Below are 57671 nucleotides of genomic sequence, written 5' to 3' on the forward strand. Positions count from 1 at the left end.
TCCACTACACAAACGCCGAGCTCGCGCTCATCTTCGGTCAGTACCGCATAGCTGGCGGCCAGACCGGCGAAAATAAGTTGGTCAACTTTCAGACCACAACGTTCTACTGCCTTAACGATGTTCTTAGCCATATCGTTATGGCAGGTGATCAGGTGCACCTTGGCTTGCATACGCACGCCGGACAACCCAACCGGGTTTTTGATGCCTTCCTGATAATCGATGGCGTATTCCTGAGGGATGACGTGCAGGATGCGGTGTTCATCACGGACGCGTACCGATTTAGCGGTATGCACCACGTTCTCCACATCTTCCTGTGTCACTTCCTCTTCGGAAATAGGAACCATCCCTATTTCGTTCTGGCAGCTGATGTGTTTACCCGATAATGCGAGGTAAACCGAAGAAATCTGACAATCCGCCATCAGTTCGGCCTGATCGATAGCGCGCTGTACGCACTTCACTACCGACTCCAGGTCGTTAACGCCACCCTTATCCATACCGCGAGACGGGCAACTGCCCACCCCGATAATGTTGACCATGCCATCGGGCAGAACTTCCCCTACCAATGCGGAGACTTTTGCAGTACCGATCTCCAGTCCAACTACCAGTTTTCTGTCCGTCGACTTGATCATTGTTGTTTTGCCTGTGCCTGATTCTGTTGCTGATTACTGTTCTGCCGATCGCCTGCAGCCTGCGGGTCGATAAACACGGGGGCCCAACCTACCGATGCACCGGCCTCATAGCGTAAGTCGACATAACTGACTCGCTTGCTTTCTGCCTGTCCCTGCTGCTGCAATACCGGGTAAAGCTCGATAAAGCGCTGCAGGCGTCCGGTGCGATCGTCGCGTCCCAGCTCCAGCCGAACATCATTATCCAAAGCCAGCTGCCAGGAATGGCGGGCGCTCATGGCCGCCATTTTCAGCGTATATTTGCTGGCCGCTAACATGCTGCTCATGGTCCGGTAACCTTCAAGAACATCCTGTTCGCTCCCTTCCGGACCATACAGCAACGGCAACTTCTGTTTGCCAATTCGTTCTGCAGGCACGCTGAAGGATTTGCCTTCGGCATCTACCATGTGCAAATCATTCCAGCGCGCCACCGGGACATATTCCACCAGGTGGATCTTCAGCTCATCCGGCCACTGCTTGCGCACGCTGGCCTGCTTGATCCACGGCAGACGTTCAATCTGCTGCTGGATGATATCCACATCCTGCGTCATGAACGTCCCCGGCGATCCCAGCGCCAGGATAGCCTGACGAATATCGTCGTTGGTGGTGTAGTGACGTTCACCGGTCACCACCAGTCGTGACAGCGGCAGGCGGCTGGCGTCTTTCATCCAGCCAATCACCGCCCACCCACTCCACAGGACCGTTCCCAACACCATCAGCAGGAAAATCATTCCCGCCAACTGGGTTCCATTGCTGCGTCGCGGGTTGTTGTCCACCTCGCGTTCACGCGCATTCAGGGCAGCTTGCGACATATCAGTCGGCCAATTCCAAAATTCTCGCTACCAGCTGCGAGAAGCTTAAACCAGACTGGCGCGCTGCCATCGGCACCAGGCTATGACTGGTCATGCCCGGCGAGGTATTCACCTCAAGCAGATAGAAGCTGCCATCGCTATCCTGCATCACATCAACGCGGCCCCAGCCGCTGCAGTCCAGCCCACGATAGGCGCGTAACGCCAGAGACGCCATTTCGGCTTCCTGTTCCGCACCCAGGCCGCTCGGACAGAAATACTGGGTATCGTCCGAGATGTACTTGGCCTGGTAATCGTAAAACACGCCGGCCGGTTGAATGCGGATGGAAGGCAATACCCGATCACCCAGCATCGCTACCGTGTATTCCGGACCGCTCAGCCACTTCTCGACCAGCACGTCGTCGTCATGACGGAAACCTTCTTCCAGAGCCGCCTCAAGAGCGCCACGCTCGGTAACTTTGCTCATACCAACGCTGGAGCCTTCACGGCTCGGCTTGACGATCAGCGGCAGGCCCAAGGCCTCTATGCGCGCGATCAGCGCCTCTTTTTCTGCACCGGCATATTGCTGACGATTCAGCGCAACATAAGGCGCCACCGGCAGGCCCATCGACTGCCACACCATTTTGGTGCGCCACTTGTCCATGGTCAGTGCCGAAGCCATCACGCCACTGCCTGTATAAGGCAGTTCGAGGAACTCCAGCATGCCTTGCAGGGTGCCGTCTTCACCGCCTCGGCCATGCAGCGCGATAAATACTTTGGTAAACCCATGTTCTTTCAACTGGGTGACCGGGAAATCACGGATATCGATGCCGTGAGCGTCGATACCGGCTTCACGCAGCCCGGCCAGCACGGCGGCACCGGATTGCAATGACACTTCACGTTCAGCGGAGGTGCCACCCAGCAGTACGGCAACTTTATCGGCCATGATGTTCCTCCTCTTTTTTCTGAGGCTGCAGCTTCAGCTCAGCCAGTTTGCGTGCGACTTTCCCCACGTTGCCGGCGCCCTGCACCAGCACTAAATCGTCCGCTTGCAGCAACCCTGCAAGGGTTTCCGGCACGGTATCCGCATCAGACACCAGAATCGGATCCAGCTTGCCGCGGCTGCGGATGGTACGGCACAGCGAGCGGCTGTCCGCCCCTGGAATTGCCGTTTCACCGGCAGAGTAAACGTCCAGCATCAGCAGCACGTCCACCTGCGACAGCACATTGGCAAAGTCGTCATACAGATCGCGAGTACGCGTGTAACGGTGCGGCTGGAAAATCATCACCAGACGCTTGTCCGGCCAGCCTGCACGTGCGGCTTTCAGCGTCGCGTCGACCTCGGTCGGGTGGTGGCCATAATCGTCCACCAGCATCGCACTGCCGCTTTTGCCATTTACCGGCTCCAGCGGGAATTCGCCGAGGAAATCAAAGCGGCGACCGGTCCCCTGGAAGCTGGCCAACGCACGCAGGATATCTGCGTCGTCAATGCCCTCTTCCGTTGCCACCGCCACTGCCGCCGCCGCGTTCAACGCGTTGTGACGACCCGGCGCATTCAGCGTCACCGTCATCAGCGGCTTGTCCTGGCGGCTCAGGGTGAAGTGGCCCTGGGCTCCAACCTGACGGTAGCTCTCGATGCGAACGTCGGCATCGTCGCTGAAACCGTAAGTGGTGATATGGCGACCCACGCGTGGCAGCAATTCACGCACCACCGGATCGTCAATACACATCACCGCACGGCCGTAGAACGGCAGGTTGTGCAAAAAGTTAATAAACGTCTGCTTCAGGTTTTCGAAGTCGCCCTGGTAGGTCTCCATATGGTCGGCTTCGATATTGGTGACAATCGCCACCATCGGTTGCAGATGCAAGAAAGAGGCATCGCTCTCATCCGCTTCCGCAATCAGGTAACGGCTGGAGCCCAAACGCGCATGAGTTCCTGCCGCTTTCACCAGCCCGCCGTTAACAAAGGTCGGGTCCAGACCGGCTTCGGCATAAATGCTCGACACCATTGCCGTGGTCGTGGTCTTGCCATGCGTACCGGCAACGGCGATGCCGTGACGAAAACGCATCAGTTCGGCCAACATCTCTGCGCGGCGGATTACCGGAATACGCGCTTCACGAGCGGCGACAATTTCCGGGTTGTCGGCAGAAATCGCGGTAGAAACCACGACTACGCTGGCATCCAGTACGTTCTCCGGACGGTGATGGAAGTAAATCGTCGCCCCGAGCGCGCTCAGCTGCTGGGTTACCGGATTCGGTGCCAGGTCAGAACCGCTGATTTGATAACCTTCATTGGCCAACACTTCGGCGATACCACCCATGCCGGCGCCACCGATGCCGACAAAGTGAATGTGCCGGACGCGTCGCATCTCGGGCACGATAGTACGTAGTTTCGCCAGTTGTTGTGTATTCATCACTCTCTCTAATCCAGGTCCGGCATGCCGGGCCCCTACATGACATTCTTTAATTCAGGCCCGGCGAACCGGACCCCTGCATATTATTTGGCGACGCGCACCAGCTCCGCAGCTACGCGTTCGGTAGCATCAGGAATGGCTACGGCACGGGCCTTTTCGGCCATGGCCAGCAGCGTAGGACGATCCCAACCAGCCAGCAGCTCCGCCACCACATCGGCGTTAAACTGCGGTTGCTCGATAATCTTCGCCGCACCGGCTTCTTCCAGCGGGCGGGCATTCCAATACTGTTGGCGGTCTTTGTGCATGAAAGGCACGAAGATCGCAGGAAGGCCCGCAGCGGCGATCTCGCTGACCGTTAGCGCGCCGGAGCGGCACACCACGACATCAGCCCAAGCGTACGCCGCCGCCATGTCATCAATAAACTCGGTCACTTTGTGTTGCGTCTGCCCTACCCTCTCGTAGTCGCGCAACACATTTTCCAGCGCACCTTTGCCTACCTGATGCCAGAGCGTAATTCTATCGCCCAATCTCGCCGCGACTTCAGGAACTGTCTGATTCAGCACCCGGGCACCCTGACTGCCGCCAATCACCAGTACGCGAATGGGCCCTTCACGCCCCGTCAATCGCTCTGCCGGCAGCGGCAGCGCCAATACGTCAGTGCGTACCGGGTTGCCCACCACGTCCGCATTGGGGAACGCGCCAGGGAAGGCCTGCAGGACCTTCTTGGCAATGCGCGCCAACCAACGGTTGGTCAGCCCGGCAATGCCGTTTTGTTCATGCAGCACCACCGGGATGCCGCACAGCCATGCGGCCAAACCGCCAGGACCAGAAACGTACCCCCCCATTCCCAGCACCACGTCCGGTTGGTAGCTACGCATAATCGCCTTCGCCTGACGTACGGCTTGCCAGATACGCAGCGGCGCGCTCAGTTGGGCCTTCAGCCCTTTGCCACGCAGGCCGGAAATACGGATGAAATCAATCTCGATCCCGTGCTTTGGCACCAGATCGGCTTCCATTCGGTCTGCGGTTCCAAGCCAGCGCACCTGCCAGCCCTGCGCCATCAGATGATGTGCGACCGCCAGTCCCGGGAACACGTGTCCGCCGGTACCGCCCGCCATCACCATTAAACGCTTAGGTTTCCCGCTCATCCCTTACCTCTTCACAAACGCCTGGGCTTTAGCCAGACGCGTTTCATAATCAATACGCAGCAACAGCACGATCGCCGTCGACATAATCAACAGGCTCGAACCGCCATAGCTTATCAGCGGTAACGTTAAGCCTTTAGTGGGAAGCATTCCGGCAGCGGCACCGACGTTGACCAGCGCCTGGAAGCTAAACCACACGCCAATTGAGCAGGCCAAGAAGCCAGAAAAGCGCTGATCAATCTCCAGCGCACGGCGGCCAATCGACATAGCACGAAAAGCGACGCAGAATACCATTAACAATGCAAAAACCACACCGATATAGCCCAGTTCTTCGCCTAAAATCGAGAAGATAAAGTCGGTGTGCGCTTCCGGCAAATACTCGAGTTTCTGCACCGAATTGCCCAGCCCTTGTCCCCAGAACTCACCACGGCCAAAGGCCATCAGCGACTGGGTCAGCTGGTAGCCGCTGCCGAACGGATCGGCCCACGGATTCCAGAACGAAGTCACACGGCGCATACGGTAAGGTTCAGCGATGATCAACAGCACTACCGCGAAGGCTCCGGATCCGATAATCGCCAGGAATTGCCACATTTTCGCGCCGGCAAGGAACAGCATTGCCAGCGTGGTGATAAACAGCACCACCACGGTACCGAGGTCCGGCTGAGCCAGCAGCAGCACAGCCAACACCACCATGACGCCCATCGGCTTGCAGAAGCCCCAGAAGTTGCTGCGCACCTCTTCTACTTTGCGCACCAGATAACTCGCCAGGTAACAGAACAGCGACAGCTTGGACAGCTCTGCCGGCTGAATACGCAGCGGCCCCAGCGAGATCCAGCGCGATGCCCCGTTTACCGAGCTGCCGACCACCAATACGATCAACAGCATCACAATCGACAACAGCAGCATGATGTTGCTATAGCGCTGCCAGACTTCCATCGGAATGCGCAAGGTCACCATCGACAGACCGAACGCCAGCCCGAGGTACAACGCATCACGCTTGGCGAACAAGAACGGATCGTCCGCCAGGCGCTGACCGATCGGCATCGAAGCAGAAGTCACCATCACAAAACCGATAATGGCCAACCCAAAGGTCAGCCACAGCAGGGTACGGTCGTACAGCACCATATTGACCGAATCGTTATCTCGCGATCCCGCCACCCAGTTTTTAAAGAGCTCTGTCAGCCCGAAGTTCGGCAAGCGTAGTCTCATCCGCCAAGCTCCTGTGCCAAACGAGTAAACTCGTCGCCGCGTACTTCAAAATTGCGGAACTGATCCAGGCTGGCACAGGCGGGTGACAGCAGCACCATATCGCCAGGTTGCACCCGGCCGGCTATCGTCTGCATCGCCTGTTCCATAGTCTCGGTCAGCGTAGCGACCTCCGGCCGCAGCTGAGCCAACTGTTCGCCATCACGGCCGAAGCAGTAAAGGCGAACGTTATCGCCTTGCAGGTAGCGCGCCAGCGGGGAGAAATCGGCCGATTTGCCGTCGCCGCCCAACAGCAGATGCAAGGTGCCGTCCACCTGCAGACCATTCAACGCCGCTTCGGTACTGCCAACGTTGGTGGCTTTAGAATCGTTAATCCAGCGAACGCCGTTATGTTCCCAGGCCAATTGGAAGCGGTGCGCCAAACCGGTATAGGTGGTCAACGCTTTCAGGCTGGAAGCGCGCGGGATGTTCACCGCATCGGCCAGTGCCAGCGCCGCCAACGCATTGGTGTAGTTATGGCGGCCAGTCAGCTTCATTTCGCGGGTGTTCAGGATTTTCTCGCCGCGCACGCGCAACCAGGTCTCGCCCAGTTGGCGGTTCAGGTGATAGTCGCCCACATCGGCGCCAAAGCTGATGCAACGCTGATCCGCCCCGCGAATCGGCATCGTCAATGCGTCGTCGGCATTGACCACGCACAGGCTGGCATTTTCATAGACCTTCAGCTTGGCGGCACGGTATTGCTGCAGCCCAAACGGATAGCGATCCATATGATCTTCGGTGACGTTCAAAATGGTCGCCGCAGCCGCGTGCAGGCTGTAAGTGGTTTCCAGTTGGAAGCTCGACAGCTCCAGCACGTACAGTTGGCATTCCTGACGCAGCAGGCTCAACGCAGGCAGGCCGATATTGCCACCGACGCCCACCGCCCAACCTGCGGCTTTTGCCATTTCACCCACCAGGGTGGTGACGGTGCTTTTACCGTTGGAACCGGTAATCGCCACGATCGGTGCCTGGGCTTCACGGCAGAACAATTCGATATCGCCGACAATCTCTACGCCCGCCTCTGCAGCAGCGCTCAATGCCGGGGTCGCCAATGCCATGCCCGGACTGGCGACGATCAAATCCGCCGCCAACAGCCAATCCTGATTCAAATCACCCAGGTGACGCTCAACGCTTTCAGGCAGCTTGTCCAGCCCTGGAGGTGAAATGCGGGTATCCATAACGCGTGGCGTTACGCCGCGCGCCATAAAGAAATCAACACAGGACAGGCCGGTGAGGCCCAGCCCGATGATGACCACTTTCTTACCCTGATAATCCGCCATAGTTACCGCACCTTCAGCGTCGCCAGGCCAATCAGCACCAGCATCAGCGAAATAATCCAGAAGCGCACGATCACGCGTGGTTCCGGCCAGCCTTTCAATTCATAGTGGTGGTGAATCGGCGCCATGCGGAAAATACGTTGCCCGCGCAGCTTGAACGACCCCACCTGCAAAATCACCGACAGCGTTTCAACCACGAACACGCCGCCCATAATCAACAGTAAAAACTCTTGGCGCAGCAGCACCGCAATGGTGCCCAACGCGCCGCCCAGCGCCAACGAACCCACGTCGCCCATGAAGACCTGGGCCGGATAGGTGTTGAACCACAAAAAGCCCAGGCCGGCGCCGACAATGGCGGTACAGACGATCACCAGTTCACCGGCGTGGCGCAAATATGGAATGTGCAGGTAGTTGGCGAAGTTCATGTTACCGGTCGCCCAGGCTACCAGTGCAAAACCGGCGGCCACGAACACCGTCGGCATAATCGCCAGGCCGTCCAGCCCGTCGGTCAGGTTGACCGCGTTGCTGGTCCCTACGATGACAAAGTAAGCCAGCAGCACGTACAACAGGCCAAGCTGAGGCATGATGTCCTTAAAGAACGGCACAACCAGCTCGGTGGCTGGCGTGTCTTTACCTACGGCATACATGGCGAAAGCAACCACCAGCGCAATCACCGACTGCCAGAAGTATTTCCAGCGGGCGATCAGCCCTTTGGTGTCTTTACGCACCACCTTGCGGTAGTCGTCAACGAAACCGACGATGCCGTAACCCACCAGCACAAACAGTACGCACCAAACATAAGGGTTGGACGGATAGGCCCACATCAGCACCGAAACGGTGATGGAGGTCAGGATCATGATGCCGCCCATGGTCGGCGTGCCGCGCTTGCTGAAATGCGACTCTGGACCGTCGTTACGCACCACCTGGCCGAAGGACATCTCCTGCAGGCGTTTGATCACCCGCGGCCCCATCCACAAGGAAAGGAACAGCGCGGTCAGCAGGCTGACAATGGCTCGGAACGTCAGGTAGGAAAAGACGTTGAAGCCGGAATAATATTTGACCAAATGCTCGGCCAGCCAAACTAACATGGTGCTTTCTCCTGTAACGCGCGTACTACCTGCTCCATTGCGGCACTACGTGAACCCTTGATTAACACGGTAATTACCGCATGTTCCGACAGTAATTCCGCCACGCGCGCGATCACTGCTGCCTTATCCTGAAAATGTTCGCCGTTACCGGAGGCGGCAATCAGCGTTTGGCTCAATGGCCCCACGCCCAGCACCTTATCGACTCCCGCCAGCCGAGCCGCTTCGCCCACCTGACGGTGACACTCTTCGGCTTCCGCCCCCAGCTCTGCCATATCGCCCACCACCATCACGCGGTAGCCCGGCATTTCCGCCAGTACCTGCGCAGCGGCCGTCATTGAGCCAACGTTGGCGTTGTAGCTGTCATCCAACAGCAGCTTGCCGGCAGACAGGGCAATCGGGAACAAACGTCCCGGTACCGCCTTCAGTTGTTTGAGCCCCTGACGCACGGCCTCGAGCGATGCACCGGCCGACATTGCCAGTGCCGTTGCCGCCAACGCGTTGGCGACGTTATGACGCCCAGGAAGGGGCAGCGCGATAGGCGCAGTGCCGAACGGGCTGTGCAACGTAAACTGTGTGCCTTCACCGTTAACCTGTACATCGCTGGCGAAGAAATCGACGCCTTCTGCCGCCTGCGGAGAGAATCGCCAAACGGTCTTCCCCTCCAGCATGCTCTGCCAATGCGGCCAATCGTTGTTGTCGGCGTTGATGATCGCCACGCCGTCAGCCGGCAAGCCGGTAAAAATTTCGCCCTTCGCCTGGGCAACACCGGCCAAGGAACCAAAGCCTTCCAGGTGAGCGGCCGCCAGGTTATTTACCAGGGCGGTCTGCGGACAAGTTAATGCGGTGGTATAGGCGATTTCGCCAATGTGGTTAGCGCCCAGCTCAATCACCGCAAAGTCGTGCTGCGGCTGCAAACGCAGCAGCGTCAAAGGCACGCCGATGTCATTATTGAAATTGCCGGCGGTATAAAGCACTTCGCCGCACTCACGCAGGATAGCGGCGGCCATCTCTTTCACCGAAGTCTTGCCCGATGAGCCGGTTAACGCCACGACTCGGGCCGGTACCTGCTTGCGTACCCATGCAGCAAGTTGGCCTAACGCCAGACGGGTGTCTTTCACCACCAGTTGCGGAACATCCACCAATAAGCGCTTACTTACCAGCAGCGCCCCGGCGCCTGCGGCTACTGCATCAACAGCAAAATCGTGAGCGTCGAAACGCTCACCTTTCAATGCCACAAACAGGCAACCGGCGGTTACCTGACGGGTATCTGTCGTCACCTCAACGATTTGGCAATCGGCGCCGATCAGTTCAGCGCTCAATACGTCGGCCAGTGCCTGAAGGGAGACAGGGATCATGCTACTACCCCCAGCAAACGCGCGACGGTGGTGCGATCGGAGTAATCCAGACGGCGATTCCCCACCAGTTGGTAATCCTCGTGACCCTTACCGGCCACCAGCACCACGTCTTGTTCTTTCGCCTGCATGATGGCGCTGGTTACGGCTTCCGCACGACCGTGGATCACCAGAGCGCGTCCGGCATCCAGCAAGCCAGTCAGGATATCGGCGATGATCGCCTGCGGCTCTTCGGTACGAGGGTTATCGTCGGTAACAACGACGCGATCGGCGAACTGTTCGGCGATACCGCCCATCAGTGGACGCTTGCCCTTGTCGCGATCGCCGCCGCAGCCAAACACGCACCATAACTGCCCCTGGCAGTGCAGGCGCGCGGCTTCCAACGCTTTTTCCAGCGCATCCGGGGTGTGGGCGTAATCGACCACCACCGTCGGTTTACCCGGCGCGTTGAAAACTTCCATGCGGCCACACACCGGTTGCAACTGATTACCGGTGGCCACCAGTTCATCCAGTGGATACCCCAACGACAGCAGGGTCGCCAACGCCAACAGCAAGTTACTGACGTTGAAAGCCCCCATCAGGCGGCTTTCAATCTCACCGTCGCCCCAGCTTGAGCTGAAGCGAATAGTGGCGCCGTTATCGTGATAGTTAACCGCGGTGGTTTTCAGCCAGCGACCGTGGCAGCCAGGCTGCAGGTTGTCCTGCATGGTGACAGCGACTGCATCCGGCAATTGACTCAGCCAGCGCTGGCCGACTTCGTCATCGGCATTGATAATCGCCTGGCCCACTTCGTGACTGGCGAACAGCGACCACTTGGCCGCTTCGTAATTGGCCATGTCACCGTGGTAGTCCAGATGATCGCGGCTCAGGTTGGTAAACACCGCAGCGGCAAACGGCAGCGCCGCCACGCGGTTTTGCACCAGGCCGTGGGAGGAAACTTCCATCGCCGCGAAGGTGGCGCCGCGATCGACCAGCTCGTTTAATACGTGTTGAACATCTACCGCAGAGCCGGTGGTATTCTCTGTTGGGCAAACCTGGCCCAGCAAACCATTGCCGACGGTGCCCATTACGGCGCTGGTTTCACCCAGCAGTTGGCCCCACTGCGCCAGCAACTGAGTCGTGGTGGTTTTGCCGTTGGTACCCGTAACGCCGACCAGACGCAGACGTTCCGCCGGTTCATGGTAAAAACGCCCGGCCAGTGCGGAAAGGCGCTGGTTGAGCTGGCTCAGGTAAATCACCGGCACGCCGTGCATTTGGGTGATAGCGCCGTCTTCGGCCTGGCCTTCAGCTTCGGCAATCACAGCGGCAACGCCCTGCGCGATGGCCTGCGGAATATAGCGGCGTCCATCCGTTTGATGGCCGACAACGGCGACAAACAGATCCCCGGCAGCCGCAATACGGCTGTCTAATGTCATTTCCCGCAGCGCGCGCCCGGGAGCCGTTGGCACCCACGGAGCGAGTAAATCGCGCAAATTACGATCTGCCACCTGAACCCTCTTTTCTGTTAGTTACAAAATCGCTTTTCTCAACGGTAGGCAACGCATCCGGTTCAACGTTCATGGTGCGCAATACGCCGCCCATGATGGCGCCAAACACCGGCGCGGAGATCGCACCACCGTAGTATTTCCCACCCTGCGGGTCGTTGATTACCACCACCAGAGCAAAACGAGGATTACTGGCCGGCGCCACGCCGGCGGTATAAGCGATGTATCTGTTGACGTATTTGCCGTCCGGGCCCACTTTTTTGGCGGTACCGGTTTTGATGGCAATGCGGTAGCCCTTGATGGCCGCCTTCACCCCACCGCCGCCCGGTAAGGCAACGCTTTCCATCATGTGCACAACGGTGCGCACCAGAGGTTCGGGGAAGACGCGCTCACCGGCAACCGGTGGGTCAACTTTGGTAATCGACAGTGGGCGATAAACGCCCAGACTGCCGATCGTTGCGTAGACTCGCGCTAACTGTAACGGGGTTACCATTAGCCCATAGCCGAAAGAGAAGGTGGCCCTCTCTATGTCAGACCACCGTTGTTTTTTTGGGTATATGCCACTGCTTTCTCCGACCAGCCCCAAATTGGTCGCTTTTCCCAATCCAAAACGAGAGTAAGTATCTACTAACGCTGAGGACGGCATCGATAACGCCAGCCGTGAAACGCCGACGTTACTCGACTTCTGCAAGATCCCGGTCAGGGAGAGTTCCGCGTAACGCGCAACGTCCCTGATTTCCTTGCCGTTGATACGGTAAGGGACGGTATTCAGCACGCTGTTTTCTTTCACAATGCCGTGCTGCAATGCCGTCATGACCACCATAGGTTTTACGGTGGAACCAGGCTCAAAAATATCGGTGATAGCACGGTTACGCATGGTTTCTTTCGGCGTACCGGCCATATTGTTCGGGTTGTAAGACGGGCTGTTGGCCATCGCCAACACTTCGCCGGTATTCACATCCACCAGCACCGCAGTACCGGATTCAGCCTTGTTGAAGGCCACGGCGTTGTTGAGTTCGCGGTAAACCAATGCCTGCAGACGCTCATCGACGCTCAGCACCAGGTTATGCGCCGCCTGACTGTCCACCGAAGAAATATCCTCGATGACCCGGCCAAAGCGGTCTTTACGCACGGTTCTCTCGCCCGGTTGCCCGGTCAGCCAGCGGTCAAAGCTCTTCTCGACGCCTTCAATCCCCTGACCGTCAATGTTGGTCACGCCAATGATGTGCGAAGTCACCTGGCCGGAAGGATAGTAGCGACGGGATTCCTGACGCAGGTAAATACCCGGCAGTTTCAACTTGCGAATGTAGTCGCCGATCGCCGGATTCACCTGGCGCGCCAGATAGACAAAGCGCCCTTTAGGGTTGGCGTTGATGCGGGTAGAAAGCTGATCCAGCGGAACATTCAGCGCATCGGACAGGGCCTTCCAGCGGCTATCCAGCGTGATACCACCGCGCTCATTCAGCTCTTTCGGATCCGCCCAGATTGCATTCACCGGCACACTTACCGCCAGCGGCCGACCTGAACGATCGCTGATCATGCCGCGCGCAGTCGGTACTTCCTGCACGCGCAGTGAGCGCATGTCGCCTTCTTTTACCAAGCGGTCCGGGTTAATCACCTGCAGATAAGCCACCCGCAGCATCAGCCCTACCAACGCCAGCAAAATACAGCCGCACAGCAACGCAAAACGCCAGCTTACAAAGCTGGCCTGATCTTCCTGGCGTTTCAACTTACCGGGGCGTGCTGCTTTCATGCGTTCCCTTTCTACTCCGTGTAATGATTTCAGTTAAACCATTCATTGTTTAACGATGATATTTTCCTGAGATGGATCAACATGTTGCATCTGCAGTTTTTCCGTTGCGATGCGTTCTACCCGACTGTGATCCCCAAGGGCATTCTCTTCAAGAATCAGGTTGCGCCACTCAATGTCCAGGGCGTCTCTCTCAAGAACTAACTGCTCGCGCTCGGCAGTCAGCAAGCGGGTGCGGTGCGCGGTGGTCACGACGAAAACCGCAGACACCAACGAAGCAATCAGCAAAATCAGTGGGATCTTGGCATTACGCAGCAAATCGCCGCCAATCACGCCGACCAGACCGTGGCGTTCGTTGCCAATCACACCGGCATCCTCTCGGCAATACGCAGCACTGAGCTACGTGCACGTGGGTTTTCCGCCACCTCAGCATCCCCAGGCATCATCTTGCCCAGCGCTTTCAGCGTGCGTCCGCCCATACTGCGCAGTTGCTCTTCCGTCAGCGGGATACCGGCGGGCACCTGAGCGCCGCGGCTATGGTGACGCATGAAGCGTTTAACAATGCGGTCTTCCAGCGAGTGGAAACTGATGATCGACAGACGGCCCTGCGGGGCCAGCACTTCCAGCGCGCCGTCCAGCGCACGTTCGATCTCTTCCAATTCGCTGTTGATGTAGATACGGATCGCCTGGAAGCTGCGGGTTGCCGGGTGCTTGTGCTTATCCCGGAACGGGCTGGCGTTGGCGATCAAGTCCGCCAGCTCTTTGGTACGGGTCATCGGCTCGACGAGATTTCTTTCTACGATGGCGCGAGCGATACGCTTGGCAAAACGCTCTTCGCCGAAGGTTTTCAGCACCCAGGCGATATCGTCTGCTTCCGCTTTCATCAGCCACTCGGAGGCTGACTGACCGCTTGAGGAGTCCATGCGCATATCCAGTGGACCGTCCCGCATGAAGGAGAAACCGCGTTCCGCGTCATCCAACTGCGGTGAAGAAACCCCCAGATCGAGCAAGATGCCATCAATCTTCCCTACTAATTCGCGTTCCCGCACATAGTGCGACAACTCTGAAAATGGGCCGTGTACGATGCTAAAACGAGGGTCATCAATAGACTTGGCGGCTGCAATCGCCTGTGGGTCGCGGTCAATTGCCAACAAACGTCCTTCCGGCCCAAGCTGGGACAGAATCAGACGCGAATGGCCACCGCGGCCAAAAGTACCGTCGATATAGATGCCGTTACTGCGAATGTTGAGGCCGTTAACCGCCTCATCCAACAGTACGGTAGTGTGTTTATAGTTTTCCAACATGCTTATAGCGACAAGTCCTGTAGCCGCTCAGACAACGGTTCCTGAGTCGACTGTTCTGCGTCAATATCATCCTTGACTTGTTGATACCAGGTCTGTTCATCCCACAGTTCAAACTTGTTGAACTGCCCGACCAGCATCACTTCTTTGGTAAGCCCGGCGTGCTGACGTAGCGTAGTGGCTAACAGTAAACGGCCGGCGCTGTCCATCTGACACTCACTGGCATGACCCAACAGCAGGCGCTGAACGCGACGCTCGGCGGGATTCATACTCGACAGACGGGATAACTTTTGTTCAATAACTTCCCATTCGGGCAGTGGGTAGAGCAGCAGGCAGGGCTGGTGGAGGTCAATGGTGCAAACCATTTGGCCTTGCGATTGCTCGTTCAGCAAATCCCGATATCGGGTGGGTACGGCAAGCCGCCCTTTGCTGTCGAGGTTAACCATCGTTGCTCCACGGAACATACCTGAGTTACCCCTTCACGACCGTTTTCACCACTTTACCCCACAAATTCCCACATAATGGAGTTTACGGAGGGTATGAAAACCTTGTCAAGCCAGAGCGCCAGCGCTTTGGCAATATTTCTTCGGTCATTTTGGGAGCTGACTCGCGAAAGGAACGCTATTTATTAGATGATTAAAAATTAACATCATGATAAACGGGGAGAATTTTCTAAGCGGAAAGAACCTGATTAAAAACCTGACAAATTGGCGATTAATTAAGTCAATACTTCCTTCTGCAATCGATGTCTCATTTTTCAGCTCGGCAATCACATCGCAGTAACCGAGCGCGAGCCGCGCCAGACAAGGCTCGGCGTTAACTCGCCCTACAAACGAAATACGGCGTAAGCCATTGAGTTAATAACGTACAACGGTTATTCATCCTCAAGTCGGGCGCTATTTTACTTCAATTAAAGTGCCGCTGATAAGCCAGATGGAAAAATAAATTACTCGGATATTACGAGGCGAGTTAATTTCGATTCAAATCAATTTAGTAAGATTACTCCCAAAATACCTGTTTACAATTATGGTTTCATTTCCTTACATGTTTAATGACCACAATTTTTACTGTGGAAAACAGCTTTATCGTCAGAAATTATGCAACCCATTGTTTTAATTGAATAGTTAGGAATAGTCCATTTTTAATCCCTTCGCGCCACATTCTGCCGTCTGTCCTCAGCACAAAAACCACCCAACGCCGCCAAATAAAAATATTAAGCTACTTATCCAACACCAACCGGCAATGTAAACTACAAATAAAAGAAAAAACCAGAATTAACAACCATAAAAAATAAATTTAACAGAACATTAACCAATATTCCGGAGATTGCACCATGCTCTCGCCTGCCACTCACTGGCGCAGTGCCGCCGCCGATACCTTTGCTCTGGTGGTGTATTGCTTTATCGCCGGTATGGCGATAGAAATTCTGGTCTCCGGCATGAGCTTTCAACAATCGCTCTCGTCCCGCTTGCTGTCGATTCCGGTGAATATCCTGATCGCCTGGCCCTATGGGCGCTATCGGGACCTGTTCATCCGCATCGCCAGGCGTGCTGATCGATACCCCTTTTTATTGCGTAACCTTGCCGATCTGCTGGCCTATGTCAGTTTCCAATCGCCGGTTTATGCCGCGATCCTGTGGAGCGTCGGTGCCGACGGGCAGCAGATCATAACGGCCGTGGCCAGCAATGCTGTGGTATCGATGGCGATGGGTGTGGTGTACGGGTATTTTCTCGAATACTGCAGAAGGCTGTTCAGGGTAACAGGCTACGTATAACGGGGAGTTTGAAACAGGAGCGCAGTTAAGCGCCCCTGCTATAGGATTATTTTCGGCTCAGACTGCCGCGGCGGAACAGATTGCGGCGAATACGCGTCAGACCCGGTTTAGGTTTACGCGGCTCATCCAGACTGGCCAGCACCAGCTCCAATACGCGTTCGGCCACGTCACGGTGACGCTGCGCAACCGCCAGCACCGGGCACTCAAGGAAGTCCAGCAGCTCATGGTCGCCGAAGGTGGCGATCGCCAGATCGGTCGGTAAGCGGCCACGCTGCTTCAAGGTCACGTCCATCACCCCTTGCAACAATGAGAATGAGGTGGTGAACAGCGCCTGTGGCATCGGATGGGTTTTCAGCCATTCGGCAAACAGCACGCCAGCAGCCTCGCGCTCATAGCTATTGGCATACAGATAATCGACATGACGCTCGTCATCCTGCCAGGCCTGACGGAAGCCCTGTTCACGCAGGAAGCTGACGGAAAGCTCCGGCAACGCGCCCAGATACAGCACAGACTCCGCCGGGAAGGTACGCAGTTCCTGCGCCAGCGCGAAGGAGTCCTCCTGGTCGGCACCCACCACGCTGATGAAATGCTCGCGATCCAGCGCACGGTCCAGGGCAATAATCGGCAGCGGATCGTTGGCCCAGCGCTGATAGAATGGATGCTCCGGCGGCAAAGCGGTGGAAACGATCAGTGCATCGACCTGACGTTGCAGCAGATGTTCGATGCAGCGCATTTCGTTATCCGGCTGATCTTCCGAACAGGCAATCAACAGCTGGTAGCCGCGTTGGCGCGCCTGACGCTCCAGATAGTTGGCAATCCGGGTGTAGCTGGTGTTTTCCAGATCCGGGATTACCAGACCGATAGAGCGCGTTCGCCCGGCGCGCAGCCCTGCCGCGACGGCATTTGGGTGATAGTTGTGCTCCCTGACCACGGCCATCACTTTCTCGACGGTTTTATCGCTGACACGATACTGCTTCGCCTTGCCGTTGATGACATAACTGGCCGTAGTGCGCGAAACGCCCGCGAGACGCGCGATTTCATCCAGTTTCACGTTAACCCCTTAATGACGCTGAAAATAGAAGTGAAAACCATGCCCGGATTAACCATCGCATCCTGTGCGGTTATTCAATCCAGCCTCTGCGATCTAACAGCAGAAAACTCTGCCTAGCAACCGCTTTTGCCGAAAGGTGCCAGCAAACGGGCAAAAAACGCCGAAAAACAAAGGGCGCAGCCTGGCCGCGCCCTCAGATTACGCCAATGTCACCCCTCAGCGCATGATTTTATCGCCGCGCGATACGCCGACCACGCCGGAACGCGCCACTTCAACAATTTCGGCCACTTCACGCACCGCACTCAGGAACGCATCCAGCTTATCGCTGGTGCCGGCCAGTTGAACGGTGTACAGCGTAGCGGTAACGTCAACGATCTGGCCGCGGAAAATATCGGCACAACGCTTCACTTCCTCACGCCCGTAACCGCTGGCCTGCAGCTTCACCAACATAATTTCGCGCTCGACGTGTGCGCCCTGCACCAATTCACTGACGCGCAGCACGTCCACCAGCTTATGCAATTGCTTTTCGATCTGCTCCAGCACCTTCTCATCGCCGACGGTTTGGATCGTCATACGCGACAGCGTAGGGTCGTCGGTCGGCGCGACCGTCAGGCTTTCGATGTTGTAACCACGCTGAGAGAACAAACCCACCACACGCGATAACGCACCGGATTCGTTTTCCAGCAAGACAGATAAAATTCGGCGCATGATCAGGTCCTCTCCGTTTTGCTTAACCACATTTCGTCCATGCTTCCACCGCGGATCTGCATTGGGTAAACATGTTCGGTCTCATCGACGGTCACATCGACAAATACCAGGCGCTCTTTTTCGGCCAGCGCCTGCGCCAGTTTGCTTTCCAGTTCATCCGGCGTACGAATGGCGATACCCACATGACCGTAAGCCTCCGCCAGCTTGACGAAGTCCGGTAGGGAATCCATATAAGACTGGGAGTGACGACCAGAGTAGATCATGTCCTGCCACTGCTTCACCATCCCCAGATAGCGGTTATTAAGGTTCACTACGATCACCGGCAGGTTGTACTGCAATGCGGTGGAAAGCTCCTGGATATTCATCTGGATACTGCCGTCGCCGGTCACGCACACCACGGTTTCATCAGGCAATGCCAGCTTGACGCCCAGCGCGGCAGGCAAACCAAAGCCCATGGTGCCCAGCCCGCCGGAGTTGATCCAACGGCGTGGCTTGTCGAACGGGTAGTAGAGTGCGGCGAACATCTGGTGCTGGCCAACATCGGAGGTAACGTAAGCGTCGCCCTTGGTCAGCCGATGCAGGGTTTCAATCACGGCCTGCGGCTTGATGGTGCCGCTGTTCTTGTCGTAGCCCAGGCAGTCGCGCGCACGCCACTGTTCAATAGACTGCCACCAATCGCGCAGCGCATCGTGATCCTGCGTTTTGTCTTCCTGCGCCAACAATTCCAGCATCTGGGTCAACACCTGCTTGGCATCACCGACGATCGGGATATCGGCATCAACCGTCTTGGAGATTGAGGTAGGGTCGATATCGATATGCAGTACGGTGGCATCCGGGCAATATTTCGCCAGGTTGTTGGTGGTACGATCGTCAAAGCGCACGCCGACGGCAAAGATCACGTCAGAGTGATGCATGGTTTTGTTGGCTTCGTAAGTCCCGTGCATACCGAGCATGCCGACGCTCTGACGGTGCGTGCCGGGAAACGCGCCCAATCCCATCAGGGTGCAGGTAACCGGTAAATTCAGTTTTTCCGCCAGCTCCAGCAGTTCACCGTCACAGGCCGAATTAATCGCGCCGCCGCCGACGTACATAACGGGCTTCTTGGCCGAAAGGATAGTTTGCAATGCGCGTTTAATCTGCCCGCGGTGGCCCTGCACCGTCGGGTTATAGGAGCGCATGCTCACTTCCTGCGGGTAGGCATAAGGCATTCTTACTGCCGGGCCAACGATGTCTTTCGGCAGATCAATCACCACCGGACCTGGGCGGCCGGTAGAAGCCAGGTAGAAGGCTTTCTTCAAAATGCCGGGAATATCTTCGGTGCGCTTCACCAGGAAACTGTGTTTGACCACCGGGCGAGAAATCCCGACCATGTCGCACTCCTGGAAGGCATCGTAACCAATCAGCGAGCTGGGAACCTGTCCGGAAAGCACCACCATCGGGATGGAGTCCATATAGGCTGTCGCAATGCCGGTGATCGCGTTGGTCGCTCCCGGCCCTGAGGTCACCAGAACCACCCCGACTTCACCGGTGGCGCGCGCATAGCCATCGGCCATATGCACTGCGCCCTGCTCATGGCGCACCAATATGTGATCGATGCCTCCGACCGTATGCAGGGCATCGTAAATATCGAGTACCGCCCCGCCCGGATATCCGAATACGTGCTTAACGCCCTGATCGATCAACGATCGGACGACCATCTCGGCTCCTGACAACATCTCCATGGGTTTGCCTCCAGGCTTACTTTTTCTTGTCTGGCGCCGGAACGTAGCGCCTGCTGTGGGGCATTGCCCCAAAGTTTTTGTGGATTGGTTCTAACTGATTAACATAACGTCAGAATATTGGGCAGGCAAACAGCAAAAAGGCTTGGTAATGGAATGGTTATTGCCAAGCGGCTGGAGATCAGGTGTTTACAGAAACAATGCACTAGCCGCCAGCGGCTCGGGCTAGGCATTGTTTCAATCAGGCGAGGAATTACAGAACTATATCAGGCAAGGATTATGCTGTTTTTTTCGCCGAACAATCCGTCCGGCGTCAATCGCTGATCTAATCCTGGTACATGGAGTCAATTTCACGCTGATAGCGCTGTGAAATGACCTTACGACGTAGCTTCAACGTTGGCGTCAGCTCACCCAACTCCATCGAGAAGGCGGCAGGCAACAAGGTAAATCTTTTTACCTGTTCAAAGCGCGCCAGCTCTTTTTGCATCTCACGCAGGCGGCTTTCAAACATTTCCAGAATATGGCTGTGACGCAACAGCTCGATCCGATCCTGATACTTCAGATTGATGGATTTCGCATACTCTTCCAGAGATTCAAAGCTGGGCACGATCAGGGCGGAAACGAATTTACGCGCATCGGCGATGATCGCCACCTGCTCGATAAAGCGATCCTGCGCCAGCGTGCCTTCCAACATCTGCGGAGCTATGTACTTGCCGCCAGAGGTTTTCATCAAATCCTTCAGGCGTTCGGTGATAAACAGGTTGCCGCCTTCATCCATGGCGCCGGCATCGCCGGTCTTCAACCAGCCATCCTCGGTAAAGGAAGCGGCGGTTTCCAGCGGTTTATTGAAATAGCCACGCATCACCACTGGCCCACGCACCTGAATTTCATTCTCCTCGCCGATACGCACTTCAACCCCCGGCAAGGGCTTGCCAATCGAGCCAAAGCGGAAATTGCCCTCTTCCCAACAGGAAACGGTGGCGCAGGTTTCGGTCATGCCATAGCCGTATTTGATGTTAACGCCCATCGCCTGGAAAAACAGGATGACATTGTCGTCCAGTTTGGCGCCCGCGGCCGGCAAGAAGCGTACACGCCCGCCGAGGATACCGCGCAGCTTGCTCAGCACCAGTTTATCGGCCCAGCGATGAGAAAGATCGAACAGCTTGCCCAATGGCTTGCCGGCGCGCTCCTGCAGGAACTTGCGCTCACCGCAGACAATCGCCCAATGGAACAATGCCCGACGCAGCCAAGGCGCACGCGCGACCTTTTCATGCACTGCGCTGAAGATTTTTTCGTAAAAGCGCGGCACCGCGCACATCAGCGTCGGACGTACCGCCGCCATGGCTTCGCGCACCCAATCGGTATTCGGCAAGAACACGTTTTGCGCGCCAGAGTGCATGATGAAGAAGCTCCAGGCCCGTTCAAACACGTGTGACATCGGCAGGAAGCTGAGAGACACATCCTCTTCATTCACCGTCAGCCGCTCATCATGCAGATAAAGCTGCGCAGCCAGATTGCGATAATCCAGCATCACACCCTTGGGTTCGCCGGTGGTGCCGGAGGTATAGATCAGCGTGAAGAGATCCCGCAGATCGCAATCGGCTATGCGTTGCTGCAATTGGGATGAGAACGCCGCTACGTCGACTTCACGTTCAAAGGTGCTCAGGTGTTGGGCAATCTCACAGCCATGCAGGTCGACGCTGTCATCAAATACAATAATGTGGCTCAACTGCGGACACACACCGCGCAGCGCGATGGCGGCATCCAATTGAGCCTGCTCGCCGACAAACAGAATACGGATATCGGCGTCATTGATGATAAAGGCCGCCTGGGCCGGCGTGTTGGTGGCATACAGCGGCACGCTCACACCCCGTAATTGCAGAATGGCCAAATCCGCCAGCGACCAGGCCATGCAGTTATTGGCAAAAATCGCGATACGTTCCTGCACGTCGGCACCCAATGCCAACAGCGCACTGGCGATGAGATTGATATGCGTATCGACCTGCTTCCAGGTCATTTGGGTCTCCCCCTGGGGAGACCATTGGCGAAAAGCAGTGCGATCGGCACGGTGAGTAATTTGGTGCTGTATACGGTGAGTCAAATGGTATTGCAGCAGATTATTGATCATAGCGCTCTAAGCCTGAAATGAATCAAACAGTTAGCGTAGTGTGGGATAACCTCTCCTCACAACTCAGCTTACACGTGTTTACTTTTTTTCGCGCAGTCTACCTACTCTCAGACAACGGGAAAAGAGATTTCAGCGTAGAAGTGTGAGCCAAAACTCAGGTTGATTACACCGCGTCTCACCGTTGGACAAAAAGGGGAGGAAAAGGTTTTATCCAGGCCACAAAATGCTAGACCGAAAGGCCCGACCCTGGAACAGAGATAAAAACCAAATATAAATAACATTTCAGTATATAATTTTATATCGATATTTTTTAATGAAACTGTCTAACTTATTCTAAATGAACCAATCCAGAACGCTTAAATAAAGAAACCCCTTAGAGAACACCAAGATAATTCTTAATAAATCGCCAGTACATATTACCCCCCAATGGGACATTACCACCATGGGGGTAATAATAGACTGATTTACTCCGGCATATCAGACTGGCCAAGCTGGGCTTTCATCCATTGATGCCCCTTGTCGCGCTCTGCCGATTCATGCCAAGAGAGGTAGCAGGTAACTTTGTTTTCATTCCATGGCAATGGGACAAACTGCACTTGTAATGCTTCCGACTGTTGCCGGGCCAACCATGCCGGAACAATAGCAATCATGTGAGTATTGGAAACCATGTTCAATACGCTGTATAAATCTGTGCATTGCTGAGCCACGAGGCGCTGCATTGCCTCTTCCATATAGTAAGGTTGGCTAAAAGAGTAAAAACTCTCCAGCGAAACTACAGCATGCTGCTCAGCCATAATCTGTTCAGGCGTAATATCTTTTTCAATTCTGGGATGTTTTCTTGCGGTAACCAACACTAACTCATCGTCAAAAATAGCCACACTTTTAAACTCTGTTGGATCAAAGCGGGCATAACCAATCACAAACTCGACTTCCTGATAGCGTAATTGATTGTCGATATTATTGCTTATATAGGATTTGATTTTTAAGTGAGTTTGCGGGGCAATTTTCTTCAAATGATTGATTATTCCGGCACCCAGTCGCAGATCAAGCGGGCTGGAGATGGCGATGGAGAAAACGCGTTCACTGGTGAAGGGTTCGAACTCCGCGCCCGGCAGCTCATTTTGCACCAACTGCAAAGCCTGTCTGACGGGCCCAAACAGCTGACGAGCTCGCGCCGTCGGTTGAATACCGCGTCCACAGCGCACGAACAGCTCGTCGTTAAACATCAATTTCAACCGCGCGACCGCATTGCTGACTGCCGGTTGTGACATTCCCAAAAAGGCCGCCGCCCGGGTAATGTTTTGCATCTGCATCACGGCATCGAATACGGTGAGCAAGTTCAGGTCGACACTGCGTAAATGAATATCAGCGGCATCCTTATCAATAATAATTTCTGAATTACATTCCGACATATCCCACTCCACTAAGTCCTGTGTAGATAATTCACCAGGCATAATTAAAACAACAAAATTGTGGTATTAATCACACCGAGAAGAATTAGTTATCTCTCGCCCCATTCATTTAAAATCGGGCTAAAGCATCGTCCTGTTTATAAGCATGGTTAAAAGCCAAAATCCGGTTTGCAACAGGTTTATCATTCACCTCCCGGTAGAAATCCGGCAATTGTTATTTTTAATAATCTACAGTAACAAATCATTATCCATCTTCCTCTGATAAACCGCATTAAAAACACATCCCCCAATCAAACAACCGTTACTTACCGGCCACTTTAGTCTTATGGCTAATTCACAAAAAACATAAACCGCTGCAAAGCATTGATACCAGCAATACAAAAACACCACCTTCAATTCTGGCTAGCACGGCTCCCGTTGTTTTGCATCTTTAATTTTAACGCACTGTCCCTCAGAAGCAATTGCGAGGATATATATTCATTTCGTTTATGCTAACTGGGCCGCAAACCCGCCCTCAACTTTTCTCTGACAATGTCATTTTTCTCCGAACTATCGTCTGTTTATCAGGGTGCGCTAATCGGGCTCTAAAGGAGCACCCTCATTTTCAATCAGGTGTTGACATAGTTAAGCCAATAACGTATCAAATTAGGCAACGACATTATTTTAGAGAGTTGAACCGCCATGAACCACACTTACCGTCTACTAGGCCTACTACTTAACGCATCTTGTTTGCGCGGTATGCCGGTGGACGGAGTTCAGAGCTGATTCAGCCCACCCTCATAACAAACCCGCGCTACTGCGCGGGTTTTTTTTTACCCGCTTAGCGTGAAATAAACACGATAAGGAACCACCCGATGAGCCAACAAGTCATTATTTTCGATACAACTTTGCGTGATGGCGAGCAAGCGCTGCAGGCCAGCCTGAGCGTGAAAGAGAAGATTCAGATAGCGATGGCGCTGGAGAGAATGGGTGTCGACGTCATGGAAGTAGGCTTCCCTGTCTCCTCACCGGGTGATTTCGAATCCGTGCAAACCATCGCTCGCCAGATTAAAAACAGCCGTGTCTGTGGCCTGGCTCGTTGCGTAGATAAAGACATCGACGTCGCGGCCGAAGCATTGCGCGTCGCCGAAGCGTTCCGCATTCACGTGTTCCTGGCCACCTCGACCCTGCATATTGAATCAAAACTGAAGCGCTCGTTCGACGAAGTGCTGGAGATGGCAATACGCTCAGTGAAACGCGCCCGTAACTACACTGACGACGTAGAATTCTCCTGTGAAGACGCCGGCCGTACGCCAATCGATAACCTGTGTCGCGTGGTGGAAGCCGCTATCAATGCCGGCGCGACCACCATCAATATCCCGGACACCGTGGGCTACACCACCCCGAACCAGTTTGGCGGTATTATCACCACCCTGTATGACCGCGTACCGAATATCGATAAAGCCATTATCTCCGTTCACTGCCACGACGATCTGGGTATGGCGGTCGGCAACTCCATCGCCGCAGTACAGGCTGGCGCCCGCCAGGTTGAAGGGACCTTGAACGGTATCGGTGAACGCGCAGGCAACACCTCGCTGGAAGAAGTGATCATGGCGATCAAAGTGCGCCAGGACATCATGAACGTGCACACCAACATCAATCATCAGGAAATCTTCCGTACCAGCCAGATTGTCAGCCAGCTGTGCAACATGCCGATCCCGGCCAACAAAGCGATCGTCGGTTCCAATGCTTTCGCCCACTCCTCCGGTATTCACCAAGACGGCGTGCTGAAAAATCGCGAAAACTACGAAATCATGTCCCCGCAGACCATAGGTCTGAAGGATGTACAGTTGAACCTGACTTCCCGTTCCGGTCGCGCTGCGGTGAAACACCGTATGGAAGAGATGGGCTATAAGGAACAGGACTACAACCTGGACAATCTGTACGCCGCCTTCCTGAAGCTGGCCGACAAAAAAGGCCAGGTGTTCGATTACGACCTGGAAGCGCTGGCCTTCATTAATAAGCAGCAGGAAGAGCCAGAGCACTTCAGCCTGGATTACTTCAGCGTGCAGTCGGGCAGCAGCATTATGGCCACCGCCTCGGTGAAATTGGTCTGCGGCGAAGAAGAGAAAGCCGAAGCTGCCACCGGCAATGGCCCGGTTGATGCGGTTTATCAGGCAATCAACCGTATTACCGGTTACCCGATCGAACTGGTGAAATATCAATTAACCGCCAAGGGCCAGGGGCGCGATGCGCTGGGCCAGGTTGATATCGTGGTGTCGTACAACGGCCGCCGCTTCCATGGCGTAGGTCTGGCGACCGACATCGTGGAATCCTCCGCCAAGGCGATGGTTCACGTACTGAATAATATTTGGCGCTCCCAGCAGGTAGAAAAAGAAAAGCAGCGTCTGCAGCAAAACAAACATCAAAATAATCAGGAAACGGTGTGAACATGACGAAGACCTACCACATTGCCGTCTTGCCCGGAGACGGAATCGGCCCGGAAGTAATGGCCCAAGCGCGTAAAGTGTTGAACGCAGTGCGTCAGCGCTTTGATATCCGCATCACCGAAGCCGAGTACGACGTCGGTGGTATTGCCATCGATCGTCATGGCAGTCCGCTGCCACAGGCAACCCTCGCCGGTTGCGAGCAAGCCGACGCCATCCTGTTCGGTTCAGTAGGTGGCCCGAAATGGGAACACTTGCCGCCGGCAGAACAACCTGAACGCGGTGCCTTGCTGCCCTTGCGCAAGCACTTCAAACTGTTCAGCAACCTGCGCCCTGCTCGCCTGTATCAAGGGTTGGAAGAGTTCTGCCCGCTGCGGGCCGACATCGCCGCCCGCGGTTTCGATATTCTGTGCGTGCGTGAACTGACCGGTGGTATCTACTTCGGCCAGCCGAAAGGCCGTGAAGGCCAGGGTATGCAGGAGCGCGCTTTCGACACCGAGGTCTATCATCGCTTCGAGATCGAACGCATTGCGCGCATCGCCTTCGAATCTGCCCGCAAGCGCCGCAATAAAGTGACCTCGATTGATAAAGCCAACGTATTGCAGAGCTCGATTCTGTGGCGCGAAGTGGTCAATCAGGTCGCCAAGGATTACCCAGATGTGTCGCTGTCGCATATGTATATCGACAACGCCACCATGCAGTTGATCAAAGACCCGTCGCAGTTCGACGTGCTGCTGTGTTCCAACCTGTTCGGCGATATCCTGTCCGACGAGTGCGCAATGATCACCGGGTCGATGGGCATGCTTCCGTCCGCCAGCCTGAACGAGCAAGGCTTCGGTTTATACGAGCCCGCAGGCGGTTCTGCACCGGACATCGCGGGTAAAGGCATCGCCAACCCAATCGCCCAGATCCTGTCCGCCACCCTGCTGCTGCGTTACAGCCTGGGTGCCACTGAAGCAGCGGATGCCGTAGAACGCGCAATCAACCAGGCGCTGGAACAGGGTTACCGCACCGCCGATCTGGCAGGTACCGGTAAAGCCATCAGCACCGATGAAATGGGTGACATCATCGCCCGCTTTGTAGCTCAGGGGGCATAACATGGCCAAGACCTTATATCAGAAGCTGTACGATGCCCACGTGGTGTACGAAGCGCCGAACGAAACGCCGCTGTTGTATATCGACCGCCATCTGGTGCACGAAGTCACTTCGCCACAGGCATTTGACGGTCTGCGCGCCATGGGCCGCAAGGTGCGCCAACCTGGCAAAACCTTCGCCACTATGGACCACAACGTCTCGACCCAAACCAAAGACATCAACGCCAGCGGCGAGATGGCGCGTATTCAAATGCAGGAGCTGATCAAGAACTGTGCTGAATTCGGCGTCTCGCTGTATGACCTGAACCACCCTTTCCAGGGCATCGTACACGTCATCGGCCCTGAGCAGGGCATGACGCTGCCGGGCATGACCATCGTCTGCGGCGACTCGCATACCGCGACGCATGGAGCCTTCGGTTCACTGGCCTTCGGTATCGGTACCTCGGAAGTGGAACATGTGTTGGCTACCCAAACCCTGAAACAGGGTCGCGCCAAAACCATGAAGATTGAAGTCACCGGTGATGCCGCCGAAGGTATTACTGCCAAGGACATCGTGCTGGCGATCATCGGCAAAACCGGCAGCGCCGGCGGTACCGGTCACGTCGTGGAATTCTGTGGCAAAGCGATTGAAGCGCTGAGCATGGAAGGCCGTATGACCCTGTGCAACATGGCGATCGAAATGGGCGCCAAAGCCGGGTTAGTGGCTCCGGACGACACCACCTTTGAATACCTGAAAGGCCGTCAGTTTGCCCCAACCGGCAACAACTGGGAACAGGCCGTCGCCTACTGGCGCACCATGAAGTCAGATGACGACGCCAAATTTGATACCGTAGTGACCTTGCGCGCCGAAGACATCGCGCCACAGGTTACCTGGGGTACCAACCCAGGGCAGGTTATTGCCGTTAATCAGGCAATCCCGGCGCCGGAATCGTTCAGCGATCCGGTTGAACGTGCCTCGGCAGAAAAAGCGTTGGCCTATATGGACCTCAAACCGGGCATCAAGCTGACCGAAGTGCCGATCGACAAAGTGTTTATCGGCTCATGTACCAACTCACGTATCGAAGATTTGCGTGCGGCTGCGGCAATCGCCAAAGGCCGCAAGGTTGCCAATGGCGTACAGGCGATCGTGGTACCGGGCTCCGGCCCGGTGAAAGCTCAAGCGGAAGCGGAAGGCCTGGATCAAATCTTTATTGAAGCCGGTTTCGAATGGCGTCTGCCGGGCTGCTCAATGTGCCTGGCGATGAACAACGATCGTCTGAACCCCGGCGAGCGCTGCGCCTCCACCAGCAACCGTAACTTCGAAGGGCGTCAGGGCCGCGGTGGACGTACTCACCTGGTCAGCCCGGCGATGGCGGCGGCGGCGGCCGTTGCCGGTCATTTCGCCGATATCCGTGATATTCACTAAGGGGCTAACGTGTCTAAATTTACTCAACATATTGGTTTGGTCGTGCCTCTGGACGCGGCTAACGTCGACACCGACGCCATCATTCCAAAACAGTTTTTACAGAAAGTGACGCGTACCGGCTTCGGCCAGCACCTGTTTAACGACTGGCGCTTCCTCGATGACGCCGGCCAGCAGCCAAACCCTGAGTTCGTGCTGAACAAGCCGCGCTACAAGGGTGCCAGCATCCTGCTGGCGCGCGAAAACTTTGGCTGTGGCTCCTCACGCGAGCACGCTCCGTGGGCACTGACCGATTACGGTTTTAAAGTGGTGATTGCGCCCAGCTTCGCCGATATCTTCTACGGCAACTCGTTCAACAACCAGCTGCTGCCGGTTACTTTGAGCGAACAACAGGTTGATGAATTGTTCAAACTGGTCGCAGACAACGAAGGGGTCGAATTCGTGGTCGATTTGGAGAATCAGACGGTCAATGCCGGCGGCAAAAGCTACCCGTTTGAGATCGACAGCTTCCGCCGCCACTGCATGATTAACGGATTGGACAGCATCGGCCTGACGCTGCAACACGAAGCGGATATTTCTCGCTACGAGGCGCAGCAGCCCGCGTTTCTGAACTGATCAGCGGCTAATACCCTAAATAATTGGAGCTGCGGCAAGGCGGCAAGTAAGTAAATCCCCTGGAGCTTAGCGAACTAAGTGACAGGGGTGCGCTTACGCAGCCAACACAGCGGCAGCTTCAAGTATGACGGGTATCACCAGTAACCCAGCCACTTCCACCAGGCCCCGCCAATTAACATCCAAATCAGCAGGTTAATCACGCTCATCACAAAACCGGCTTTCCACCATTCGCCCAGCGTCACATAGCCGGAACCGAAAATGATCGGCGCCGTCCCGGTACCATAGTGGGTCAGTGACATCATCAGAGAAGACGAAAACGCCAGGATCAGGCCCAACAGCGCCGGTGGCGCCCCGAGCGCAACACCGGCGGCAAAGAAGGCGGCAAACATGGCGGTGACGTGTGCGGTGGTGCTGGCAAAGAAGTAGTGCGAATACAGATAGATGATGGTTAACAGCACGGTGCCGCCCACCCAGCTCATCCCCATATGATCAATACCGCTGCCCACGGTCTGCGACAGCCAACTAATCAACCCCAACTTGCCGAGGAAACTGGCCATCATCACCAGCGCAGAGAACCACACCACCGTATCCCAGGCCCCTTTGTGCTTCAAAACGTCTTCCCAACTCAGCACGCCGGTCGCCAACAGCACCGCCAGGCCAATCAGCGCGGCCGTGGTGGGGTTAACCGCCAGCGCCGGGCCGAAGATCATCGCCGGGATACCCGCCCACAGCACCAGTAGCAGAGCAAACACTGCCAGGGTGATTTTCTCCGGCAATGTGACTGGCCCCAAAGCCTGTAGCTTATCGCGAGCGAAGCGCGGCGCGTCCGGGGTGCTTTTCACCTCCGGTGGATACAACAGATAAATGACCAGCGGCATAACGATCAACGAACACACGCCCGGCACCAGAGCGGCAATTGCCCACATTGACCAGGAAAGCTCAAAGTTGCCGTGCGTACCCTTGGCGATCAGGCTGACGATCAGCGGGTTAGGCGCAGTCGCGGTGATAAACATCGCCGACGTGATGGGGTTGATGTTGTAATTCACCAGCGACAGATAGCGGCCAATTTTACCGGAGGTGTTCAGATCGGGCCGCGAGCCGAAGCTGTCGGCGATTGACTTCATGATCGGATGGATAATCCCGCCGCCTCTGGCGGTATTGCTTGGGGTGACCGGCGCCAGAGTGGTTTCCGCCAGCGTCAATGCATAGGCGATCCCCAACGTCTTCTTACCGAACAACGAAATAAAGTAGTAGCCAATGCGCGCGCCCAGCCCGGTTTTGTTCAGACTAAGCGAGATCATGATCGAAAAACCGATCAGCCAAATCAGCTGGTTGGAGAACCCGCTGAGCGCATCATTGAGCGCCGCGCCCGGTTTGCCGGGGTTAGTGACACCGGTTACGGCCACCAGTGCGATGGCCACGATGGAAACCGCACCAATCGGCATTGCCTTGCCAATGATGGCGATGATAGTGCCGATAAACAGCGCCAGCAGATGCCAGGCATTGGGCGCAACCCCTTCGGGAACCGGGATCACAAACCAGATAAGCAGAGCGACGACGACGGCACACAGGGAAGGGACAGGTTTGAGCGGTGTTAGTTTATCCATAACATACCCACTTTTCTAAACGGATCGGCATCTCAGCAGCAAGATGGGCGGGAGCACAGCGATCGGGCTCCGGTTTCGTTTAGCTTGGGCCGTTGGCGTAATGTTCTCAATGACATGCGTCAATATTGACGACGTTTAAACTCACACTTCTCGCACGCGGGCGCTCATCCATAACGCCGCCACCGCCAGCAGTGCCGCCAACCAATACACCGCGTAATGACCCAGGTTTTCCACCAACGCGCCCTGCAGCACCCCGGCCAGGATCACCCCGGTAGAAATACTGTTGGTAAACAGCGTTGTCGCCGCACCGGGCCGCCCTGGCATCAGGTCCTGGAAATAGAGCATGCCGATACCGGCGATGATGCCGATAAAGATAGCATTGAACAGCTGTAATACCATCAACGCCAGCTTGAACTTGAACACCACCAGCCCGGCATAAAACAGGATGCCTGCCACCACGGCGAACAGCATCATATTGCGTTTGCCGAAGCGCTTGACGTAATAACCGGCCAGCAGCATCGCCGGGATCTCCAGCCCGGCCGCCGTGCCCATCAGCAGCCCCGCCAGGTTCTCCGGCAGGCCCAGATCGGCGGTGATATACAGCGGCATGTCTATGATGTACATGGTATTGCAGGTCCACATCAGCACCGAGGCGATAAACAACCGCCTGACATCCGGGTTCCGCCAGGCGCTGACTGGGGCAATCGGTGCCGAAGGGGCTGCGATTAGCGTATCGGCAGGTTCTACCGGCGCGACACGCGGCACCGAAGGCAGCGTAAACCACACCAGCAATGCACAAATTGCAAAGGTCGCCGCGGCAATAACGAACATCACCGTAAAGCCGTAATTCAGCGCCAGCGTAAACGAAAGCGGCGGGCCAATCACCCAGGCCAACGACAGCTGCGCACGCATGACCGAACTGAACATCACCACTTCACGTGCCGAGCTGTCAGCATATTCCCGCGCCAGTGCGAAAATCTGTGGCATGGCGGTGTTGGCTATCGCCGACAGCAGCACCCCGGCCGTAATCAGCGTCAAATAGTCACGGTTGAAGGCAAAAAGCAGGCAGTTGCCGACCGCCATCAGGCAGCACACCAGGATCAGCTTGCGTCGATCGCCGCGCGTGTCCGAACGTTTGGCCAGCAGAAAACTGACCGCGATGCCGACAATGGCGTTAACGGTATAGAACAGCCCCACCCACAGCGGCCGGACCTTAACCTCGGTGGTTAAAAACAGGCTCAGGGTCGGCGCCAATAGCGCTCCGGCAATACCGGAAAGGAAAGCAATCAGCAGGAAAGCGGCAAAGACGGGATTAAAGCGGCGTGGCAGCCAATGCAGTCGTTTCATATCTTCGTCTCAGGCCCTTAATGCGGAAGACAGAACCTTAGGCCAAGGGGAAAAAATTGCAACAATATCCCCGCAGCCCACAATAAAAAAACCAGTGGGTATAACCCCACTGGCTGGTGAACAGCACCATTACTCAGAAACACTTTCGCTACCGAAGCCTCAGAGGTGCTCGCGGTATTGCTTGTCCGTCATTGACGCGATATCCCATTGGGTCAGGTGAGCCAACATCTCCAGCCGCGCCTGTTCAGGTACCAGTCCCAACCAGTCAGCATGTTGCCGGCGTACTGCGCTGAAGTAGCGCTGATAGAACTGTTTTGACAAGAAAACTTTCATCCGTCGCCCTCCCCCTTTCATTGAGGAAAATTATCGGCGTAATATAGGGAAAGATAAATTGATGGGTTACCGCCGGAGCCTTCCTCTTTTATGTCCACTTCCAGATTGCAACAGCAGTTCATTCGCCTGTGGCAGCGCTGCCATGGCGAACCGACCGAAACCACGTTACAGGAGCTGGCCGAAGTGCTCAGCTGCTCGCGTCGCCACGTGCGATCACTACTGGGCGCCATGCAGCAGCAGGGCTGGCTGACCTGGCAGGCAGAATCGGGGCGCGGCAAGCGTTCGCAACTGACCTTTCACTATACCGGTCTGGCGTTGCAGCAACAGCGTGCCGAGGAGTTGCTGGAGCAGGATCGTATCGATCAGCTGGTGCAACTGGTCGGCGATAAAAATGTGGTGCGGCAGATGCTGCTGTCCCAACTGGGCCGCAGCTTTCGTCAGGGTAAACACATCCTGCGCGTGCTCTATTACCGGCAACTGTACAATCTGTTGCCGGGCTCGGCGCTGCGGCGCTCGGAAACCCATTTGGCGAGACAAATTTTCAGCGGCCTGACGCGGATAAATGAGGAAAACGGGGAACTGGAATCCGATCTTTCTCATCACTGGCAAGCTTTAACGCCGTTGCATTGGCGCTTTTATTTACGCCCGGCCATTCATTTCCACCATGGGCGCGAGCTGGAAATGGAAGATGTCATCAGTTCGCTCAGCCGGTTGATGCCACAACCGCTGTTCTCCCATATCGAACGCGTGACGTCGCCGACGCCCTACGTGATTGACGTGCATCTGCACAGCCCCGATTACTGGCTGCCGTGGCTGCTGGGCAGCGTGCACGCCATGATATTGCCGCGCGAGTGGCAAAGCCTGCCGGAGTTCTCGCGCCATCCGGTCGGTACCGGCCCCTATAGCGTGGTGCGCAATCACCGCAGCCAGATGAAAATTCACGCCTTTGATGATTACTTTGGCTATCGCGCACTGATCGACGAGGTCAATATTTGGGTGCTGCCAGAGGTGACCGAAGAACTGGTACACTCCGGCGTACAGCTCCAGGCGGACGATACCGGGAAAAACGAGCTGGAAAGTCGACTGGAAGAAGGCTGCTATTTTCTGCTATTCGATCAGCGCTCCCCGCTGGCGGCCGATCCGGTCATCCGCAGCTGGTTATGCGAACTGATCAACCCTATTTCGCTCCTGAGCAACGCCGGCCCTGTTTATCAACGCTATTGGTCACCGGCCTACGGCATTCTGCCGCGCTGGCACCACAATCGCGCGCTGGCATTGCAGCCCAAACCGGCCGGATTGACCGAACTGACCCTGACCTACTACAGCGAACACTCGGAGTTCCACGCCATTCAGCAGGCCATCGAGCCGCTGCTGGCGCAGCACGGCATTAAGCTGAATATTCAGATTGTCGATTACGCTACCTGGCATAAAGGCGACGCGAGCACCGATTTGTGGCTCGGCAGCGCCAACTTTTATCTGCCGCTGGAGTTCTCACTGTTCGCCACCCTGTATGAACTGCCGCTGATGCAGCACTGCATGAGTGAGGACTTGTCCGAAGATGCGGCGCTGTGGCGCGCCAATGCCCTGCCGCTGGCGGACTTTTGCCAACGTCTGGTCAGCGGCCATCAATTGCATCCTCTGTTCCACCACTGGCTGCAACTGCATGGCCAGCGCAGCATGCGCGGCGTGCGAATGAACACTCTGGGTTGGTTCGATTTCAAATCCGCCTGGTTTGCGCCGCCGGAAGCATAAGCACCTTTCACCGGCGCCCGTTAGTCTTTACAATGGCGCCGTCTCAACGGGGTGCAAAACGACAGCAGCGTAATGAAAACGCAAGCGGCCGGTTTTGCTGAGAACAAACCCGTCGAACCTGATCCGGTCAATACCGGCGGAGGGATTTGAGCCCAGCGATCCGGCATCAGCCGCTTGCCCCCTCAGATACCCTTGCCCCCCTAAATTTTCAGGAGTGCAAAGTGGTCAAAAAAAGCCTGCCCTTGTTACTGTTGCTGTGCGCCGCACCGGTGTTCGCCAAGCCCACGCTGACGGTCTACACCTACGATTCCTTCGCCGCTGACTGGGGCCCTGGCCCGGCGGTCAAAAAAGCCTTTGAGGCCCAGTGCGATTGCGAGCTGAAATTTGTCGCGCTGGAAGACGGTGTCTCACTGCTTAACCGCCTGCGCATGGAAGGCAAAAACAGCGACGCCGACGTGGTGCTGGGGCTGGACAACAACCTGCTGCAGGCGGCGCAGCAAACCGGGCTATTCGCACCAAGCGACGTCGACAGCAGCAAATTGAGCGTACCGGGCGGCTGGCAAGACAAAACCTTCGTCCCCTATGACTACGGCTACTTTGCTTTCGTTTACAACAAAGAAAAGCTGAAAAACCCGCCCAAAAGCCTGCATGAGCTGGTCGACAGCAGCCAGAACTGGAAAGTGATCTATGAGGATCCGCGTACCAGTACCCCAGGTTTGGGTCTGCTGCTGTGGATGCAGAAAGTGTATGGCGATCAGGCACCGGCTGCCTGGCAGAAGCTGGCGAAGAAAACCGTCACCGTAACCAAGGGCTGGAGCGAAGCCTATGGCCTGTTCCTGAAAGGCGAAGGCGATTTGGTGCTTAGCTACACCACCTCCCCGGCCTACCATCTGATTGAAGAAAAAAAAGACAGCTACGCCGCGGCCAACTTCAGTGAAGGCCATTATCTGCAGGTGGAAGTGGCGGGCAAACTCAAGGCCGGCAAGCAGCCTGAGTTGGCGGAACGCTTTATGCAATTTATGGTATCCCCGGCGTTCCAAAACGCCATTCCTACCGGCAACTGGATGTACCCGGTGATCAAGACCTCACTGCCGGCCGGATTTGACCAAATGACCGTTCCGCAGACCGCACTGCAGTACAGCGCAGAAGACGTGGCCAAACAACGCAGCAACTGGATCCGGGCATGGCAAACCGCCGTCAGCCACTGATCCCGCGTTGGCTATGGCCGGGGCTGCTGGCCGTCGGCCTGATCCTGACCATCGCCGTGCTGGCGATGGGGTCGCTGTGGCGGCACGCGCCGGACAGCGATTGGCGTGGTATATGGCAAGACAGCTACCTGTGGCACGTAGTGCGCTTCACGTTTTGGCAGGCCCTGCTGTCCGCGCTGATCTCGGTGCTACCCGCGATCCTGCTGGCTCGGGCGCTCTATCGCCGCCGTTTCCCCGGTCGTCAGTTACTGCTGCGGCTCTGCGCCATGACGCTGGTGCTGCCGGTGCTGGTGGCGGTATTCGGCCTGCTCAGCGTATATGGCCGCCAGGGCTGGTTGGCAATGCTGTGTGGCTGGCTGGGCATTAACTACAGTTTCACGCCTTATGGTCTACAGGGCATCCTGCTGGCGCACATGTTCTTCAACCTGCCGTTGGCGACACGTCTGTTGCTGCAGGCGCTGGAAAACATCCCGGTTGAACAGCGCCAATTGGCAGCCCAGCTCGGCATGAGCGGTTGGCAGCAGTTTCGCTTTGTCGAGTGGCCGGCGCTGCGCCGTCAAATCCTGCCGAGCGGCGCGCTGATCTTTATGCTGTGCTTCGCCAGCTTCGCCACCGTACTGTCGCTGGGAGGTGGACCGCAGGCGACCACCATCGAACTGGCCATCTATCAGGCGCTCAGTTACGACTACGATCTCAGCCGCGCCGCGCTGCTGGCGCTGATCCAACTGTCATGCTGCCTGGGGCTGGTGATCTTCAGCCAGCGCCTGAGCCAGGCGCTGCCGGTCGGCAATACCCATGCCACTATCTGGCGTAATCCGGAAGACAGCCTGTGGCGACGCATCAGTGACTTTTTGCTGATTGCCGCCGCGTTGCTGCTGCTGTTGCCCCCACTGCTGGCGGTGATCGCCGACGGCGCCAATCAAACGATGGTTAGCGTCCTGAAGCAACAGGTGTTGTGGCAGGCATTGTTCACTTCGTTGCGCATCGCTCTGGGGGCGGGCGTACTTTGTGTCGTGCTGACCATGATGCTGCTGTGGAGCAGCCGTGAGCTGAAGCTGCAACAGAGACTGCGTTGGGGGCACGCGCTGGAGTTGAGCGGTATGGTGATCCTGGCGATGCCGGGCATTGTGCTGGCCACCGGTTTCTTCCTGCTGTTGAGCGACACCGTCGGGCTGCCGCAGTCGCCGTACGCGCTGGTGATCCTCACCAATGCGTTGATGGCCGTGCCCTATGCGCTAAAAGTGTTGGAAAACCCCATGCGCGACCTGGCCGAACGTTATAATCCGCTGTGCCTGTCGCTGGATATTCAGGGCTGGCAGCGGCTACGCTGGATTGAGCTGAAAGCGCTGCGCCGCCCGTTGGCCCAGGCGCTGGCCTTCGCCTGCGTACTGTCGATCGGCGATTTCGGCGTGGTGGCACTGTTTGGCAACGAACATTTCCGCACCCTGCCTTTTTACCTGTACCAGCAGATCGGCGCCTACCGCAGCAATGACGGCGCGGTCACCGCGCTGCTGTTGCTGTTATTGTGCTTCCTGCTGTTTACCCTGATCGAACGCTTACCGGGCCGCTCTGTCCGATAGATTTCAAGCTGCAGCAAGGCGGCGACTGAGCGCATTCCCAGGAGCTTAGTTCCCTAAGTGACTGGGATAAGTGAAGAAAGCCAACACAGCGGCAACGTGAAAGATGAAGGACATATGCTAAAGCTTGAAAAACTGACCTACCTGTATGAACACCTGCCAATGCGCTTCGACCTGCGTATTCAACCGGGCGAACGCGTCGCGGTGCTGGGCCCCAGCGGGGCGGGGAAGAGCACTCTGCTCAGCCTGATCGCCGGTTTTCTGCCGTCCGCCAGCGGCAGGTTGCTGCTTAACGGCAGCGACCACACCGGCACGCCGCCAGCCAAGCGCCCGGTCTCGATGCTGTTTCAGGAAAATAACCTGTTCGCCCACCTGACGGTAGCGCAGAACATCGGTTTAGGCCTGGATCCCGGCCTGCGGCTGAATGAAGAGCAGAAGCGGCAGTTGGCGCAAATTGCCCGGCAAGTGGGGCTGGAAGAACATCTTCCCCGCCTGCCGTCGCAACTTTCCGGTGGCCAACGCCAGCGTGCCGCCCTGGCGCGTTGCCTGATCCGCCAGCGGCCCATCCTGTTACTCGACGAACCTTTTTCAGCGCTCGATCCGGCTTTACGCAACGAGATGCTGCAACTGCTGCAGGAAGTTTGCGACCAGCGAAACCTGACGCTGTTGATGGTATCGCACAACCTGGATGACGCCGCACACATCGCGCCACGGACCCTGCTGGTGGTGGACGGCCGTATTTTTTACGACGGCCCGACGCAGGCGCTGCTGGACGGCAGCGCGCCGGAAGCCAAGGTGCTGGGCATTTCACACAAACCGTGATCTTCCGCCCGTTTTTTATGCTGTGCAAATAAACCAGTTGTGCGAATTTTTCGCCTGTGGTTTTATAAAAACCTGACTTTTTTTACTGATGATAAGGTTCCCTGTGATCGCATCCTCGCTGACTTCGACCCTACTAATTACCGCGCTACCAGCCGCGGTGGTCGTCGTGCGTGTGGTGGTGGTCGTCGGCAATGCGCCGTAGGGTCCGAATCAACGCATCGATTCCCAAACCCCGCCGGCGCAAACCGGGCGGGGTTTTTAGTTTTAGCCCCCTGCCCAGAAAAGCAAACCGGCCTTGAGAAAGGATAGGAACATGGCAATTTCGGGCACGCCACATCAAGGTAACCGCTTCACCGGCGCAGAGTTGATCGTTCATCTGCTGGAGCGTCAGGGCATCACCACCGTCGCCGGCATTCCCGGCGGCGCGGCACTGCCGCTGTATGACGCTCTGAGCCAAAGCACCCGTATTCATCACGTACTGGCTCGCCACGAACAGGGGGCGGGTTTTATGGCGCAGGGTATGGCACGCGCTAACGGCAAGGCGGCGGTTTGTATCGCCTCGAGCGGCCCGGGCGCGACCAATCTGGTCACCGCCATCGCCGACGCCAAACTCGATTCTATCCCGCTGGTGTGCATCACCGGCCAGGTGCCCTCTTCGATGATTGGCACCGACGCCTTCCAGGAAGTGGACACCTATGGCATCTCGATTCCAATCACCAAGCACAACCATTTAGTCCGCGATATCCGCGAACTGCCGCAGGTGATCTGTGACGCATTCCGCATCGCTGAATCCGGCCGACCTGGCCCGGTGTGGATCGACGTACCGAAAGATGTTCAAACGGCGGTTATCAGCCTGGACGAACTGCCGCCGATCGCCGTTCCCGATGCGGCGCCAACCTTTGAAGCTACCGCCGTGGCGCAGGCCGCCGCGATGATCAATCAGGCCAAACGCCCGGTGTTGTATCTGGGCGGCGGCATCATCTGCGCCAACGCCTATCAGCAGGCGATTGAGCTCGCTGAACGCGCCAACCTGCCCACCACCATGACGCTGATGGCATTGGGCGCCATGCCGGTGCAGCATCCGTTGTCGCTGGGCATGCTGGGTATGCATGCGGCGCGCAGTACCAACTTTATTCTGCAAGAGGCTGATTTACTGATCGTGCTGGGCGCGCGCTTTGACGATCGGGCGATTGGCAAGACCGAGCAATTCTGTCCAAACGCCAGCATCATTCACGTGGACATCGATCGCGCCGAACTGGGCAAGGTAAAGCAGGCCAATATTGCCATTCACGCCGACGTAGGCCAGGTATTGCAACAACTGCTGCCTCAAATCGAAGCGCAGCCACGCAGCGAATGGCTGAGTACCGTCAATGATCTCAAGCGCGAGTTCCCGTTCAGCATGCCTAACGCCGAAGATCCGCTGAGCCACTACGGGCTGGTGCTGGCTGCCGCGCGCTGCGTGGACGAAAACGCCATCATTACCACCGACGTGGGCCAGCATCAGATGTGGGTAGCACAAGCCTATCCGCTGAGCCGACCGCGCCAGTGGCTGACCTCCGGCGGGCTGGGCACCATGGGCTTCGGCCTGCCGGCGGCGATCGGCGCTGCCCTGGCCGAGCCGCAGCGCAAGGTGCTGTGTTTCTCCGGTGACGGCAGCCTGATGATGAACATTCAGGAAATGGCGACCGCCGTCGAACATGACCTGGACGTGAAAATTATCCTGATGAACAACCAGGCGTTGGGGCTGGTGCACCAGCAGCAAACGCTGTTCTACCAGCAGCGCATTTTCGCCGCCGCCTATCCCAAGCGCACCGACTTTATCAAGATTGCCGCCGGTTTCGGGATGGACACCTGCGATTTGAATGCCGCAGAAGATCCGCAGGCGGCACTGGCCGAAGCGATCCAACGTCCAGGGCCTTGCCTGATCCATGCGCTGATTGATATTAATGAAAAAGTTTTCCCGATGGTGCCGCCGGGCGCTGCCAACATCGACATGATTGGAGAATAAGCCATGTCAGAACAACGCAATAACCCACAGGTGATTCTGGAACTGGCGGTACGTAACCACCCTGGCGTGATGTCGCACGTCTGCGGCCTGTTTGCCCGCCGTGCCTTCAACGTGGAGGGCATTCTTTGCCTGCCGCTGAAAGACGGTAAACAAAGCCGCATCTGGCTATTGGTGGCGGACGATCAACGGCTGATGCAGATGATCAGCCAGGTAGAAAAACTCGAAGATGTGCTGCAGGTAAAACGCCACAGCGAAGACGTGCGGGTGTTTGAACAGCTGGAAGCCTTCTTCCAGTAAGGTGGCAGAACACCAAACCCTATCCACTATGGATTTCACGTGACAGCTAGGCGGCAAGAGCCTGAATCCCCAGGCGCTTACTTAGGTAAGTAACTGGGGTTTAGGGACGCAGCCAACAACGCTGCCGCTTGAAAGACAACGGGGATATCAGCCAGCCAACACCTTCCACAGCAGGTGACGGTAGACCGGCATCAGCGGTTGCTGGTGCAGATAATAAAAGGTGCCGATCGCCAATCCCCAGCTCAGGACGCAGGCTATCCGCAGACGTACCGGTGACAGCCACTTGCCAAGCCGGTCAGCGCTGCGTTTGCCTTCGCGCCACCATCGCCAGCTCAGCCAGGCGGCCAACCAAATCAATACCACTACCGCAAACAGCAACCACTTAAATAACGCACTGTTGGCGCTGGCAGGGATATCGATGGCTACGCCGGCCAAAATACCGGGGAAGAAATAGACTGGTGGCCAGGCAATACAGCCGATGATGTTAGGCAACGCGAATTTATACGGCGGCAAATCGAGCATGCCGGCCACCATCGGCACCAGCGGGCGCGTTGGGCCAACAAAGCGCCCAATCAGGATGGTCGCCATACTGTGTTGGTGCAACGCGTGCTCGGTCTTGTCCAGCATCGCTTTGTTCTTCTTCAAGAATGACCAGCGGTGCAGCGGCCCCTTGAAGGCGCGGCCGATAAAGTAAGAAATCCAGTCACCCAACAGGCAACCCACGATGCCCGCAGCCCAGGCATAATAGAAATCTACCTGACCGCTGCCGATCAACGCACCGATACTGGCCATCATGACCGTGCCGGGCAGCAACAGCCCCACCAGCGCCAGCGATTCCAGAAACGCGACAAACATGACCACCATCAGAGTGAAAGCCAATGACTGGGTGATCAAGTGCTGTAAATAGGCTTCCATTAAACCTCTGTTCGTTATCCAAAGCGCGTGGGCGTGGGATTGTCCGGTGCGGCCGGGAGCGAGTCAACCTGTGAATTGTATGCTTTTTTGGCAGAACTGTGCGGCCATGGACAATTACTGTATAAAAACCCATACTATAATTTATCTACCAGAACCAAAGCTTTCGCAAACAGCCAACGACACCACGCCTTGAGCATCAGGGGAATACCCAATGGATTTCAAGTTGCGGCTAGGCGGCAAGAGCGAGAGTCCCCAGGAGCTTACTCAAGTAAGTGACTGGGGTGAACGCACGCAGCCAACAACGCCGCAGCTTGAAATACGAAGGGTATATGATGTCACTCCAACAGGGCTTTCTGCTCACCCGCCACTGGCGTGATACGCCTGCCGGCACCGAGGTGGAGTTTTGGCTGGCGACCGACAATGGGCCGCAGCAACTTCGTCTGGCGCCGCAGACCTCCGTAGCTTTTATCCCGGCCGAACAGCGCCAGCGCGCTGAACTGCTGCTGCGTGAGGAGCGGCAACTGGAGCTGAAACCCCTGCCGTTGACTGACTTTCACCATCGCCCGGTAGTGGGGCTTTACTGCCGTCAGCACCGCCAATTGATCAAGCTGGAAAAGTTGCTGAAAGACGGCGGCGTCAATGTCTACGAGGCCGATATCCGGCCACCGGAACGCTACCTGATGGAGCGTTTCATCACCGCACCGGTGTGGTTCAGCGGCCAGGCCAACGGCAACGGCCCGCTGCAGGGCGGCCAAATGAAACCGGCGCCGGAATACCGCCCAACCTTGAAGCTGGTCTCCCTGGACATTGAAACCACCGCCCACGGCGAGCTGTACTCGATTGCCCTGGAAGGCTGCGGCCAGCGCCAGGTTTACATGCTTGGGCCCGCCAACGGCGGCAATGAACCACTGGATTTTGAGTTGGAGTACTGCGTCAGCCGTCCGCAAATGCTGGAACGGCTGAACCAATGGCTTGAGCGACACGATCCCGACGCCATTATTGGCTGGAACCTGGTGCAGTTCGATTTGCGCGTGCTGCAAAAACACGCCGAACGCTATCAGATCCCGCTGCGACTGGGCCGTGGCGGCAACCTGCTGGAGTGGCGCGAACACGGTTTCAAACAGAATCACTTTTTCGCTTCCGCTGCCGGTCGCCTGATTATCGACGGCATTGAAGCGCTGAAATCCGCCACCTGGAACTTTCCGTCGTTCAGCCTGGAACACGTGTCGCAAACGCTGCTGGGAGAAGGCAAGTCTATCGATAACCCTTACCAGCGCATGGCAGAAATCGACCGGCGCTTTGCCGAAGACAAGCCCGCGCTGGCGCGTTACAACCTGAAAGACTGCGAACTGGTTACGCGAATTTTTGCCAAAACCGAGTTGCTGACCTTCCTGCTGGAACGCGCCACGGTTACCGGGCTGGCAGCCGACCGCAGCGGCGGTTCGGTGGCCGCCTTCAGCAATCTGTATATGCCGCGCATGCACCGGCTGGGCTTTGTGGCCCCCAACCTGGGTGAACAGCCCGAGGAACACAGCCCCGGCGGTTTTGTGATGGATTCGCAACCCGGCCTGTATGACTCGGTGCTGGTGCTGGATTACAAGAGCCTGTATCCCTCAATCATCCGCACCTTCCTGATCGATCCGGTCGGCTTGGTCGAAGGCATGCGAAACCCAGGCGATGCGGACTCGGTGCCCGGTTTTCGCCACGCGCGTTTTTCACGCAGCAAGCACTGTTTGCCGGCGATCGTCGAGCAGATCTGGCAAGGCCGTGAAGCGGCGAAACGTCAACAGAACAAAGCCTTGTCGCAGGCCTTAAAGATCATCATGAACGCGCTGTATGGCGTATTAGGATCGAGCGGCTGTCGTTTTTTCGATCCCCGATTAGCCTCGTCGATCACCCTGCGCGGCCATGAAATCATGCGGCAAACGCGCGAGCTGATCGAGGCGCAGGGGTATCAGGTGATCTACGGCGATACCGACTCGACCTTCGTTTGGCTCAAACAACCGCATGACGAGCAGCAAGCGGCGCAAATAGGCCAAAAGCTGGTGCAACAGGTGAACCAATGGTGGCAACAGCATTTGCAGCAAGAGTACGGGCTGGAAAATGCGCTGGAACTGGAGTTTGAAACCCATTACTCACGTTTCCTGATGCCCACCATTCGCGGCGCCGAGCAGGGCAGCAAAAAACGTTACGCGGGGCTGATCACCCAACCGGACGGCAGCGAAGAGATGGTCTACAAGGGATTGGAAACGGTGCGCACCGACTGGACACCGCTGGCACAGCAGTTTCAGCGCCTGCTGTATCAACGCATTTTTAAACGCCAGCCCTACCAGGATTTTGTGCGTGAATACGTTAGTCAAACGCTTAACGGCGATTTCGACGATCGGCTGGTCTACCGCAAGCGTCTGCGCAGAAAGCTGGACGACTATCAGCGCAACGTTCCACCGCATGTGCGCGCGGCACGTATCGCCGACGACTATAATCGTCAGCAGGGACGACCGTTGCAATACCAAAACGGCGGCTGGATCAGCTATGTCATGACCGTGGCCGGGCCGGAGCCGCTGGAGACCCAGCAGTCGGCGATTGATTATCCCCATTATCTGGAGCGCCAGCTGCAGCCGGTAGCAGACGCTATACTGCCATTTTTACATGACGATTTTACCACGCTGGTGACCGGGCAGATGGGACTGTTTTAACATTCCGCCCGCCAGCAGGGTTTGGTGAAGGGTTAAGAAAAATCATCGGGTTTTGCAGGTGACGAACGCGCCGCCTTCCATTACCATAGCGCCCTTCCCAAATTCTGGACCCACACACCCCCCATGTCGTCTGACGATGTATGCATGGGATGAATAGCTATTGCCCGCCATATTAAAATAAATCGGGATTAGCAGACGTTTGATACGGGTGCCGCGGCCCTTTCCGCCCGGTAACAAGACTTACTTAAAAGAATCGAGCCGACAATATATGCCTTTTACACTTGGTCAACGCTGGATCAGCGATACGGAAAGCGAATTAGGACTGGGAACCGTCGTGGCGCTGGATGCGCGCATGATTACCCTGCTTTTCCCCGCAACCGGTGAAAACCGCCTCTACGCCAGAAATGACTCGCCAATCACCCGCGTGATGTTCAACCCGGGCGACACCATCAGCAACCACGAAGGGTGGGAACTGCAGGTCGAAGAGGTCAAAGAGGATAACGGTCTGCTGACCTATATCGGCACCCGCCTGGATACCCAGGAGAGCGGTGTGGCGATGCGCGAAGTGCTGCTGGACAGCAAATTGACCTTCAGCAAACCGCAGGACCGCCTGTTTGCCGGCCAGATCGACCGTATGGACCGTTTCGCCCTGCGTTTCCGCGCGCGTAAATACCAGAGCGAGCAGTATCGCCTGCCGTTCGCCGGCCTGCGTGGCATGCGTGCCAGCCTGATCCCGCACCAGTTGCATATCGCCTATGAAGTCGGCCAGCGTCATGCGCCGCGCGTTTTGTTGGCGGACGAAGTTGGATTGGGTAAAACCATCGAAGCCGGGATGATTATCCACCAGCAGTTGCTGGCAGGCCGCGCCGAGCGCGTATTGATCGTGGTGCCGGAAACCCTGCAGCACCAGTGGCTGGTCGAAATGATGCGCCGCTTCAACCTGTATTTCTCTCTGTTTGACGACAGCCGTTACTCAGAGGCCAAACTCGACAGCAGCAACCCGTTCGAAACCGAACAGCTGGTGATCTGCTCGCTGGACTTCGTACGCCGCAACAAGCAGCGCCTGGAAGAACTGGCCGATGCCCAGTGGGATCTGTTGGTGGTGGATGAAGCGCACCATCTGGCCTGGAGCGAAGATGCGCCGAGCCGTGAATACCAGGTGATCGAACAACTGGCAGAACACATTCCCGGCGTGCTGCTGCTGACCGCAACGCCAGAGCAACTTGGCCAACAAAGCCACTTCGCCCGTCTGCGCCTACTGGATCCGAACCGTTTCCACGACTACCACGATTTTGTTGCCGAACAGCAAAAATATCGCCCGGTGGCCGATGCCGTTACCTTGCTGCTCAGCGGTGAGCGCCTGGCCGACGACAAGCTGAACCTGCTCGGCGAGCTGATCGACGAACAAGACATTGAACCGCTGCTGAAAGCCGCCAACAGCGACGGTGAAAACAGCGAGCAGGCGCGTCAGGAACTGGTCACCATGCTGATGGACCGCCACGGCACCAGCCGCGTGCTGTTCCGTAACACGCGCAACGGCGTCAAAGGCTTCCCGCACCGCAACCTGCACCAGATCAAACTGCCGTTGCCGACCCAGTACCAGACCGCCATTAAAGTGTCCGGCATCATGGGCGCGAAGAAAACCGTTGAGGCGCGCGCACGCGACATGCTCTATCCAGAGCAAATCTATCAGGAATTCGAAGGCGAGAACGCCACCTGGTGGAACTTCGATCCTCGCGTTGAATGGTTACTGAACTATCTGGTGACCAATCGCCACGAAAAAGTGCTGGTGATCTGCGCCAAGGCCGCCACCGCGCTGCAATTGGAGCAAGTGCTACGGGAACGTGAAGCTATCCGTGCCGCCGTGTTCCACGAAGGCCTGTCGATTATCGAACGCGACCGCGCCGCCGCTTACTTCGCCTCCGAAGAAGACGGTGCCCAGGTGCTGTTGTGTTCCGAGATCGGCTCCGAAGGCCGTAACTTCCAGTTCGCCAGCCATCTGGTGATGTTCGACCTGCCGTTCAACCCGGACCTGCTGGAACAGCGTATTGGCCGTCTGGACCGTATCGGCCAGATGCATGACATTCAAATCATGGTGCCGTACCTGGAGAACACCGCTCAGGCAGTTCTGGGCCGCTGGTTCCACGAAGGGCTCGATGCCTTCGAGCATACCTGCCCGACCGGCCGTACCATTTACGACAGCGGCTACGAGCAGCTGATCGCTTTCCTGGCTTCGCCGACCGAGCAGGAAGGGCTGGACGAGTTCATTCACGCCTGCCGCCAGCAGCACGATCACCTGAAAATGCAACTGGAGCAGGGCCGTGACCGCCTGCTGGAAATGCACTCCAACGGCGGCGAGAAAGCGCAGGCGCTGGCGGAAGCCATTGCCAATCAGGACAACGACGTCAATCTGGTGGGCTTCGCGCTGAACCTGTTCGACATCGTCGGCATCAATCAGGACGATCGCAGCGACAACCTGATTGTTCTGACGCCGTCCGACCACATGTTGGTGCCCGACTTCCCGGGTCTGCCGCAGGACGGCTGTACCGTCACCTTCGATCGCGAACAGGCCCTGTCGCGTGAGGATGCCCAGTTCGTCAGTTGGGAACACCCGATTATCCGCAACGGCCTGGATTTGATCCTGTCCGGCGATACCGGCAGCTGTGCAGTTTCTCTGTTGAAAAACAAGGCACTGCCGGTCGGTACCCTGCTGGTCGAGCTGGTGTATGTGGTCGAAGCGCAGGCGCCGAAACATCTGCAGCTGACTCGCTTCCTGCCGCCAACGCCAATCCGCATGTTGATGGATCGCAAAGGCACCAATCTGGCAGCGCAGGTTGAATTCGAAAGTTTCAACCGCCAGTTGAACGCGGTCAACCGCCATACCTCCAGCAAGCTGGTCAATGCGGTGCAACAGGATGTGCATGCCATGTTGCAACAGGCGGAAAGCCTGGTTGAAGAACAGGCTCGCGCCCTGATCGAGCAGGCCAAACAGGAAGCGGATGACAAGCTGAGCACCGAGCTGGCTCGTCTGGAAGCCCTGAAGGCGGTCAACCCGAATATTCGTGATGACGAGGTAGAAACGCTGGAGTTCAACCGCAAGCAGGTGCTGCTCAACCTGAATGAGGCGGGATGGCGTCTGGATGCAATCCGTCTGGTGGTCGTCACTCACCAGTAACCCGCGCCAGGGGAACTGCAGTTCCCCTGGCCGTTACTCTCAGCGGAGCCAACAAAATGGAACCCTACAATCCCCCGCAGGGCCCGATGCATATCCTGTATCAGGATGAGCACATTATCGTGGTCAACAAGCCAAGTGGCCTGCTGTCGGTCCCGGGCCGCGCGCCGGAAAATAAAGACAGCCTGATGACGCGCATTCAGGCGGATTTTCCGGCTGCCGAATCGGTGCATCGTCTGGATATGGCCACCAGCGGGGTGATTGTGGTGGCGCTGAACAAGGCGGCCGAGCGTGAACTCAAGCGCCAGTTCCGTGAGCGCGAGCCGAAGAAGTCCTACATCGCCCGCGTGTGGGGGCATCTGGCGCAGGATGAAGGTCTGGTGGATTTACCGCTGATTTGCGACTGGCCGAATCGGCCGCTGCAGAAAGTGTGTTTCGAGACCGGCAAAGCGGCGCAAACCGAATATCTGGTGTTGTCACGCGACGCCGACGGCAGCACGCGGGTCAAACTCATGCCGATCACTGGCCGCTCGCACCAGCTGCGCGTGCATATGCTGGCGCTGGGGCATCCTATCCTCGGCGACGGTTTCTATGCCACGCCAGAAGCCAAAGCCATGGCGCCGCGTTTACAGCTGCATGCACAAGAGCTGCGCATTACCCATCCGGCTTTCCAGACGCCGATGCACTTTCGCGTCGAACCCGACTTCTGACCGATATAAAGAGGGGCTCAGAGAATACCGAGCCCTCACCTCTTTTTACTTAAAGCCTTTCTCGCGTTTGATCAGGTCGTAGGCCGCCTGAATTTCCTGCGCTTTCTGCTTGGCCATTTCCATCATTTGCGGCGGCAAACCTTTCGCTACCAGCTTATCCGGATGGTGCTCGCTCATCAGCTTGCGGTAAGCGCGCTTGATGGTGGTCGCGTCGTCGCTGCTGCTGACACCCAATACCTTGCAGGCATCCTCCAGCGTTGGACCGCGTTGCGCCTGCTGGTAACCGCCTTGCGAATAACCGCCCTGCTGACCGCCGCCAAACTGGCGTCCGCCCTCCATCATGCTGAGGAACTGGTCGAACTGCGCACGTGAAATGCCCAGCTCTTCGGCGATCACATACAGTACCTGCCGTTCGTTAGGATGCAGTGACCCGTCGGCAAACGCCGCCTGGATCTGAATTTCCAGAAACATCCTAATCAGGTCAAAACGGCCAAAGCAGATGCTGCGGAACTGCTGCAGCGTTTCTCTCAGCGGGAACTGGCTCTGTTTGCCTTCACGAAACGCCTGCTGCGCCGCGGTACGGGCTTCCCCGTGCAGTTGCAGACGATCCATAAACAGGCTGGCGATCTGAATATCCGCCTCGGTAACGCGCCCTTTTGATTTGGTCAGGTGACCCATCACCTGAAAAGTGGTGCGGAAAAACAGCGTTTGCCGCGTTTGCTGGTCGGTAAAAAAGCCCCGGCTGCGCTTATTGCTACGCGCAGAGTCGATCATATGACCGACAATCAGCCCCAAAACTACACCCCAGAATCCCGCGCCAGCCCAAATGGCCACGATGACCCCGAGCAGTTTTCCCCAATACTGCATATACTCCTCAATTATCATGCCGAAAGCCGACTGCTCCCTTCCGTCTTAGGTAAGGGTTAAGGCGATTTTTCTCAGGATTTGGATTATCATACCTGTCATTTATCTTTGCGCCTATCGACGACGCAAGTAAACGGCCGGATTTAACACTAGCGCAACGCAGATGAGTGATATAGTCTCTGACCGTTTGCCGGACATGACGCCTCTGATGACGGAACACCAAAACCGCGTATGAAAAAAAGTTTCCCAACACTGCTGGCCACACTGATTTGGACGGCACTCTACAGTCAGCACGCGCTGGCTGACCTGGCCGAGCAATGTATGCTTGGCGTTCCTGTTTATGACAAACCGCTGGTCAGCGGCGATCCTAACAGCCTGCCTGTCACCATTCACGCCGATGATTCACGCGCGGACTATCCGAAAAGCGCGCTGTTCACCGGCAACGTGAATATTGAACAAGGCAACAGCACCCTGACCGCCAAACAGGTTGAACTGAACCAGACGCAAGACGCGGGGCAAACCGAACCGGTTCGCACCGTGACCGCTACGGGTGACGTGCACTACAGCGACAACCAGATCAAGTTGAAAGGCCCGAAAGCCTGGTCGAACCTGAATAATAAAGATACCGACGTCTATGAAGGCGACTACCAAATGGTAGGCCGTCAGGGACGTGGCGACGCCGACAAAATGAAGATGCGCGGCGCCAACCGTTACACCATTTTGGAAAACGGGACCTTTACCTCCTGTTTGCCGGGTGATAACAGCTGGAGCGTAGTCGGTTCCGAGGTGATCCACGACCGCGAAGAGCAAGTCGCTGAAATCTGGAACGCCCGCTTCAAAATTGGCGGTGTACCGGTATTCTACAGCCCGTACCTGCAATTGCCGGTCGGTGATAAGCGTCGTTCCGGCTTCCTGATCCCGAACGCAAAATATGGCAGCAGCAATGGCTTTGAGTTCATGCTGCCGTATTACTGGAACATTGCGCCGAACTTCGACGCCACTATCACCCCGCATTACATGTCCAAACGTGGCCTGCAGTTACAGAACGAATTCCGCTACCTGGTGCAGCCGGGTCTGGGCCTGATGGAATTGGACTGGTTGCCGGACGACAAGGAATACAGCAAGGACAATCCTGACGACAGTAAGCGTTGGTTGTTCTACTGGACTCACAACGGCGTGATGGATCAGGTGTGGCGTTTCAACGTCGACTACACCAAGGTCAGCGACTCCAAATACTTTACCGATCTGGATTCCAAATACGGTTCGACCACCGACGGTTATGCGACGCAGAAATTCAGCGTCGGCTACGCCATTGATAACTGGGATGCGACCTTAAGCTCCAAACAGTTCCAGATTTACGACGATACCGATCGCAGCAGCTCAGACTCCTACAAAGTTCAGCCGCAGCTCGACCTGAACTACTATAAAGAGGATCTCGGCCCGTTCGATTTCCGCATTTATGGTCAGGCCGCCAAGTTTATCAGCGTCAACCCCTATAGCCCGGATGCCACTCGTCTGCATATGGAACCGACGCTGAGCCTGCCGTTGACCAACGGCTGGGGCAGTATCAATACCGAAGCCAAGCTGCTGGCGACCCATTACCAGCAGGATATTCCTGACGGTTTCGCCAACAACTACAAGAACCGCACCGGCAGCGACGCCCCCGATCTCGAAGATTCGGTCAACCGCGTGTTGCCGCAGTTCAAGGTCGACGGCAAGATGGTGTTCGATCGCCCAATGAACTGGTCCGAAGGCTATACCCAGACCCTCGAGCCACGCGTACAGTACCTGTATGTACCCTATCGCGACCAAAGTAACATCTACACCTACGACACCACGCTGCTGCAAACCGACTACTCCGGTCTGTTCCGCGACCGTACTTACAGCGGCCTGGATCGCATTGCCTCACAGAACCGCGTATCGACCGGTTTGACCTCGCGTATTTATGATGACGCGCTGGTTGAACGTTTTAACGTTTCCGTGGGTCAAATCTACTACTTCAGCCGTTCCCGTACCGGCGACAAAACGACGAATTACGACAACAATGACGACACCGGTAGCCTGGCCTGGGCCGGCGACACCTATTGGAAGATTGACGATCGTTGGGGCCTGCGTGGCGGCCTGCAGTATGATACGCGTCTCAATAGCGTCTCGTTGGGTAACGCCGTGGTGGAATACCGTCAGGATTCCGAACGCGTATTGCAGTTGAACTACCGTTACGCTACGCCGGAGTATATTGAGACGGCACTGAACACCAGACAGGTGCCGGCTTATCAGGACGGTATTTCGCAGGTGGGCGTCACCGGCAGTTGGCCAATCGCCGATCGCTGGGCCGTCGTGGGGGCTTATTACTACGACACCCGTGCCCAACAGTCCGCCGATCAGTTGCTCGGTCTGAAGTACAACACCTGCTGCTGGGCAGTGACCTTGGGCTACGAGCGCAAGATCACCGACTGGAACAACAGCAACAATACCAGCGTTTATGACAACAAAGTTTCATTCAACATCGAACTGCGTGGCCTGAGCAGCGATCACAGTCTGGGCTCCGCGGAAATGTTGCGTTCCGGCATACTGCCTTACCAGCGTGCATTTTGATACTTTGTAACACTTTGAAAACGAGAACTTTCACCCGCATTTGCGGATTACAGAATGGGAAAAGTATGAAGAACTGGAGAACGCTTATTCTCGGATTGGTGGTTTGTGCCAATACCGCGTTCGCAGCACCCCAAGAAGTGGATAAAGTCGCCGCCGTCGTGGATAACGGCGTGGTACTTGAGAGCGACGTAAACACCCTGTTGCAGTCGGTGAAGCTCAATGCGCAGCAGGCCGGTCAGCAATTGCCGGATGACAAGACCCTGCGTCACCAGATCCTTGAACGTCTGATTATGGATAACATCCAACTGCAGATGGCCAAGAAAATGGGGATTAACGTCTCCGATGCCGATCTGGACAAAGCCATCGGCAACATCGCCGCACAGAACAAAATGAGCATCGATCAGATGCGCAGCCGTCTGGCGTATGAAGGTCTGAACTACAACACTTACCGTTCACAGATCCGCAAAGAAATGCTGATCAGCGAAGTGCGTAACAACGAAGTTCGCCGCCGCGTCACCATCCTGCCTCAGGAAGTGGACTCACTGGCGACTCAGGTTGGCGCTCAGAACGGCAGCGATACCGAAATGAACATCAGCCACATCCTGATCCCGCTGCCGGAGAACCCGACACAGGCGCAGGTTGACGATGCTGAAGCCCTGGCTAAACAGCTGATGGGTGAAATCAACGGCGGCGCCGACTTCGGCAAGCTGGCCATCTCCTACTCTGCAGATTCCCAAGCGCTGAAAGGCGGCAACATGGGCTGGGGCAAGCTACAGGAGATCCCTACCCTGTTCGCCGAAAGACTGGTTAACGCCAAAAAAGGCGACGTGGTTGGGCCAATCCGTTCCGGCGTCGGCTTCCACATCCTGAAAGTGAATGATATCCGTGGCGCCAACCAGTCGGTATCTGTCACCGAGGTTCATGCTCGTCACATTCTGCTGAAACCTTCCGTGGTGCTGACCGACGATCAGGCACGTGCCAAGCTGCAGGCGGTAGCCGAAGCCATCAAGAGCGGTCGCGCCAAGTTTGCTGACGAAGCCAAACAGCTTTCTCAGGATCCGGGTTCTGCACTGCAGGGCGGCGATCTGGGCTGGGCTTCTCCAGACATCTACGATCCGGCCTTCCGCGACGCGTTGATGAAGCTGAGCAAAGGCGAGGTCAGCCAACCGGTACACTCTTCCTTCGGCTGGCACCTGATCCAGCTGCTGGATACGCGTCAGGTGGACAAAACCGATGCGGCGCAAAAAGATCGCGCTTACCGCATGCTGTTCAACCGCAAGTTTGCTGAAGAAGCGCAGACCTGGATGCAGGAACAACGTGCTCAGGCTTACGTGAAGATCCTTGACGGTAATGCACAACAATAATCGTATCGTAATCACCCCCGGCGAGCCTGCCGGGGTTGGGCCGGATTTAGTGGCAGCGCTGGCGCAACAGGATTGGCCTGTTGAACTGGTGGTGTGCGCGGATCCGGCCTTGTTGCTTGAACGCGCCCGACAGTTGAACCTGCCGCTACAGCTGCGCACCTATCAGCCACAGCACCCCGCTCAGCCACAGCGTGCGGGTACGTTGACGGTATTGCCGGTTGCGACGGCTCATCCAGTAGTGGCTGGTGAGCTGAATGTGGGTAACAGTGCTTACGTGGTGGAAACGCTGGCGCGCGCCTGCGACGGTTGCCTGAACGGCGAGTTTGCTGCGCTGATCACCGGCCCGGTGAACAAGGGCGTGATCAACGACGCCGGTGTGCCCTTTATCGGCCATACCGAATTTTTTGCCGATCGCAGCGGTTGCGACCGCGTGGTAATGATGCTGGCGACCGAAGAGCTGCGCGTAGCGCTGGCAACCACCCACCTGCCTTTGCTGGCAGTGCCTGGTGCCATCACTCGCCAAAGCCTGTTCGAAGTCATCCGCATTCTCGACAACGATCTGAAAACCAAATTTGGCATCGCCCAGCCGCAGATATATGTCTGCGGACTGAACCCGCATGCGGGAGAAGGCGGCCATATGGGACGCGAAGAGATAGATACCATCATCCCGGCGCTAGACGCGCTGCGGACTGAAGGTATTCATCTGATCGGCCCGCTGCCGGCGGACACCCTGTTCCAGCCCAAGTATCTGCAACATGCGGATGCGGTGCTGGCGATGTATCACGATCAGGGCCTGCCGGTGCTAAAATACCAAGGGTTCGGCCGGGCGGTAAACATTACCCTCGGTTTGCCTTTTATCCGTACCTCGGTCGACCACGGTACCGCTCTGGAACTGGCCGGCACCGGCACCGCCGATGCGGGCAGTTTCAAAACGGCCTTGAATCTCGCCATTAAAATGATAATTAATTGTAATGAATAATAAAGTCCACCAAGGGCACTTTGCCCGCAAACGCTTTGGACAGAACTTTTTAACCGATCAGTTTGTCATCGATAGCATTGTTTCCGCCATTCACCCAATGCCGGGCGAAGCGGTCGTTGAAATCGGTCCCGGCCTGGGCGCACTGACCGAGCCGGTCGGCGCGCGCATGGACCGTATGACGGTGATTGAGCTGGACCGCGATCTGGCGGCCCGTCTGGCAAACCACCCGCAGTTGAAAGACAAGCTGACCATTCACCAGCAAGATGCCATGACGGTGAACTTCGCCGAAATGGCCGAGCAGGCTGGCCAACCGCTGCGCGTATTTGGTAACCTGCCGTACAACATCTCGACGCCGCTGATGTTCCACCTTTTCAGCTATACTCAGGCCATTCGCGACATGCACTTTATGTTGCAAAAAGAGGTGGTCAACCGCCTGGTTGCCGGCCCTAACAGCAAAGCCTACGGGCGTTTAACCGTGATGGCGCAGTACTACTGCAACGTTATTCCGGTGCTGGAAGTGCCACCAACTTCGTTCACTCCGGCGCCGAAAGTGGATTCCGCAGTGGTACGTCTGGTACCGCACAAGGTGAATCCAAATCCGGTGGGTGACGTGCGCATGCTGAGCCGCATCACGACTCAGGCGTTCAACCAGCGCCGGAAAACTGTCCGCAATAGCCTGGGGGATTTGTTCACTCCGGAGCAACTGACGGAATTGGGTATCGATCCGGTACTTAGAGCAGAAAATATTTCTGTGGCGCAATACTGTAAGCTGGCTAACTGGCTTTCAGCCAATCCCGCGCCGCAGCAATAAGGAGTAGTGATCATGATTGATTCGCCTCGCGTATGTATTCAGGTACAAAGTGTCTATGTGGAATCACAGTCGATACCTGAGGAAGAACGTTACGTCTTCGCTTATACCATCACCATTCGCAATTTGGGGCGTTTCAACGTGCAGCTGCTCGGCCGTTACTGGTTGATCACCAACAGCAATGGCCGTCAAACCGAAGTTCAGGGCGAAGGCGTGGTCGGCGAGCAGCCGCTCATTCCGCCCGGGGGCGAATTCCAATACACCAGCGGCGCCATTCTTGAAACGCCGCTGGGTACCATGGAAGGCCATTACGAAATGGTTGATCATCAGGGTCAGCCGTTCCAGACCGCTATTCCCGTGTTCCGCTTAGCCATTCCAACGCTGATTCACTGATTATGTCGACATATCTTATCGGCGACGTTCATGGCTGTTTTGATGAACTCAAGTCGCTATTGGCCCAGGTTGCCTTCGATCCCCAACATGACCAGCTGTGGCTGACCGGCGATCTGGTCGCGCGTGGCCCCGGTTCACTAGACGTGCTGCGCTACGTGCGCTCACTCGGACCGGCAGTACGCATGGTGCTGGGCAATCACGATCTGCATCTGCTGGCCGTTTATGCCGGCATCAGCCGCAATAAACCCAAAGATCGCATTACGTCGTTGCTGGAAGCGCCAGACGCCGATGAGCTGATCAACTGGCTGCGCCGCCAACCGGTGCTGCAGGTCGATGAGCAACTCAAGCTGGTGATGGCGCATGCCGGCATCACGCCGCAGTGGGACATTGAAACTGCGCAAACCTGTGCCCGTGAAGTGGAAGCCGTACTGAGCAGCGACAGCTATCCGCTGTTCCTCGACGCCATGTACGGTGACATGCCGAACAACTGGAGCCCGGAACTGAGCGGGCTGGCGCGCTTGCGTTTCAGCACCAATGCCCTGACGCGCATGCGCTACTGCTTCCCGAACGGCCAACTCGATATGATCTGCAAAGATGCGCCAGGCACTGCGCCTGCTCCGCTGAAACCCTGGTTTGATTTGCCACGATTGGTCGACGCCGATTACACCATTGTTTTCGGTCACTGGGCATCACTGGAAGGCAAAGGCACGCCGGAAGGCATTATTGGCCTGGATACCGGCTGTTGCTGGGGGGGCGATTTGACCATGTTGCGTTGGGAAGACCGGCAGTACTTTACCCAACCGGCCCATCGCAGCGATCTGTCCGACAGCGTACACCAGCAGGCCGCGTCATAATCCCGTCGGGGCGGTCAATGCCGCCCCGCTGTTTTCTTCTTAAGCCCCAATCACTCCACCGTCTTCACGCGTAATCATCAACACCGATGAGCGCGGACGCGGGCTATTGTTCGGGAAATGAGAATCACCTTCTTCACCCGGGTGCTGTACGTTGACGAACATCGTCTTGTAATCGGGGGTAAAGGTAATGCCAGTCAGTTCGCATGACTTTGGCCCAACCATAAAGCGGCGGATTTCGCCACTTTGCGGATCGCCCACCAGCATTTGGTTGTTGCCCTGTCCGGCATAGTCGCCCTTGTTGCTGTATTTGCCGTCGGTGAGGATCCACAGGCGACCGGTCTTATCAAAGCCCAGTCCGTCCGGACTGTTGAAAGTATTGTCGGCCGTGATATTTGGTGTGCCGCGATTCACGCCTTCCGGATGGGCAATCGGGTTACCGCACAGCGCGTAAATATCCCAGTTGAATGACGCAGCAGTGGCATCACCGCCTTCATCCCAACGGATAATTTGGCCGTAGACATTGTTCGGTCGCGGGTTAGCGGCATTCAACGGCATGCCTTCTTCACCACGTTTGCTGTTGTTGGTCAGCGTGCAGTAGGCGCGCCCATCATGTGGATTGACGGCGATCCATTCCGGCCGGTCCATTTTGGTAGCCCCCACCTGCGCCGCAGCCTTGCGGGCGAAGATCAACACTTCCGCCTCATCGCGGAAACCATTTTCCGGCGTCAGGCCATTTTTACCGAACTCCAGCGCTATCCAGCGCCCGGTACCTTTCAGCGGTGTGCCGTTGGCGTCCCCGTCAAACTGCGCCACATATAAAGTGCCTTCGTCCAGCAGGCTGCGGTTGTTGGCCGGGTTAGCCACGTCAACCACGCCTTTGGATACGTATTTATAGATGTGCTCACCACGCTCATCGTCACCCATGTAGACCACCAGGCGACCATCCTTGGCGACGGTCACCGCCGCATTTTCATGTTTGAAGCGGCCCAGCGCGGTGTGTTTGATTGGCGTTGAGCCAGGGTTCATCGGGTCGATTTCGACGATCCAGCCATGACGATTGAATTCATTAGGGTTCTTCGCCACGTCAAAGCGTTCATCGTAATCCGGCCAGTTACGCTCAGGTTCGCTGACTTTCAACGTATAGCGCGTTTGGTCCGCCGTGGTCTTGTAGTCGGCCTGATGAGTGCCAAAATAGGTATCGAAATTCTCTTCGCAGGTCAGGTAAGTGCCCCAAGGGGTTTTCCCGTTGGCGCAGTTACCGAAGGTACCCAATACCTTGCGGCCGCCAGGATCCGCCGCCGTTTGCAGCAGCGCGTGCCCGGCAGCCGGGCCGCTGAATTGCATCTCGGTGTTGGCGGTGATCCGGCGGTTATAACGCGATGGGCGCTCGACCTCCCAACGTTGGCTATCACCCACACGGCGTACCGCCACGATAGAAACGCCATGGGCAGCCTGTGACTTGCGCACGTCTTCAAGACTGGTGGCTTTGGTGCCGCCATGAGCAAACAGGTATTGCTCGTTGACGTATTCGTTGTTGATGGCCATCACGCCGTGATTGTCATCAATCGGGAAGAAGCTCATACCGTCATTATTATCGCCGAATTGCTTTTCCTGATCGGCAGCGCTGTTGTTGCCCTGTGGGTCGAAAGCGGCAGCTCCCTCAACCAGCGGCTCACCCCAGGAGATCAGCACCTCGGCGCGATACCCTGGCGCAATCGCCACCTCATCAGCGGTGGAAGCGGCAATCCCTTTAAAGCCCAGCAGCTTGTTCGGTGGCAAATCTTCCGCCAGAGCCTGAGCGGAAACCGTCCAAATACCGCCGCCGAGGAAACCGGCCAGGCCAACGGCACCGGCGCTGCCCAGCAACAGTTTACGGCGAGTGGGATCGGTCAGGCGATCGGCATCTAATTGCTCAATTTTGGTCGTCATAGGTTTATTTCCTTTTTAATATGGCGCCGCGATCGAGATTCACCAGAGTTGCCGGGGCGCTCAGAGTTGGGCTTCATACTAATCAGGAAGTGTGACGAAAATGTTACAACGAAAAGTCAGGGAGAGGTGGGTGGTAAAAAGACAAAGGGCGCAATCACTTGCGCCCTCAGAAGGATACGGTTAATCGCCGGCCATTAACGGCGTTCCAGGATCTCGAAACAATAGCTGTGAGAATTCAACTCGTCGGCATCGTGGAACTCGCTGAACGAGGTTTCCCATTCGTCCGGCTCATAGTCTGGGAAATGGGTGTCACCGCCGACTTCGGCATCGATATGCGTCAGGTACATACGGTTAGCGCGTGCCAGGAACTGGGTATAAATACGCCCGCCGCCCATCACCATCACTTCTTCCACATCACCGGCTGCGGCCAGCGCTTCGTCCAGCGAAGTCGCCCAGGTCACCCCGGCGTCAGTGCCAGGACGGCTGCTCAACACGATGTTATGGCGGCCCGGTAACGGACGACCAATAGACTCGAAAGTTTTACGGCCCATAATAACCGGTTTATTCAGCGTGTTACGTTTAAACCACGCGAGGTCCGCCGGCA

The 57671-nt window shown here is 56.6% G+C and carries 48 protein-coding genes and 1 riboswitch (2 of these 49 cut by a window edge); of the genes, 22 read left to right on the forward strand and 26 right to left on the reverse strand.

Annotated features, from left to right (window positions below; translation table 11 throughout):
* From ftsA to mraZ, 14 genes are all read right to left on the reverse strand, one after another.
* Positions 1-629, reverse strand: the 5' portion of a protein-coding gene (ftsA, locus tag M2407_RS18575; protein ID WP_004950148.1) for a cell division protein FtsA. It extends 628 nt beyond the left edge of the window; 629 of the gene's 1257 nt are visible here — the first part of the coding sequence; the start codon lies at positions 627-629; its stop codon lies beyond the left edge, outside the window.
* A complete protein-coding gene (gene ftsQ, locus M2407_RS18580) occupies positions 626-1477 on the reverse strand; it encodes a cell division protein FtsQ (RefSeq protein WP_020825213.1) in 852 nt (283 codons plus the stop codon). Before ftsQ ends, ftsA begins: the two co-directional genes overlap by 4 nt.
* 1 nt (position 1478) lies before the next feature.
* Positions 1479-2399 carry a D-alanine--D-alanine ligase gene (locus M2407_RS18585; protein ID WP_122077185.1) on the reverse strand — a complete coding sequence of 307 codons (921 nt, stop codon included), beginning with the start codon at positions 2397-2399 and terminating at the stop codon, positions 1479-1481.
* Positions 2389-3867, reverse strand: a complete 1479-nt coding sequence (gene murC, locus M2407_RS18590) for a UDP-N-acetylmuramate--L-alanine ligase (protein ID WP_020825211.1) — start codon at positions 3865-3867, stop codon at positions 2389-2391. The genes M2407_RS18585 and murC overlap by 11 nt, the downstream gene beginning before the upstream one ends.
* Positions 3868-3950: 83 nt before the next feature.
* Positions 3951-5015 (reverse strand): undecaprenyldiphospho-muramoylpentapeptide beta-N-acetylglucosaminyltransferase, encoded by a 1065-nt coding sequence (gene murG / locus M2407_RS18595; protein ID WP_046374518.1) that lies wholly within the window; start codon positions 5013-5015, stop codon positions 3951-3953.
* A gap of 3 nt (positions 5016-5018) precedes the next feature.
* Entirely contained in the window at positions 5019-6221 is a 1203-nt protein-coding gene (ftsW, locus tag M2407_RS18600) for a cell division protein FtsW (RefSeq protein ID WP_020825209.1), read from the reverse strand.
* Positions 6218-7537: a UDP-N-acetylmuramoyl-L-alanine--D-glutamate ligase gene (gene murD, locus M2407_RS18605; RefSeq protein ID WP_046374520.1), complete on the reverse strand. Its 1320-nt coding sequence runs from the start codon at positions 7535-7537 to the stop codon at positions 6218-6220. Before murD ends, ftsW begins: the two co-directional genes overlap by 4 nt.
* A 2-nt stretch (positions 7538-7539) precedes the next feature.
* Entirely contained in the window at positions 7540-8622 is a 1083-nt protein-coding gene (mraY, locus tag M2407_RS18610) for a phospho-N-acetylmuramoyl-pentapeptide-transferase (protein ID WP_012005208.1), read from the reverse strand.
* Entirely contained in the window at positions 8616-9977 is a 1362-nt protein-coding gene (gene murF, locus M2407_RS18615) for a UDP-N-acetylmuramoyl-tripeptide--D-alanyl-D-alanine ligase (protein ID WP_142815933.1), read from the reverse strand. Before murF ends, mraY begins: the two co-directional genes overlap by 7 nt.
* Entirely contained in the window at positions 9974-11461 is a 1488-nt protein-coding gene (gene murE, locus M2407_RS18620; protein WP_020825206.1) for a UDP-N-acetylmuramoyl-L-alanyl-D-glutamate--2,6-diaminopimelate ligase, read from the reverse strand. Before murE ends, murF begins: the two co-directional genes overlap by 4 nt.
* On the reverse strand, positions 11448-13211 hold the full coding sequence (locus tag M2407_RS18625; RefSeq protein WP_122077173.1) for a peptidoglycan glycosyltransferase FtsI: 1764 nt from the start codon (positions 13209-13211) through the stop codon (positions 11448-11450). Before M2407_RS18625 ends, murE begins: the two co-directional genes overlap by 14 nt.
* A 42-nt stretch (positions 13212-13253) precedes the next feature.
* Positions 13254-13574: a cell division protein FtsL gene (gene ftsL, locus M2407_RS18630; RefSeq protein ID WP_012005204.1), complete on the reverse strand. Its 321-nt coding sequence runs from the start codon at positions 13572-13574 to the stop codon at positions 13254-13256.
* Entirely contained in the window at positions 13571-14512 is a 942-nt protein-coding gene (rsmH, locus tag M2407_RS18635; protein ID WP_020825204.1) for a 16S rRNA (cytosine(1402)-N(4))-methyltransferase RsmH, read from the reverse strand. The genes ftsL and rsmH overlap by 4 nt, the downstream gene beginning before the upstream one ends.
* Positions 14513-14514: 2 nt before the next feature.
* Positions 14515-14973 carry a division/cell wall cluster transcriptional repressor MraZ gene (mraZ, locus tag M2407_RS18640; RefSeq protein WP_041414198.1) on the reverse strand — a complete coding sequence of 153 codons (459 nt, stop codon included), beginning with the start codon at positions 14971-14973 and terminating at the stop codon, positions 14515-14517.
* 869 nt (positions 14974-15842) lie between these two features.
* Between mraZ and M2407_RS18645 the strand changes: the two genes are divergently transcribed.
* The gene (locus tag M2407_RS18645) at positions 15843-16283 is read left to right on the forward strand and encodes an L-alanine exporter AlaE (protein ID WP_020825202.1); all 441 of its coding nucleotides are present in this window, start codon (positions 15843-15845) and stop codon (positions 16281-16283) included.
* A 46-nt stretch (positions 16284-16329) separates the two neighbouring features.
* Here M2407_RS18645 and cra read toward each other — a convergent pair whose 3' ends face one another.
* The 5 genes from cra to leuO form a co-directional block, all read right to left on the reverse strand.
* Positions 16330-17334, reverse strand: coding sequence for a catabolite repressor/activator (gene cra, locus M2407_RS18650; protein ID WP_020825201.1), 1005 nt, complete (start codon positions 17332-17334; stop codon positions 16330-16332).
* A 216-nt stretch (positions 17335-17550) separates the two neighbouring features.
* Positions 17551-18042 (reverse strand): acetolactate synthase small subunit, encoded by a 492-nt coding sequence (gene ilvN, locus M2407_RS18655; protein WP_004932806.1) that lies wholly within the window; start codon positions 18040-18042, stop codon positions 17551-17553.
* Between the two features lie 2 nt (positions 18043-18044).
* Positions 18045-19763, reverse strand: coding sequence for an acetolactate synthase 3 large subunit (gene ilvI, locus M2407_RS18660; RefSeq protein ID WP_041414196.1), 1719 nt, complete (start codon positions 19761-19763; stop codon positions 18045-18047).
* Between the two features lie 322 nt (positions 19764-20085).
* Complete coding sequence (locus M2407_RS18665; protein WP_130016179.1) at positions 20086-21888, reverse strand: long-chain fatty acid--CoA ligase; 1803 nt, start codon at positions 21886-21888, stop codon at positions 20086-20088.
* A gap of 464 nt (positions 21889-22352) precedes the next feature.
* A complete protein-coding gene (gene leuO, locus M2407_RS18670; RefSeq protein WP_130016178.1) occupies positions 22353-23300 on the reverse strand; it encodes a transcriptional regulator LeuO in 948 nt (315 codons plus the stop codon).
* 681 nt (positions 23301-23981) lie between these two features.
* On the opposite strand from leuO, the gene leuL reads away from it, so the two are divergent.
* The 5 genes from leuL (at position 23982) to leuD (ending at position 28837) form a co-directional block, all read left to right on the forward strand.
* The gene (leuL, locus tag M2407_RS26335) at positions 23982-24065 is read left to right on the forward strand and encodes a leu operon leader peptide (protein ID WP_104410921.1); all 84 of its coding nucleotides are present in this window, start codon (positions 23982-23984) and stop codon (positions 24063-24065) included.
* 89 nt (positions 24066-24154) lie between these two features.
* Positions 24155-25729 carry a 2-isopropylmalate synthase gene (gene leuA / locus M2407_RS18675; protein ID WP_020825197.1) on the forward strand — a complete coding sequence of 525 codons (1575 nt, stop codon included), beginning with the start codon at positions 24155-24157 and terminating at the stop codon, positions 25727-25729.
* A 2-nt stretch (positions 25730-25731) separates the two neighbouring features.
* The gene (gene leuB / locus M2407_RS18680; protein ID WP_041414192.1) at positions 25732-26823 is read left to right on the forward strand and encodes a 3-isopropylmalate dehydrogenase; all 1092 of its coding nucleotides are present in this window, start codon (positions 25732-25734) and stop codon (positions 26821-26823) included.
* 1 nt (position 26824) lies between these two features.
* Positions 26825-28225: a 3-isopropylmalate dehydratase large subunit gene (gene leuC, locus M2407_RS18685; protein ID WP_046374527.1), complete on the forward strand. Its 1401-nt coding sequence runs from the start codon at positions 26825-26827 to the stop codon at positions 28223-28225.
* Between the two features lie 9 nt (positions 28226-28234).
* Positions 28235-28837: a 3-isopropylmalate dehydratase small subunit gene (gene leuD / locus M2407_RS18690; protein ID WP_020825194.1), complete on the forward strand. Its 603-nt coding sequence runs from the start codon at positions 28235-28237 to the stop codon at positions 28835-28837.
* A 134-nt stretch (positions 28838-28971) separates the two neighbouring features.
* Here the strand turns inward: leuD and M2407_RS18695 are convergent, their stop codons facing one another.
* The 3 genes from M2407_RS18695 to sgrT all read right to left on the reverse strand — a co-directional run bounded on the left by M2407_RS18695 (position 28972) and on the right by sgrT (position 32124).
* Positions 28972-30444: a DASS family sodium-coupled anion symporter gene (locus tag M2407_RS18695; RefSeq protein WP_046374528.1), complete on the reverse strand. Its 1473-nt coding sequence runs from the start codon at positions 30442-30444 to the stop codon at positions 28972-28974.
* A gap of 141 nt (positions 30445-30585) precedes the next feature.
* A complete protein-coding gene (locus M2407_RS18700) occupies positions 30586-31791 on the reverse strand; it encodes a sugar efflux transporter (RefSeq protein ID WP_128865013.1) in 1206 nt (401 codons plus the stop codon).
* A 159-nt stretch (positions 31792-31950) separates the two neighbouring features.
* Positions 31951-32124: a glucose uptake inhibitor SgrT gene (gene sgrT, locus M2407_RS18705; protein ID WP_020825191.1), complete on the reverse strand. Its 174-nt coding sequence runs from the start codon at positions 32122-32124 to the stop codon at positions 31951-31953.
* A gap of 90 nt (positions 32125-32214) precedes the next feature.
* On the opposite strand from sgrT, the gene sgrR reads away from it, so the two are divergent.
* The 7 genes from sgrR (at position 32215) to ilvN (M2407_RS18740) (ending at position 39788) form a co-directional block, all read left to right on the forward strand.
* Positions 32215-33876: an HTH-type transcriptional regulator SgrR gene (sgrR, locus tag M2407_RS18710; RefSeq protein WP_046374530.1), complete on the forward strand. Its 1662-nt coding sequence runs from the start codon at positions 32215-32217 to the stop codon at positions 33874-33876.
* Between the two features lie 37 nt (positions 33877-33913).
* Positions 33914-34039: riboswitch (TPP riboswitch) on the forward strand.
* A gap of 58 nt (positions 34040-34097) precedes the next feature.
* Entirely contained in the window at positions 34098-35084 is a 987-nt protein-coding gene (gene thiB, locus M2407_RS18715) for a thiamine ABC transporter substrate binding subunit (RefSeq protein ID WP_259218888.1), read from the forward strand.
* Positions 35060-36664 carry a thiamine/thiamine pyrophosphate ABC transporter permease ThiP gene (gene thiP, locus M2407_RS18720; protein ID WP_259218889.1) on the forward strand — a complete coding sequence of 535 codons (1605 nt, stop codon included), beginning with the start codon at positions 35060-35062 and terminating at the stop codon, positions 36662-36664. Before thiB ends, thiP begins: the two co-directional genes overlap by 25 nt.
* 114 nt (positions 36665-36778) lie before the next feature.
* Positions 36779-37483, forward strand: a complete 705-nt coding sequence (thiQ, locus tag M2407_RS18725; RefSeq protein ID WP_128865034.1) for a thiamine ABC transporter ATP-binding protein ThiQ — start codon at positions 36779-36781, stop codon at positions 37481-37483.
* An 88-nt stretch (positions 37484-37571) separates the two neighbouring features.
* On the forward strand, positions 37572-37685 hold the full coding sequence (gene ivbL / locus M2407_RS18730; RefSeq protein ID WP_218167600.1) for an ilvB operon leader peptide IvbL: 114 nt from the start codon (positions 37572-37574) through the stop codon (positions 37683-37685).
* Between the two features lie 111 nt (positions 37686-37796).
* Positions 37797-39491 carry an acetolactate synthase large subunit gene (gene ilvB / locus M2407_RS18735; RefSeq protein WP_020825186.1) on the forward strand — a complete coding sequence of 565 codons (1695 nt, stop codon included), beginning with the start codon at positions 37797-37799 and terminating at the stop codon, positions 39489-39491.
* Between the two features lie 3 nt (positions 39492-39494).
* Positions 39495-39788 (forward strand): acetolactate synthase small subunit, encoded by a 294-nt coding sequence (gene ilvN, locus M2407_RS18740; protein WP_116691300.1) that lies wholly within the window; start codon positions 39495-39497, stop codon positions 39786-39788.
* A gap of 147 nt (positions 39789-39935) precedes the next feature.
* On the opposite strand, the gene M2407_RS18745 is transcribed toward ilvN (M2407_RS18740), so the two are convergent.
* Entirely contained in the window at positions 39936-40703 is a 768-nt protein-coding gene (locus tag M2407_RS18745) for a DedA family protein (RefSeq protein WP_130016174.1), read from the reverse strand.
* A 332-nt stretch (positions 40704-41035) separates the two neighbouring features.
* Between M2407_RS18745 and M2407_RS18750 the strand changes: the two genes are divergently transcribed.
* From M2407_RS18750 to rluA, 3 genes are all read left to right on the forward strand, one after another.
* Positions 41036-43399, forward strand: a complete 2364-nt coding sequence (locus M2407_RS18750; RefSeq protein ID WP_162302928.1) for a DNA polymerase II — start codon at positions 41036-41038, stop codon at positions 43397-43399.
* Positions 43400-43667: 268 nt separating this feature from the next.
* Entirely contained in the window at positions 43668-46574 is a 2907-nt protein-coding gene (gene rapA, locus M2407_RS18755) for an RNA polymerase-associated protein RapA (RefSeq protein WP_201895748.1), read from the forward strand.
* A 56-nt stretch (positions 46575-46630) separates the two neighbouring features.
* On the forward strand, positions 46631-47281 hold the full coding sequence (rluA, locus tag M2407_RS18760) for a bifunctional tRNA pseudouridine(32) synthase/23S rRNA pseudouridine(746) synthase RluA (RefSeq protein ID WP_046374535.1): 651 nt from the start codon (positions 46631-46633) through the stop codon (positions 47279-47281).
* A gap of 45 nt (positions 47282-47326) precedes the next feature.
* Here the strand turns inward: rluA and djlA are convergent, their stop codons facing one another.
* On the reverse strand, positions 47327-48148 hold the full coding sequence (gene djlA / locus M2407_RS18765) for a co-chaperone DjlA (protein ID WP_020825180.1): 822 nt from the start codon (positions 48146-48148) through the stop codon (positions 47327-47329).
* A 228-nt stretch (positions 48149-48376) separates the two neighbouring features.
* Here djlA and lptD point away from each other — a divergent pair, with 228 nt between their 5' ends.
* The 6 genes from lptD (at position 48377) to apaH (ending at position 55138) form a co-directional block, all read left to right on the forward strand.
* On the forward strand, positions 48377-50740 hold the full coding sequence (lptD, locus tag M2407_RS18770; protein ID WP_130016170.1) for an LPS assembly protein LptD: 2364 nt from the start codon (positions 48377-48379) through the stop codon (positions 50738-50740).
* Between the two features lie 65 nt (positions 50741-50805).
* Positions 50806-52104 carry a peptidylprolyl isomerase SurA gene (gene surA / locus M2407_RS18775; RefSeq protein ID WP_041414190.1) on the forward strand — a complete coding sequence of 433 codons (1299 nt, stop codon included), beginning with the start codon at positions 50806-50808 and terminating at the stop codon, positions 52102-52104.
* Entirely contained in the window at positions 52091-53083 is a 993-nt protein-coding gene (gene pdxA, locus M2407_RS18780) for a 4-hydroxythreonine-4-phosphate dehydrogenase PdxA (protein WP_046374537.1), read from the forward strand. The genes surA and pdxA overlap by 14 nt, the downstream gene beginning before the upstream one ends.
* Positions 53076-53894 carry a 16S rRNA (adenine(1518)-N(6)/adenine(1519)-N(6))-dimethyltransferase RsmA gene (gene rsmA / locus M2407_RS18785; RefSeq protein WP_020825176.1) on the forward strand — a complete coding sequence of 273 codons (819 nt, stop codon included), beginning with the start codon at positions 53076-53078 and terminating at the stop codon, positions 53892-53894. The genes pdxA and rsmA overlap by 8 nt, the downstream gene beginning before the upstream one ends.
* A gap of 12 nt (positions 53895-53906) precedes the next feature.
* Entirely contained in the window at positions 53907-54284 is a 378-nt protein-coding gene (gene apaG, locus M2407_RS18790) for a Co2+/Mg2+ efflux protein ApaG (protein WP_012005174.1), read from the forward strand.
* Between the two features lie 2 nt (positions 54285-54286).
* Positions 54287-55138: a bis(5'-nucleosyl)-tetraphosphatase (symmetrical) ApaH gene (apaH, locus tag M2407_RS18795; RefSeq protein WP_116691303.1), complete on the forward strand. Its 852-nt coding sequence runs from the start codon at positions 54287-54289 to the stop codon at positions 55136-55138.
* A gap of 39 nt (positions 55139-55177) precedes the next feature.
* On the opposite strand, the gene M2407_RS18800 is transcribed toward apaH, so the two are convergent.
* Positions 55178-57067: a PhoX family phosphatase gene (locus M2407_RS18800; protein ID WP_259218898.1), complete on the reverse strand. Its 1890-nt coding sequence runs from the start codon at positions 57065-57067 to the stop codon at positions 55178-55180.
* A 194-nt stretch (positions 57068-57261) separates the two neighbouring features.
* Positions 57262-57671: the 3' portion of a type 3 dihydrofolate reductase gene (gene folA / locus M2407_RS18805; RefSeq protein ID WP_020825173.1), read on the reverse strand. It continues 73 nt past the right edge of the window; the window shows 410 of its 483 coding nt (coding positions 74-483); its start codon lies beyond the right edge, outside the window — the gene reads right to left on this strand; the stop codon is at positions 57262-57264.

This window comes from Serratia sp. BIGb0234, assembly GCF_024809915.1.
In the GTDB taxonomy this organism is placed as follows: Bacteria; Pseudomonadota; Gammaproteobacteria; order Enterobacterales; family Enterobacteriaceae; genus Serratia; species Serratia liquefaciens.

Bases quoted from the DNA above. Each gene is read 5' to 3' on its own strand.
- leuL (WP_104410921.1), top strand. From the start codon at position 23,982: ATGAACCACACTTACCGTCTACTAGGCCTACTACTTAACGCATCTTGT.
- thiP (WP_259218889.1), top strand. From the start codon at position 35,060: ATGGCAAACCGCCGTCAGCCACTGATCCCGCGTTGGCTATGGCCGGGG.
- ftsW (WP_020825209.1), bottom strand. From the start codon at position 6,221: ATGAGACTACGCTTGCCGAACTTCGGGCTGACAGAGCTCTTTAAAAAC.
- rapA (WP_201895748.1), top strand. From the start codon at position 43,668: ATGCCTTTTACACTTGGTCAACGCTGGATCAGCGATACGGAAAGCGAA.
- leuO (WP_130016178.1), bottom strand. From the start codon at position 23,300: ATGTCGGAATGTAATTCAGAAATTATTATTGATAAGGATGCCGCTGAT.
- mraZ (WP_041414198.1), bottom strand. From the start codon at position 14,973: ATGTTCCGTGGAGCAACGATGGTTAACCTCGACAGCAAAGGGCGGCTT.
- murC (WP_020825211.1), bottom strand. From the start codon at position 3,867: ATGAATACACAACAACTGGCGAAACTACGTACTATCGTGCCCGAGATG.
- apaG (WP_012005174.1), top strand. From the start codon at position 53,907: ATGATTGATTCGCCTCGCGTATGTATTCAGGTACAAAGTGTCTATGTG.
- rluA (WP_046374535.1), top strand. From the start codon at position 46,631: ATGGAACCCTACAATCCCCCGCAGGGCCCGATGCATATCCTGTATCAG.
- ilvN (WP_004932806.1), bottom strand. From the start codon at position 18,042: ATGCGCCGAATTTTATCTGTCTTGCTGGAAAACGAATCCGGTGCGTTA.
- ilvN (WP_116691300.1), top strand. From the start codon at position 39,495: ATGTCAGAACAACGCAATAACCCACAGGTGATTCTGGAACTGGCGGTA.
- rsmA (WP_020825176.1), top strand. From the start codon at position 53,076: ATGAATAATAAAGTCCACCAAGGGCACTTTGCCCGCAAACGCTTTGGA.
- ftsQ (WP_020825213.1), bottom strand. From the start codon at position 1,477: ATGTCGCAAGCTGCCCTGAATGCGCGTGAACGCGAGGTGGACAACAAC.
- rsmH (WP_020825204.1), bottom strand. From the start codon at position 14,512: ATGTTGGAAAACTATAAACACACTACCGTACTGTTGGATGAGGCGGTT.
- murG (WP_046374518.1), bottom strand. From the start codon at position 5,015: ATGAGCGGGAAACCTAAGCGTTTAATGGTGATGGCGGGCGGTACCGGC.
- surA (WP_041414190.1), top strand. From the start codon at position 50,806: ATGAAGAACTGGAGAACGCTTATTCTCGGATTGGTGGTTTGTGCCAAT.
- M2407_RS18695 (WP_046374528.1), bottom strand. From the start codon at position 30,444: ATGGATAAACTAACACCGCTCAAACCTGTCCCTTCCCTGTGTGCCGTC.
- leuA (WP_020825197.1), top strand. From the start codon at position 24,155: ATGAGCCAACAAGTCATTATTTTCGATACAACTTTGCGTGATGGCGAG.
- ilvI (WP_041414196.1), bottom strand. From the start codon at position 19,763: ATGGAGATGTTGTCAGGAGCCGAGATGGTCGTCCGATCGTTGATCGAT.
- djlA (WP_020825180.1), bottom strand. From the start codon at position 48,148: ATGCAGTATTGGGGAAAACTGCTCGGGGTCATCGTGGCCATTTGGGCT.
- leuC (WP_046374527.1), top strand. From the start codon at position 26,825: ATGGCCAAGACCTTATATCAGAAGCTGTACGATGCCCACGTGGTGTAC.
- lptD (WP_130016170.1), top strand. From the start codon at position 48,377: ATGAAAAAAAGTTTCCCAACACTGCTGGCCACACTGATTTGGACGGCA.
- M2407_RS18665 (WP_130016179.1), bottom strand. From the start codon at position 21,888: ATGATCAATAATCTGCTGCAATACCATTTGACTCACCGTATACAGCAC.
- leuB (WP_041414192.1), top strand. From the start codon at position 25,732: ATGACGAAGACCTACCACATTGCCGTCTTGCCCGGAGACGGAATCGGC.
- M2407_RS18625 (WP_122077173.1), bottom strand. From the start codon at position 13,211: ATGAAAGCAGCACGCCCCGGTAAGTTGAAACGCCAGGAAGATCAGGCC.
- sgrR (WP_046374530.1), top strand. From the start codon at position 32,215: ATGTCCACTTCCAGATTGCAACAGCAGTTCATTCGCCTGTGGCAGCGC.
- ilvB (WP_020825186.1), top strand. From the start codon at position 37,797: ATGGCAATTTCGGGCACGCCACATCAAGGTAACCGCTTCACCGGCGCA.
- murD (WP_046374520.1), bottom strand. From the start codon at position 7,537: ATGGCGGATTATCAGGGTAAGAAAGTGGTCATCATCGGGCTGGGCCTC.
- ivbL (WP_218167600.1), top strand. From the start codon at position 37,572: ATGATAAGGTTCCCTGTGATCGCATCCTCGCTGACTTCGACCCTACTA.
- mraY (WP_012005208.1), bottom strand. From the start codon at position 8,622: ATGTTAGTTTGGCTGGCCGAGCATTTGGTCAAATATTATTCCGGCTTC.
- M2407_RS18745 (WP_130016174.1), bottom strand. From the start codon at position 40,703: ATGGAAGCCTATTTACAGCACTTGATCACCCAGTCATTGGCTTTCACT.
- pdxA (WP_046374537.1), top strand. From the start codon at position 52,091: ATGCACAACAATAATCGTATCGTAATCACCCCCGGCGAGCCTGCCGGG.
- sgrT (WP_020825191.1), bottom strand. From the start codon at position 32,124: ATGAAAGTTTTCTTGTCAAAACAGTTCTATCAGCGCTACTTCAGCGCA.
- M2407_RS18750 (WP_162302928.1), top strand. From the start codon at position 41,036: ATGTCACTCCAACAGGGCTTTCTGCTCACCCGCCACTGGCGTGATACG.
- murF (WP_142815933.1), bottom strand. From the start codon at position 9,977: ATGATCCCTGTCTCCCTTCAGGCACTGGCCGACGTATTGAGCGCTGAA.
- M2407_RS18800 (WP_259218898.1), bottom strand. From the start codon at position 57,067: ATGACGACCAAAATTGAGCAATTAGATGCCGATCGCCTGACCGATCCC.
- M2407_RS18645 (WP_020825202.1), top strand. From the start codon at position 15,843: ATGCTCTCGCCTGCCACTCACTGGCGCAGTGCCGCCGCCGATACCTTT.
- thiQ (WP_128865034.1), top strand. From the start codon at position 36,779: ATGCTAAAGCTTGAAAAACTGACCTACCTGTATGAACACCTGCCAATG.
- apaH (WP_116691303.1), top strand. From the start codon at position 54,287: ATGTCGACATATCTTATCGGCGACGTTCATGGCTGTTTTGATGAACTC.
- M2407_RS18700 (WP_128865013.1), bottom strand. From the start codon at position 31,791: ATGAAACGACTGCATTGGCTGCCACGCCGCTTTAATCCCGTCTTTGCC.
- M2407_RS18585 (WP_122077185.1), bottom strand. From the start codon at position 2,399: ATGGCCGATAAAGTTGCCGTACTGCTGGGTGGCACCTCCGCTGAACGT.